55 protein-coding genes and 1 tRNA gene (1 of these 56 cut by a window edge) are annotated in these 54,868 nt (G+C 66.4%); 29 read left to right on the top strand and 27 right to left on the bottom strand.

The window, feature by feature from the left end; genetic code table 11:
* From PIJ50_RS05630 to yajC, 7 genes are all read right to left on the bottom strand, one after another.
* A protein-coding gene (locus PIJ50_RS05630) for a DUF4167 domain-containing protein (protein WP_271973480.1) crosses the window boundary here: on the bottom strand, positions 1-319 show its 5' end (the start). Its footprint begins 401 nt before the window's first position; only the first 319 of its 720 coding nucleotides appear in the window; the start codon lies at positions 317-319; its stop codon lies off the left edge, out of view.
* A gap of 195 nt (positions 320-514) precedes the next feature.
* A complete protein-coding gene (gene prmC / locus PIJ50_RS05625) occupies positions 515-1,345 on the bottom strand; it encodes a peptide chain release factor N(5)-glutamine methyltransferase (RefSeq protein WP_271973478.1) in 831 nt (276 codons plus the stop codon).
* A complete protein-coding gene (gene prfA, locus PIJ50_RS05620) occupies positions 1,342-2,397 on the bottom strand; it encodes a peptide chain release factor 1 (RefSeq protein ID WP_271973476.1) in 1,056 nt (351 codons plus the stop codon). Before prfA ends, prmC begins: the two co-directional genes overlap by 4 nt.
* A 39-nt stretch (positions 2,398-2,436) precedes the next feature.
* Entirely contained in the window at positions 2,437-2,793 is a 357-nt protein-coding gene (locus PIJ50_RS05615; protein WP_271973475.1) for an Mth938-like domain-containing protein, read from the bottom strand.
* Positions 2,793-3,764 (bottom strand): protein translocase subunit SecF, encoded by a 972-nt coding sequence (gene secF / locus PIJ50_RS05610; protein ID WP_271973473.1) that lies wholly within the window; start codon positions 3,762-3,764, stop codon positions 2,793-2,795. Before secF ends, PIJ50_RS05615 begins: the two co-directional genes overlap by 1 nt.
* Positions 3,765-3,776: 12 nt before the next feature.
* Entirely contained in the window at positions 3,777-5,444 is a 1,668-nt protein-coding gene (gene secD / locus PIJ50_RS05605) for a protein translocase subunit SecD (protein ID WP_271973471.1), read from the bottom strand.
* Between the two features lie 25 nt (positions 5,445-5,469).
* The gene (gene yajC / locus PIJ50_RS05600) at positions 5,470-5,796 is read right to left on the bottom strand and encodes a preprotein translocase subunit YajC (RefSeq protein ID WP_271973469.1); all 327 of its coding nucleotides are present in this window, start codon (positions 5,794-5,796) and stop codon (positions 5,470-5,472) included.
* A 209-nt stretch (positions 5,797-6,005) separates the two neighbouring features.
* On the opposite strand from yajC, the gene serS reads away from it, so the two are divergent.
* On the top strand, positions 6,006-7,295 hold the full coding sequence (gene serS, locus PIJ50_RS05595; RefSeq protein WP_271973468.1) for a serine--tRNA ligase: 1,290 nt from the start codon (positions 6,006-6,008) through the stop codon (positions 7,293-7,295).
* A gap of 16 nt (positions 7,296-7,311) precedes the next feature.
* On the opposite strand, the gene PIJ50_RS05590 is transcribed toward serS, so the two are convergent.
* Positions 7,312-7,902: a lytic transglycosylase domain-containing protein gene (locus PIJ50_RS05590; protein WP_271973466.1), complete on the bottom strand. Its 591-nt coding sequence runs from the start codon at positions 7,900-7,902 to the stop codon at positions 7,312-7,314.
* A 137-nt stretch (positions 7,903-8,039) separates the two neighbouring features.
* Between PIJ50_RS05590 and ssb the strand changes: the two genes are divergently transcribed.
* Complete coding sequence (ssb, locus tag PIJ50_RS05585; RefSeq protein ID WP_271973464.1) at positions 8,040-8,567, top strand: single-stranded DNA-binding protein; 528 nt, start codon at positions 8,040-8,042, stop codon at positions 8,565-8,567.
* Here ssb and PIJ50_RS05580 read toward each other — a convergent pair whose 3' ends face one another.
* Positions 8,568-10,004: an APC family permease gene (locus PIJ50_RS05580; RefSeq protein ID WP_271973462.1), complete on the bottom strand. Its 1,437-nt coding sequence runs from the start codon at positions 10,002-10,004 to the stop codon at positions 8,568-8,570.
* Between the two features lie 230 nt (positions 10,005-10,234).
* Here PIJ50_RS05580 and PIJ50_RS05575 point away from each other — a divergent pair, with 230 nt between their 5' ends.
* Positions 10,235-10,471 carry a FliM/FliN family flagellar motor switch protein gene (locus PIJ50_RS05575; protein WP_271973460.1) on the top strand — a complete coding sequence of 79 codons (237 nt, stop codon included), beginning with the start codon at positions 10,235-10,237 and terminating at the stop codon, positions 10,469-10,471.
* A 30-nt stretch (positions 10,472-10,501) separates the two neighbouring features.
* On the opposite strand, the gene guaB is transcribed toward PIJ50_RS05575, so the two are convergent.
* Positions 10,502-11,950 carry an IMP dehydrogenase gene (gene guaB, locus PIJ50_RS05570; RefSeq protein WP_271973459.1) on the bottom strand — a complete coding sequence of 483 codons (1,449 nt, stop codon included), beginning with the start codon at positions 11,948-11,950 and terminating at the stop codon, positions 10,502-10,504.
* Positions 11,951-12,010: 60 nt separating this feature from the next.
* A complete protein-coding gene (gene lipA / locus PIJ50_RS05565; RefSeq protein ID WP_271973458.1) occupies positions 12,011-12,958 on the bottom strand; it encodes a lipoyl synthase in 948 nt (315 codons plus the stop codon).
* A gap of 155 nt (positions 12,959-13,113) precedes the next feature.
* Here lipA and PIJ50_RS05560 point away from each other — a divergent pair, with 155 nt between their 5' ends.
* Complete coding sequence (locus PIJ50_RS05560) at positions 13,114-13,662, top strand: peroxiredoxin (protein WP_271973457.1); 549 nt, start codon at positions 13,114-13,116, stop codon at positions 13,660-13,662.
* Positions 13,663-13,669: 7 nt separating this feature from the next.
* Here PIJ50_RS05560 and PIJ50_RS05555 read toward each other — a convergent pair whose 3' ends face one another.
* A complete protein-coding gene (locus tag PIJ50_RS05555) occupies positions 13,670-14,569 on the bottom strand; it encodes a LysR substrate-binding domain-containing protein (RefSeq protein WP_271973455.1) in 900 nt (299 codons plus the stop codon).
* A 96-nt stretch (positions 14,570-14,665) separates the two neighbouring features.
* Here PIJ50_RS05555 and PIJ50_RS05550 point away from each other — a divergent pair, with 96 nt between their 5' ends.
* The gene (locus PIJ50_RS05550; protein WP_271973453.1) at positions 14,666-16,171 is read left to right on the top strand and encodes a catalase; all 1,506 of its coding nucleotides are present in this window, start codon (positions 14,666-14,668) and stop codon (positions 16,169-16,171) included.
* A 28-nt stretch (positions 16,172-16,199) separates the two neighbouring features.
* Here PIJ50_RS05550 and PIJ50_RS05545 read toward each other — a convergent pair whose 3' ends face one another.
* Positions 16,200-17,216, bottom strand: a complete 1,017-nt coding sequence (locus PIJ50_RS05545) for a DUF6456 domain-containing protein (protein WP_271973452.1) — start codon at positions 17,214-17,216, stop codon at positions 16,200-16,202.
* Positions 17,217-17,432: 216 nt separating this feature from the next.
* Between PIJ50_RS05545 and PIJ50_RS05540 the strand changes: the two genes are divergently transcribed.
* Together PIJ50_RS05540 and guaA are read left to right on the top strand one after the other, a co-directional pair.
* Positions 17,433-17,708 (top strand): DUF6477 family protein, encoded by a 276-nt coding sequence (locus PIJ50_RS05540; protein ID WP_271973450.1) that lies wholly within the window; start codon positions 17,433-17,435, stop codon positions 17,706-17,708.
* A gap of 40 nt (positions 17,709-17,748) precedes the next feature.
* Complete coding sequence (guaA, locus tag PIJ50_RS05535) at positions 17,749-19,311, top strand: glutamine-hydrolyzing GMP synthase (protein ID WP_271973448.1); 1,563 nt, start codon at positions 17,749-17,751, stop codon at positions 19,309-19,311.
* A gap of 37 nt (positions 19,312-19,348) precedes the next feature.
* Here the strand turns inward: guaA and PIJ50_RS05530 are convergent, their stop codons facing one another.
* A complete protein-coding gene (locus PIJ50_RS05530; protein ID WP_271973446.1) occupies positions 19,349-19,669 on the bottom strand; it encodes a YnfA family protein in 321 nt (106 codons plus the stop codon).
* 142 nt (positions 19,670-19,811) lie between these two features.
* Between PIJ50_RS05530 and PIJ50_RS05525 the strand changes: the two genes are divergently transcribed.
* Genes PIJ50_RS05525 through PIJ50_RS05495 form a run of 7 tightly spaced genes read left to right on the top strand, consistent with a single transcriptional unit; the run spans position 19,812 to position 25,258 of the window.
* Positions 19,812-20,057: a hypothetical protein gene (locus tag PIJ50_RS05525; protein WP_271973445.1), complete on the top strand. Its 246-nt coding sequence runs from the start codon at positions 19,812-19,814 to the stop codon at positions 20,055-20,057.
* 42 nt (positions 20,058-20,099) lie between these two features.
* Positions 20,100-21,011 carry a DMT family transporter gene (locus tag PIJ50_RS05520; protein WP_271973444.1) on the top strand — a complete coding sequence of 304 codons (912 nt, stop codon included), beginning with the start codon at positions 20,100-20,102 and terminating at the stop codon, positions 21,009-21,011.
* A complete protein-coding gene (locus PIJ50_RS05515) occupies positions 21,008-21,874 on the top strand; it encodes an ATPase (RefSeq protein WP_271973442.1) in 867 nt (288 codons plus the stop codon). The genes PIJ50_RS05520 and PIJ50_RS05515 overlap by 4 nt, the downstream gene beginning before the upstream one ends.
* 28 nt (positions 21,875-21,902) lie before the next feature.
* Positions 21,903-22,820: a homoserine O-acetyltransferase MetA gene (gene metA / locus PIJ50_RS05510; RefSeq protein WP_271973441.1), complete on the top strand. Its 918-nt coding sequence runs from the start codon at positions 21,903-21,905 to the stop codon at positions 22,818-22,820.
* Positions 22,795-23,727 (top strand): alpha/beta fold hydrolase, encoded by a 933-nt coding sequence (locus tag PIJ50_RS05505; protein WP_271973439.1) that lies wholly within the window; start codon positions 22,795-22,797, stop codon positions 23,725-23,727. Before metA ends, PIJ50_RS05505 begins: the two co-directional genes overlap by 26 nt.
* Before the next feature lie 60 nt (positions 23,728-23,787).
* Positions 23,788-24,654 carry a polyphosphate kinase 2 gene (ppk2, locus tag PIJ50_RS05500; protein ID WP_271973437.1) on the top strand — a complete coding sequence of 289 codons (867 nt, stop codon included), beginning with the start codon at positions 23,788-23,790 and terminating at the stop codon, positions 24,652-24,654.
* Positions 24,647-25,258 carry a TetR/AcrR family transcriptional regulator gene (locus tag PIJ50_RS05495; RefSeq protein ID WP_271973436.1) on the top strand — a complete coding sequence of 204 codons (612 nt, stop codon included), beginning with the start codon at positions 24,647-24,649 and terminating at the stop codon, positions 25,256-25,258. Before ppk2 ends, PIJ50_RS05495 begins: the two co-directional genes overlap by 8 nt.
* Here PIJ50_RS05495 and PIJ50_RS05490 read toward each other — a convergent pair.
* From PIJ50_RS05490 to PIJ50_RS05475, 4 genes are all read right to left on the bottom strand, one after another.
* Complete coding sequence (locus PIJ50_RS05490; RefSeq protein ID WP_271973801.1) at positions 25,255-26,328, bottom strand: ABC transporter ATP-binding protein; 1,074 nt, start codon at positions 26,326-26,328, stop codon at positions 25,255-25,257. The two genes, PIJ50_RS05495 and PIJ50_RS05490, sit on opposite strands and share 4 nt — an antisense overlap.
* A 29-nt stretch (positions 26,329-26,357) precedes the next feature.
* The gene (locus PIJ50_RS05485) at positions 26,358-27,164 is read right to left on the bottom strand and encodes an ABC transporter permease (protein ID WP_271973435.1); all 807 of its coding nucleotides are present in this window, start codon (positions 27,162-27,164) and stop codon (positions 26,358-26,360) included.
* On the bottom strand, positions 27,161-28,039 hold the full coding sequence (locus PIJ50_RS05480; RefSeq protein WP_271973433.1) for an ABC transporter permease: 879 nt from the start codon (positions 28,037-28,039) through the stop codon (positions 27,161-27,163). Before PIJ50_RS05480 ends, PIJ50_RS05485 begins: the two co-directional genes overlap by 4 nt.
* Positions 28,040-28,195: 156 nt before the next feature.
* Positions 28,196-29,596, bottom strand: a complete 1,401-nt coding sequence (locus tag PIJ50_RS05475) for an aminotransferase-like domain-containing protein (RefSeq protein ID WP_271973432.1) — start codon at positions 29,594-29,596, stop codon at positions 28,196-28,198.
* Between the two features lie 84 nt (positions 29,597-29,680).
* Here PIJ50_RS05475 and PIJ50_RS05470 point away from each other — a divergent pair, with 84 nt between their 5' ends.
* The 4 genes from PIJ50_RS05470 (at position 29,681) to opgC (ending at position 32,255) form a co-directional block, all read left to right on the top strand.
* A complete protein-coding gene (locus tag PIJ50_RS05470; protein WP_271973431.1) occupies positions 29,681-29,887 on the top strand; it encodes a DUF1127 domain-containing protein in 207 nt (68 codons plus the stop codon).
* Between the two features lie 103 nt (positions 29,888-29,990).
* Positions 29,991-30,635 carry a TerC family protein gene (locus tag PIJ50_RS05465; RefSeq protein WP_271973429.1) on the top strand — a complete coding sequence of 215 codons (645 nt, stop codon included), beginning with the start codon at positions 29,991-29,993 and terminating at the stop codon, positions 30,633-30,635.
* Between the two features lie 107 nt (positions 30,636-30,742).
* Complete coding sequence (locus PIJ50_RS05460; RefSeq protein ID WP_271973427.1) at positions 30,743-31,024, top strand: hypothetical protein; 282 nt, start codon at positions 30,743-30,745, stop codon at positions 31,022-31,024.
* Positions 31,025-31,076: 52 nt separating this feature from the next.
* The gene (gene opgC, locus PIJ50_RS05455; RefSeq protein WP_271973416.1) at positions 31,077-32,255 is read left to right on the top strand and encodes an OpgC domain-containing protein; all 1,179 of its coding nucleotides are present in this window, start codon (positions 31,077-31,079) and stop codon (positions 32,253-32,255) included.
* On the opposite strand, the gene PIJ50_RS05450 is transcribed toward opgC, so the two are convergent.
* Positions 32,252-32,830, bottom strand: a complete 579-nt coding sequence (locus PIJ50_RS05450) for a thermonuclease family protein (protein WP_271973414.1) — start codon at positions 32,828-32,830, stop codon at positions 32,252-32,254. The genes opgC and PIJ50_RS05450 overlap by 4 nt on opposite strands.
* Positions 32,831-32,872: 42 nt before the next feature.
* On the bottom strand, positions 32,873-33,739 hold the full coding sequence (locus PIJ50_RS05445; protein WP_271973412.1) for a DMT family transporter: 867 nt from the start codon (positions 33,737-33,739) through the stop codon (positions 32,873-32,875).
* A gap of 85 nt (positions 33,740-33,824) precedes the next feature.
* Between PIJ50_RS05445 and PIJ50_RS05440 the strand changes: the two genes are divergently transcribed.
* Complete coding sequence (locus PIJ50_RS05440; RefSeq protein WP_271973411.1) at positions 33,825-34,571, top strand: Crp/Fnr family transcriptional regulator; 747 nt, start codon at positions 33,825-33,827, stop codon at positions 34,569-34,571.
* A 10-nt stretch (positions 34,572-34,581) separates the two neighbouring features.
* Here PIJ50_RS05440 and PIJ50_RS05435 read toward each other — a convergent pair whose 3' ends face one another.
* Complete coding sequence (locus tag PIJ50_RS05435; RefSeq protein WP_271973409.1) at positions 34,582-35,427, bottom strand: formate/nitrite transporter family protein; 846 nt, start codon at positions 35,425-35,427, stop codon at positions 34,582-34,584.
* 50 nt (positions 35,428-35,477) lie between these two features.
* Positions 35,478-37,757, bottom strand: coding sequence for a Tex family protein (locus PIJ50_RS05430; protein WP_271973407.1), 2,280 nt, complete (start codon positions 37,755-37,757; stop codon positions 35,478-35,480).
* 165 nt (positions 37,758-37,922) lie between these two features.
* On the opposite strand from PIJ50_RS05430, the gene PIJ50_RS05425 reads away from it, so the two are divergent.
* The 6 genes from PIJ50_RS05425 (at position 37,923) to PIJ50_RS05400 (ending at position 47,594) form a co-directional block, all read left to right on the top strand.
* Positions 37,923-39,500 (top strand): peptide ABC transporter substrate-binding protein, encoded by a 1,578-nt coding sequence (locus PIJ50_RS05425; protein ID WP_271973405.1) that lies wholly within the window; start codon positions 37,923-37,925, stop codon positions 39,498-39,500.
* Between the two features lie 52 nt (positions 39,501-39,552).
* Complete coding sequence (locus PIJ50_RS05420; protein ID WP_271973403.1) at positions 39,553-40,476, top strand: ABC transporter permease subunit; 924 nt, start codon at positions 39,553-39,555, stop codon at positions 40,474-40,476.
* Positions 40,469-41,581 (top strand): ABC transporter permease, encoded by a 1,113-nt coding sequence (locus PIJ50_RS05415; protein WP_271973401.1) that lies wholly within the window; start codon positions 40,469-40,471, stop codon positions 41,579-41,581. The genes PIJ50_RS05420 and PIJ50_RS05415 overlap by 8 nt, the downstream gene beginning before the upstream one ends.
* Before the next feature lies 1 nt (position 41,582).
* Positions 41,583-43,193, top strand: coding sequence for an ABC transporter ATP-binding protein (locus PIJ50_RS05410; RefSeq protein WP_271973398.1), 1,611 nt, complete (start codon positions 41,583-41,585; stop codon positions 43,191-43,193).
* Positions 43,194-43,293: 100 nt separating this feature from the next.
* Positions 43,294-44,409: an efflux RND transporter periplasmic adaptor subunit gene (locus PIJ50_RS05405; RefSeq protein ID WP_271973396.1), complete on the top strand. Its 1,116-nt coding sequence runs from the start codon at positions 43,294-43,296 to the stop codon at positions 44,407-44,409.
* Positions 44,409-47,594, top strand: a complete 3,186-nt coding sequence (locus PIJ50_RS05400) for an efflux RND transporter permease subunit (protein ID WP_271973394.1) — start codon at positions 44,409-44,411, stop codon at positions 47,592-47,594. The genes PIJ50_RS05405 and PIJ50_RS05400 overlap by 1 nt, the downstream gene beginning before the upstream one ends.
* On the opposite strand, the gene PIJ50_RS05395 is transcribed toward PIJ50_RS05400, so the two are convergent.
* On the bottom strand, positions 47,551-48,033 hold the full coding sequence (locus tag PIJ50_RS05395) for a DUF1499 domain-containing protein (RefSeq protein ID WP_271973392.1): 483 nt from the start codon (positions 48,031-48,033) through the stop codon (positions 47,551-47,553). The genes PIJ50_RS05400 and PIJ50_RS05395 overlap by 44 nt on opposite strands.
* A 68-nt stretch (positions 48,034-48,101) precedes the next feature.
* A complete protein-coding gene (locus PIJ50_RS05390) occupies positions 48,102-50,813 on the bottom strand; it encodes a sensor domain-containing protein (RefSeq protein WP_271973389.1) in 2,712 nt (903 codons plus the stop codon).
* Positions 50,814-50,922: 109 nt separating this feature from the next.
* On the opposite strand from PIJ50_RS05390, the gene PIJ50_RS05385 reads away from it, so the two are divergent.
* From PIJ50_RS05385 to PIJ50_RS05375, 3 genes are all read left to right on the top strand, one after another.
* Positions 50,923-51,252 carry an arsenate reductase family protein gene (locus PIJ50_RS05385; protein WP_271973388.1) on the top strand — a complete coding sequence of 110 codons (330 nt, stop codon included), beginning with the start codon at positions 50,923-50,925 and terminating at the stop codon, positions 51,250-51,252.
* Between the two features lie 65 nt (positions 51,253-51,317).
* A tRNA-Ser gene (locus tag PIJ50_RS05380) sits at positions 51,318-51,407 on the top strand.
* A gap of 176 nt (positions 51,408-51,583) precedes the next feature.
* Entirely contained in the window at positions 51,584-52,864 is a 1,281-nt protein-coding gene (locus tag PIJ50_RS05375) for a site-specific integrase (RefSeq protein WP_334212718.1), read from the top strand.
* Positions 52,865-52,882: 18 nt separating this feature from the next.
* On the opposite strand, the gene PIJ50_RS05370 is transcribed toward PIJ50_RS05375, so the two are convergent.
* A complete protein-coding gene (locus tag PIJ50_RS05370) occupies positions 52,883-53,521 on the bottom strand; it encodes a TetR/AcrR family transcriptional regulator (protein ID WP_271973387.1) in 639 nt (212 codons plus the stop codon).
* 98 nt (positions 53,522-53,619) lie between these two features.
* On the opposite strand from PIJ50_RS05370, the gene PIJ50_RS05365 reads away from it, so the two are divergent.
* Complete coding sequence (locus PIJ50_RS05365; RefSeq protein WP_271973385.1) at positions 53,620-53,997, top strand: YybH family protein; 378 nt, start codon at positions 53,620-53,622, stop codon at positions 53,995-53,997.
* A gap of 94 nt (positions 53,998-54,091) precedes the next feature.
* On the opposite strand, the gene PIJ50_RS05360 is transcribed toward PIJ50_RS05365, so the two are convergent.
* Both PIJ50_RS05360 and PIJ50_RS05355 read right to left on the bottom strand, forming a co-directional pair.
* Positions 54,092-54,295, bottom strand: a complete 204-nt coding sequence (locus tag PIJ50_RS05360) for a hypothetical protein (protein WP_271973383.1) — start codon at positions 54,293-54,295, stop codon at positions 54,092-54,094.
* Between the two features lie 281 nt (positions 54,296-54,576).
* Positions 54,577-54,744, bottom strand: coding sequence for a hypothetical protein (locus PIJ50_RS05355; RefSeq protein ID WP_271973380.1), 168 nt, complete (start codon positions 54,742-54,744; stop codon positions 54,577-54,579).
* Positions 54,745-54,868: the final 124 nt, after the last annotated feature.

Raw genomic sequence — 54,868 nt, 5'->3', positions numbered from 1 at the left:
CGTCGCGGCGCTGGTTGTGGTGCTGCTGGTTCTGGTTGTGGTGCTGCTGGCGGGCTTCCTGTTCGGCCGCCATCTCGCGCTGCGCCTCGCTCAACATGCGGGTGTAGTGCTCGGCGTGCTGAAGGAACGCTTCGGCCGCCACGCGGTCGTTCGACAGCTGGGCGTCGCGGGCCAGAACGAGGTATTTCTCGATGATCTGCTGCGGCGTGCCGCGCACCTTGCCCTCGGGGCCGGAGCTGTCGAAGACGCGGTTGATGATGTTGCCCAAGGGGCGCGGACGGTTCGATTTCGAACGCGAGCGAGATTTGGAGGAACGCATACTGTCCTTGTATCCGAATATCTGGCCTTGCGTATGCGGCACGCTCTGCCCGACCCGGGCGAGTTGTTCGGCGCTGCATCGGCGTGACCGCGCGGGCGCTGTTGACCAGTCCACCCTCCGCGTGTGTCCAATAAGCACCCCGCACGCGAACTGACAAGACCCTGATTGCGCTTTCCCCCGTGTTTTCGGTGTTTTTCAACCGATCCGGGGGGTGCGACCGGCAACAACCCGGTCCCTGCCATCCATATCTGGATGGATCCGCACATCGTCAAGACCCGTCGCGCGGAACAGGGCCGCCACGGGCGCCCCCTGCTCGGCCCCGATCTCCACCAGCAGGCGGCCGCCGGGGGCAAGGTGCGCGCCCGCCCCCGCCGCGATGGCGCGGTAGGCGTCCAGCCCGTCGCCGCCGGGCGTCAGGGCCATGCGCGGCTCCCAGTCCCGCACCTCGGGGGCCAGGGCGGTCATCTCGGCCTCGGCGATGTAGGGAGGGTTCGACACGATCAGGTCGAACCGCCCCTCCACCCGCTGAAACCAGTCGGACAGCAGGAAGGTGGGATGAAGACCCAGCCGCGCCGCATTTTCCCCCGCCACGGCCAGCGCGCCGGGCGACAGGTCCGTGGCCGTGGTGGCCGCACCCGTTTCGGCCATCAGCGTCAGGGCGATGGCCCCCGACCCCGTCCCCATGTCCAGCACCGAGCCGAAGCGTTCGGTCAAGGCCAGTGCGATCAGGCTTTCCGTTTCGGGCCGCGGGTCCAGAACCTCGCGCGTGACGCGGAACCGGCGGCCCCAGAACAGCCGTTCCCCCACGATCTGGGCGACGGGCTGGCGGGCCTCGCGGGCGGTCAGCGCCGTCTCAAACCGTGCGGCGGCGCGGGCGCCCACCTCGTCCTGCAGGTGCAGCACCAGACGGTCGGGGGCAAAGCCCATCATGTGCGCCAGAAGCCAGCGGGCGTCCCGCGCCGCGTCGGGCACCCCGGCCGCAGTCAGGCGGGCCGTGCCGGCGCGCAGGGCATCGGCGACGATCATGCCTCCATCTCGGCCAGCTTCGCGGCCTGGTCGTGCGAGATCAGGGCGTCGATGATGCCCGTCAGGTCGCCCGCCATGATCTGCGTCAGGGAATACAGGGTCAGGTTGATCCGGTGATCCGTCATCCGCCCCTGCGGGAAGTTGTAGGTGCGGATGCGCTCGCTGCGGTCGCCCGATCCCACCTGCGCCTTGCGGTCGGCGGCGCGGGCGGCGTCGGTGCGCTCCCGCTCCGCCTCATAGAGGCGGGCGCGCAGGACCTGCATGGCGATGGCGCGGTTCTGGTGCTGGGACTTTTCGGAACTGGTGACCACGATGCCCGTGGGCAGGTGGGTGATGCGCACGGCGGAGTCGGTCGTGTTCACGTGCTGCCCGCCCGCCCCGCTGGCGCGCATGGTGTCGATGCGGATGTCGGTGGCGGGGATATCGATCTCCACCTCCTCCGCCTCGGGCAGGACCGCCACCGTCGCGGCCGAGGTGTGGATGCGGCCGCCGGCTTCCGTCTCCGGCACCCGCTGCACGCGGTGGACGCCGGATTCGTATTTCAGCCGGGCGAAGACGCCTTCGCCCTGCACCAGCGCCGTCAACTCGCGGATGCCGCCCAGATCGCTTTCCACAAGGTCGATGATCTGGAACGTCCAGCCCTGCGATTCCGCATAGCGCTGATACATCCGCAGAAGGTCGGCGGCGAACAGCGCGGCCTCGTCCCCGCCGGTGCCGGGACGAATCTCGAGAATGGCGGGGCGGGCGTCGGCGGCGTCCTTGGGCAGCAGCGCGATGCGCAGGGCCTGCTCCATTTCCGGAATGCGGGCCTTCAGGGCGGGGATCTCGTCCTCGGCCAGCGCGCGCATCTCGGGGTCGGACAGCATCGCCTCCGCCTCGGCCAGATCGTCCAGCGCCCGGGTGTAGGCGGCGATCTCGGTCACGACGGGCTTCAGGTCGCCGTATTCGCGGCTAAGGGCGGCGATCTCGGCCGGCGGGGCGCCCGCGGACAGCTTCGCCTCGAGAAACTCGAAGCGGCGCGTGATCTGGGCGAGTTTGTCCATTGGAACCATGGGCGTCGGAATGGCGCAGGACGCCCGCCCGGTCAAGGGCTAGACGGGGATCAGTGCCACCGCGATCAGGCGGCCTTCGGCCAGCAGCAGATTGTAGGTCCGGCACGCGGCGGGCGAGGACATGACCTCCACCCCCACGCCGGCCTGTTCCAGCGCGTGGCGCAGCGCGCGGGGGGCATGGGCGATGTCGCCCCCCGTGCCTAGGAACAGCACGTCGATCCGGTCCGCCAGCGCCAGCAGGGGCGCCGTGTCGTCATACCCGCCCCAGGCGATCGTGCTCCACGGCGACACCAGCAGCGGGCCCTGAAGGGCCTGCCCCGCGATGCGGAAGAAGCCCGGGCCATATCCCTCGATCGGCTGCGCCTCGGGGTAGGAGATTTCCTCCATCATCGGCATCAGGCGTCGATGTCCGCGAACTTGGTGCCGGCCTTGGATTTCGGCTTCGGCTCCCGGTTCACCCCGATCCAGAGGACGAGGTTCTTGGCCATGTAGATCGACGAGTATGTGCCCAGCAGCACGCCGAAGATGATGGCCGACACGAAGCCGCGCAGCACGTCGCCGCCGAAGATCAGCAGCGCGAACAGGGCGATCAGCGTGGTGGCCACGGTCATCACGGTTCGGCTCAGCGTTTCGTTCACCGACAGGTTCATCACGTCGCGCAGGGGCATAGTCTTGTACTTCTGCAGGTTTTCCCGCAGCCGGTCGAACACCACCACCGTGTCGTTGACCGAAAACCCGAGGATGGTCAGAAGCGCCGCCACCGTAGTCAGGTCGAACCGCATCTGGAACAGCGACAGGATGCCCACGGTCACCAGCACGTCGTGGACAGAGGCGAGGATCGTGCCCACCGCGAACTGCCATTCGAAGCGGAACCAGATGTAGATCCCGATCCCCAACGCCGCGAGGCCCAAAGCCAGCACCGCCGACTGCACCAGTTCGCCCGACACCTTGGGCCCCACCGATTCGACGGACGGGAAGGTGATGGACGGGTCGATCGCGCGCAGGGCATTGCTGACCTTTTCCACCGACTCCGTGCTGGCGGCGGCGCTGCCCTCCTGCGCCTCGATCCGGATGGAGGCGACGTGCTGGTCCGCGCGGAAGGTCGGATCGAACACTTCGGTGATGATGACGTCGCCGATGCCCAAGGGCTGCAACGCCTCGCGATAGGCGCCGACATCGACGGGCTGCGACGATTCCGTCCGGATGGTCGTGCCGCCGCGGAAGTCGATGCCGAAGTTCAGCCCCATCACCGCCACGATGATCAGCGAGGCGATCATGACGGCGATGGAGGACCCGAAGGTCAGCCATTGCCAGCGGAAGAAGTCGATCTTCGTGTTGTCGGGAACAAGCTTCAGACGAAGGGCCATGTCCGCTTCTCCTTACACGGTGATGGTCTTGGGCCGGCGCCACGCGTACCAGGTGGCGATCAGCGAACGGGCGACGAAGACGGATGTGAACATCGAGGTGATGATCCCGATCCCCAGCGTCACGGCAAAGCCGCGCACGGGGCCGGAGCCGACGGCGAACATGATGATGGCGGTCAGCAGCGTCGTGATGTTGGCGTCGATGATCGCCGACAGCGCCTTTTGGAAGCCTTCGTCCAGCGCGCGGACCGGGTTGCGGCCGGCGCGCAGCTCCTCGCGCACACGCTCGAAGATCAGGACGTTGGCGTCCACCGCGGTGCCCATGGTCAGCACGATGCCCGCGATGCCCGGAAGCGTCAGCGTGGCGCCCAGCAGCGACAGGACGGCGAAGATGGCGATCACGTTGATGGTCAGGGCGATGTTGGCGATCATGCCGAACCAGCCGTAGCAGGCGACCATGAACACGACGACCGCGACCATCCCGATGATGGAGGCCATGCGCCCCGCGTCGATGCTGTCCTGCCCCAGTTCCGGCCCGATGGTCCGTTCCTCGAGGAAGTCCATCCCGGCGGGCAGCGCCCCGGCGCGCAGAAGAACGGCGAGTTCCGTGGAATCCTCCACCGTGAAGTTGCCGGTGATGATCCCCGACCCGCCCGGAATGGCGGAGTTGATGACGGGGGCCGAAATCACCTGATCGTCCAGCACAATGGCAAAGGGACGGCCGATGTTCTGCGCCGTGTAGTCGCCGAAGATGCGGCCACCGGCGCCGTTGAAGCGGAAGTTCACGGCCGGGGCGTTGTTCTGGTCGAACGCGGGCTGCGCGTCCACCAGCTGTTCGCCCGACACCACGGGCGTGGCCTGCACGATGTAGAAGACGCCGGGTTCGTTTTCCGAGGGCAGCAGCTCCTGCCCGGCTTCGACCGGCGCGTTGGCGTCCGCGGTGCGGCTGACGACCGAGTTGAAGGTCAGCTGCGCGGTGGTTCCGATCAGGGCCTTCAGCTCGTCCGCCGATCCGATGCCCGGCACCTCGATCAGGATGCGGTCGTCGCCCTGGCGCTGGATCGTGGGTTCGCGGGTGCCCACCTCGTCCACGCGGCGGCGGATGATCTCCAGGCTCTGCTGCATGGTGCGCTGGTCGGTGGCGGTGCGTTCAGCCTCCGACAGCTGGATGGTCAGGGTGTCGCCCTGCCCCTGCACGTCCAGATCGCTTTGCCCGGTGCCGGTCAGCGTCTGGATCGGCTGTGCCAGCCCCTGAGCGATCTGCACCGCGCGGGCCATGCCTTCGGGGTTGGAGATCTGGATGCGCAGCGTGCCGGGGTCGGACGCCACGCGGCGCACGCCCCCCACCTCGGCCCGCGCGTCGCGCAGGGCGTCGCGCATTTCGGGCCAAAGGGCGTCCACGCGGTCGGCATAAACCTCGGCCAGCCGCACCTCGGCCAGAAGATGCGCCCCGCCCCGCAGGTCAAGCCCGAGGTTCATGAGCGAGGACGGCATCCAGTTCGGCCAGCCGTCGATGGCGGCCTGCTGTTCGGGCGTGGGGGCGGTGCCCTGTTCGGCCACCGCCGCCCGCGCGTCATTGTGGTTCTCGACCCGGCCATAGAAGGCGTTGGGAATGGCGAACAGGATCGCAAGGGCGCAGAGCGACCAGATCACGATCCGTTTCCATGTGGGTATCTGCAGCATTCTTCAGGTCCGGGTCAGGAATGGGTCAGGCGACGGGTTCGGTCTTGGAGATGACCTGCGCGATGGTGTGGCGCAGGACCTTCACCTTCACGCCCTCGGCGATCTCCACCTGAACCTCGTTGCCTTCGGCGACGTGAACGACCTTGCCGATGATGCCGCCTTGCGTGACCACTTGGTCGCCGCGGCGCAGCTGGTCTACCATGGCGCGGTGTTCCTTGACCTTCTTCTGCTGCGGACGGATCAGAAGGAAGTACATGATCACGAAGATCAGGATCAGCGGGACGAAGCTGGTCAGGGCGCCGGCGGCGCCGCCCGAAGCGGCCGTCTGGGCAAAGGCGGGGGTTGCGAACATGCGTTATCCTCGTCTGGCGCGGGGCGCGGCCCCGGGATTGTCGGTGGCGCACCCTAATGGCCCCCCCCTGCGATGGCAAGCGCGCGCCCTTGGGGCAAATGGGCGCAAGGCCCCCGGGCTAACGCGATTGTCATGCGATTTTTCCGGTTCCCCCGTTGGGCGCGATGGGGCATAGGAAACCCGGACCCCATGATGCAGGAGCCTTCGACATGCACGACATCCGCGCCATCCGCGAAAACCCCGCCGCCTTCGATGCGGCGTTGTCGCGTCGCGGGGCCGAGCCGATGTCGTCGCGCATCCTGGCGCTTGACGAGGCGCGCCGCAGCCGGATCCTTGCGGCGGAAACCGCGCAGGCCGAACAGAACCGCGCCAGCAAGGACGTGGGCGCCGCCAAGGCCGCCGGCAACGACGCCGAATTCGAGCGTCTACGCGGCCTTGTCGCCCAGAAGAAGGCCGACATCGCCCGCCTGAACGAGGAAGCCGCCGCCGAGGATGCGCGCCTGCGCGACCTGCTGCTGACCATCCCCAACCTGCCCCGTGCCGACGTGCCCGACGGCGCGGACGAGGACGGGAACGTGGAGCTGCGCCGCTGGGGCAGCCCCCGCAATTTCGCCTTCCCCCCGAAGGAGCATTACGAGATCGCGGGTGCGAAGCCCGGCCTCGATTTCCAGACGGCGGCAAAGCTGTCGGGCAGCCGCTTCGTGGTGCTGAAGGGCGCGATGGTGCGCCTGCACCGCGCGCTGGCCCAGTTCATGCTGGACACGCATGTGGACGATCACGGCCTCTCCGAAACCTGGACCCCGGTTCTGGTGCGGGACGAGGCGATGCTGGGCACTGGCCAGCTGCCCAAGTTTACCGAGGACAGCTATCAGACCACCAACGGCTGGTGGCTGATCCCCACCTCCGAAGTGACGCTGACCAACACCGTGGCGGGCGAAATTCTGGATTGGGAAACCCTGCCCATCCGCATGACGGCCCATTCCCAGTGCTTCCGGTCCGAGGCCGGCAGCGCGGGCAAGGACACGGCAGGCATGCTGCGCCAGCACCAGTTCGAGAAGGTGGAGATGGTGTCCATCACCACCCCCGACCAGTCCGCGGCCGAGCATGAGCGCATGACCGAGTGCGCCGAGGCGATCCTGCAGAAGCTGAACCTGCCCTACCGCGTCGTCGTGCTGTGCACCGGCGACATGGGCTTCGGCGCGACCAAGACCCACGATCTGGAAGTGTGGCTGCCCGGTCAGGACACCTACCGCGAGGTGTCGTCCGTGTCCGTCTGCGGGGATTTCCAGGCGCGCCGGATGAACGCGCGCTTCCGCCCCGAAGGCGGCAAGCCGGAATTCGTCCACACGCTGAACGGCTCCGGCCTGGCCGTCGGGCGCTGCATGATCGCGGTGCTGGAGAACGGGCAGCAGGAGGACGGCTCCGTCGACCTGCCGCAGGCGCTGTGGCCCTATCTGGGCGGCAAAACCCGCATCTTGGCCGACGGGGCCTTGGCCTGAAAACGCGGGGCGGCGGTCAGCCGCCCGCGATGATCCGCACGTAGTTCTGGGTTTCCGCGTAAGGCGGGATCCCGCGATACTGCTCCACCGCGCCGGGGCCGGCGTTGTAGGCGGCCAGCGCGTGGCGCCAGTTGCCGAACCGGTCGTACATCATCCGCAGATAGCGCGCGCCGCCGTCCAGGTTCGATTCCGGATTGTCGATCGACGCGCCGATCAGCTGCGCCGTGCCGGGCATCAGCTGCGCCAGCCCCCGCGCCCCCTTGGGCGACACCGCGGCGGGGTTCCAGCCGGATTCCTGCTGCACCAGACGCAGGAATAACTCCTCCGGAACGCCATGCTTCTTGGCCGAAGCGCGGGCGGCCGCCAGATACTGCCCCCGGTAGCTGCCGCGATAGGTTCCGCTGAAGCTGGTAACCGCGGCGTCCCGCGCCCGCTCAGACGGCGGTTGCAGGCGGGTGGAGCCGGAATATTGCCGTGCGGCCCGTGTATCCAACACGCTGAACCTGGAAAGAGGGGCCGATACGGGGTGTTTCGCGAATATCCCTTCGGCCAAGATCGGCCCCGAGGTGATGACCACCATCGCGGCCGCAAGCGTCATGATGCGCATGCATTCGTCCTTCACTGTCCCGCCCGGCACTTTACACGAACCGGTGGCTGAGGCCAGCGGCACGTGCGCCATCGGCGGATTGCGTCACAACGGGGGGCGGTGTAAGCCTTTCCGAACCAAAAATGGAGTAAACGCGCATGGCGGGTTCGGTCAACAAGGTCATCATCGTCGGCAATCTGGGCCGCGATCCGGAAGTGCGCAGCTTCCAGAACGGCGGCAAGGTCTGCAACCTGCGGATCGCCACCACCGAGACGTGGCGCGACAAGGCCAGCGGAGAGCGCAAGGAGCGCACAGAATGGCATTCCGTCGCGATCATGGATGAAAACCTGGTGCGCGTGGCCGAACAATACCTGCGCAAGGGATCGAGCGTATATCTGGAAGGCCAGCTGGAAACCCGCAAATGGCAGGACCAGAGCGGGCAGGACAAGTACACGACCGAGGTGGTGCTGCGCCCCTTCCGTTCGACCATGACGATGCTGGGCGGGCGCGGCGACGGCGGCGGACCCTCCGGCGGCGGGTATGAGGATCGCGGCGGCTCGCAGGGCGGCGGCTACGACTACGAGGGCGGCTCGCAGGGCGGGTCCTCGTCGCGCGGCGGGGCGTCGCGTCCGCAGCAGGGTGGCGGCGGACGCTCCAACGACTTCGACGACGAGATCCCGTTCTGATCAGCCCTTGCGGACCTTGGACGGATCCTCGTCCAGATGGCCCGCATCCTTCATGGTTCCGGCGGACACGCCCGTCTGCCGGTTCCACATCCAGGTCAGCGCCCAGAGCACGACGCCCAGACCCAGAAGCCAGGCCGCGATCCGGTATTGCCCCATCTGGCTGGCGCTGCGCGCCCAGGGGCCGACCAGGAAGGCGCAGGTCACGGCCCCCACCCACGGCCCCCAGACGGGCGCGCGGAAGTGGCGTTCGGTCGCCGGCGTCCGGCGGATCACCAGAAGCGACACGTTCAGGATCGTGAACACCCCCAGCAGCAGCAGCGACGTTGTGCCGCCCAGAAGGCTGATCGCCCCCGTGTCCGACCACAGCACCACCGCGCAGATCAGGGCGAAGGCCAGCACCGTGGTGAACAGCACCGCCACCCAAGGCGTGCGGCGCACCGGATGCACGCGGCCCAGCACCGGCGGCAGGACCCGCTGCCGCGCCAGGCCGTAGATCAGCCGGCTGGCCATCAGCATGTTGATGAGGGCGGAGTTCGCGACCGCGAACATCCCGATGAACGGGAAGATCGTGTCAAAGGGCAACCCCGGCGCCCCGGCCCGCACCACCTGCGTCAGGGCCGAGCCTTTTTCGGGGTCCGACAGATCGCCCACCGGAACCAGCGCCACCGCACAGATCGACACGAGGACGTAGATCACCCCGGTGATCGCCAGCCCCGACAGCATGATCTTGGGGAAGGTGCGGACGGGATCGTGCACCTCCTCGGCCATGTTGACGGAATCCTCGAACCCCACCATGGCGAAGAAGGCCATGGCCGTGGCGGCGGTGAGTGCGAGGAACGCGCCCTTTTCATCGGCGGACTGGAAGACCATCACCTCGGAAAAGTCGGCCCGGCCCTGCGCCATCGCGAAGAGGCCGATGAAGATGATCAGCAGCAGGCCCGACAGTTCCACGCAGGTCAGCACCACGTTGGCCTTCACGCTTTCCCCCGCACCGCGGAAGTTGACGGCGGCGACCAGCGCCATGAAGCCCAGCGCTACCGCCAGAAGCCCGCCCTTACCCAGGCCCAGCCCCAGCCCGTCGTTCAGGAACCCCGCAAAAGCGTTCGACGCAGTAGAGGCCGAGGTGATGCCCGAGCACATGACCGTGAAGGCCACGATGAAGGTCAGGAAGTGGATGCCGAACGCCTTGTGCGCATAAAGCGCCGCGCCCGCCGCCTGCGGGTACCGCGTCACCAGTTCCAGATAGGACAGGGCCGTGATGGTGGCGACGGCGAAGGCCAGAAGGAACGGCGCCCAGGCAGCGCCCCCCACCTCCCCCGCCACGGTTCCGGTCAGGGCGTAGACCCCGGTTCCCAGGATGTCGCCCACGATGAACAGAAGCAGCAGCTTCGGCCCCATGACACGTTTCAGTTCCGGCTGGTCGGCTCCAGTGCTCATTGCCACGTCCCCCCTCTTTTTCATTCATCTGCTCCGTGAATGGCGCAGAACAGGCACCCGTGCAAGGAGAGGCTTCGCCCCCCGGATTGTCACGAAACCTTTTCATCCCTGTGGGTATGATGACCGTCATTCTTCCCGGTGCCGCAGGTTGCGCGGATCTGCGTATCAAGACGCGTGCTTCCCACGCTGCCACCCAAAACGGACCCTGCTTCTGACGGAAAGCCAATGACATGGATGACGCCCATTTCGACGCCCTGAACATTCGCCTGACGTTTCACGTCGGCGACGCGATGGTGACCCTGGCCGATCTGCGCAAGATGGGCCCAGGCACGCTGGTGACCCTGGACCGTCCCAAGGCCACCACGGTGGACATCCTGGTGAACGACCGTCGCATCGGCACCGGAGAAGTCGTGACCGTGGACGGCAAGACCGGGATCGAGATCCGGACCCTGTTCCAGAACGGATAAGGCCACGCCCGAAGGCGTGGCCCCCTTCCTTCAGCCGATGCGGTAGTTCGGCGATTCCCGCGTGATCTGCACGTCGTGGACGTGGCTCTCGCTCAGCCCCGCATTGGTGATGCGGACGAACTGGCAACCGGTCCGCATCTCAGCCACGGTAGCGCTGCCGGTATAGCCCATGGAGGCGCGAAGCCCGCCGACCAGCTGGTGGATCACCGCCGCCGCCGTGCCCTTGTAGGGAACCTGCCCCTCGATCCCTTCCGGCACCAGCTTGTCGGACGCCGCGTCCTTCTGGAAATACCGGTCGGCCGAGCCGCGCGCCATGGCACCAAGGCTGCCCATCCCGCGATAGGACTTGAAGCTGCGGCCTTGGTACAGGATCACCTCCCCGGGGGATTCGTCGGTGCCCGCGATGGCCGATCCGACCATGGCGCAGGACGCGCCGGCCGCGATGGCCTTGGCGAAATCGCCCGAGAACTTGATGCCGCCATCCGCGATGATCGGGATGTCCCCCGCACCGCGGGCCGAATCCATGATCGCGGTCAGCTGCGGCACGCCCACGCCCGCCACGATGCGGGTGGTGCAGATGGAACCGGGGCCGATTCCCACCTTCACCGCGTCCGCGCCCGCGCCGATCAGCGCGCGCGTGGCTTCGGCCGTGGCGACGTTGCCGGCCACGACCTGTATGTCGCCGGACAGGGCCTTGATCCGCTCCACCGCCTTGGCCACGCCGGCGGAATGGCCATGCGCGGTGTCGATCACCACCATGTCCACGCCCGCGTCGATCAGCGCCATCGACCGTTCGAACCCGGCATCCCCGGTGGTGGAGGCTGCGGCCACGCGCAGCCGGCCCAGACCGTCCTTGCAGGCGTTGGGGTTCAGGACCGACTTTTCCGTGTCCTTCAGCGTCAGAAGGCCGGTCAGCTTGCCCTGCCCGTCCGTGACCAGCAGCTTTTCGATCCGGCGCGCCTTCATCAGGCTGATCGCGGTTTCCCGGTCGGCCGGTTCCTGAAGGATCGCGAGGTTTTCCGACGACATCATCACCGACACCGGCGTCCGGTCGTCCGAGGCGAAGCGCATGTCGCGGTTCGTGACGATGCCGACCACGCGGCCGCCTTCGTCCACCACCGGGAAACCGGTCACGTTGTAGCGGGCCTGAAGGGCCTTCGCGTCGGCCAGCGTCTGGTCGGCGCGCAGGGTGATCGGCTTGTAGACGATGCCGCTTTCGAACCGCTTCACGCGGCGGACCTCATCGGCCTGCTGTTCGATGTTGAGGTTGCGGTGGATCACGCCCATCCCGCCGGCCTGCGCCATGGCGATGGCCATCCGCGCCTCGGTCACCGTGTCCATCGCGGACGACAGAAGCGGTATGTTCAGGCGGATCGATTTCGTGACGTAGGTGGACACGTCGGCGTCGGACGGCAGGACCGAACTGGCCCCCGGCACAAGCAGGACATCGTCGAAGGTAAGCGCCTCGCGAATCTCCATGGGGCATCTCCTTGGAAGGGTTCGTTTGACGGTTCCCTGTTTCACGCCCCCGGCGGTTCGTCAAGCACCCAGCTTGGCCAGACGCGCCGCTCGCAGACGCTGGAAGTCGTCGCCCGCGTGATAGGAGGACCGCGTGAGCGGCGTGGCCGACACCATCAGAAAACCCTTGTTGTAGGCCGCCTTTTCATAGGTCGCGAATTCCTCCGGCGTGACGAAGCGGTCCACGCGGTGGTGCTTCGGCGTCGGCTGCAGGTATTGCCCGATCGTCAGGAAGTCCACGTCGGCGGCGCGCATGTCGTCCATGACCTGCCGCACCTGCGCGCTGTTTTCCCCAAGGCCCACCATGATGCCCGACTTCGTGAAGATGGTCGGGTCCAGTTCCTTCACGCGCTGCAGCAGGCGCAGCGAATGGAAGTAGCGGGCGCCGGGGCGCACCTCCAGATACAGGCCCGGAACGGTTTCCAGGTTGTGGTTGAACACGTCGGGCTTGGCCGCCACCACGGTTTCCAGCACCGAATCCGCGCATTTCAGGAAGTCGGGGGTCAGGATCTCGATCGTCGTGCCGGGGGAACGGTGGCGGATCGCGCGGATCGTCTGGGCGAAATGGTCCGCCCCGCCATCCGTCAGGTCGTCGCGGTCGACCGAGGTGACGACCACGTGGTTCAGCCCCAGCTTCGACACGGCATGCGCCACGCGGCCCGGTTCGAACGCGTCCAGGTTCTGCGGCTTGCCCGTCGCCACGTTGCAGAAGGTGCAGCCGCGGGTGCAGATCTCGCCCATGATCATCATGGTGGCGTGGCCCTGGCTCCAGCACTCGCCCACGTTGGGGCAGCCGGCCTCCTCGCACACGGTTACGAGGCGGTTTTCCTTGATGATGTCGCGCGTTTCCTTGTAGCCCGCCGAGGTGGGGGCCTTCACACGGATCCATGCCGGCTTCTTCGGCTGCGCGTTGTCGGCGCGGTGCGCCTTTTCGGGGTGACGCTGGTCGGGAATCTTCAGATCGCGCATGGCAAACCTCCCTCGCGCTGGCTTGGGGCAAGACATAAGGCCAAACGCCCGCCCGCGCAACCGGAGCCGCTTGATGCCGCCTGCCCGTCCCATTAAAGTCGCGGCCGGGGAGGAGCAGGCGATCCGTCAGGATCATTGTTCCAGAGGACGACAATATGCAGACGGGTGTGAAACTCCCTCAGGTGAATTTCCAGACGCGCGTGCGGGATGAAAGCATCGGCGGGCCGAACCCGTTCCGGTGGGAGATGAAGACGACGTCGGATTACTTCGCCGGCAAGCGCGTCGTGCTGTTCGCCCTGCCCGGCGCGTTCACGCCCACCTGCTCCACCTTCCAGCTGCCGGGCTTCGAACAAGGCTTCGCCGACTTCCAGGCGCTGGGCATCGACGAGATCTATTGCCTGTCGGTCAACGACGCCTTCGTGATGAACCAGTGGGCCAAGTCGCAGAATCTGCAAAACGTGAAGGTCATCCCCGACGGATCGGGCGAATTCACCCGCCGCGTGGGCATGCTGGTGCGCAAGGACAACCTCGGCTTCGGTCTGCGGTCGTGGCGCTATGCCGCCATCATCAACAACGGCGTGGTGGAGGCGTGGTTCGAGGAACCGGGCCTGTGCGACAACTTCACCGACGATCCTTATGGCGAATCCTCGCCCGAAACGCTGCTGAACTGGCTGCGCGAGGATGCCAAGGCCAAGGCGGCCTGAGAAGGCCCTAGCGGACCTGCGCCAGCCGCTGGTCCGCCGCCTGTGTCAGCGCCCCTGCCAGGGTGGTGAACCAAGGCTCGGCCGCCGTGCCGGCCCGCCCGATCAGCGCCACGTCGCGCGACGGTTGCGGGTCGGCGAAGCGGGCCACCCGCATCAGGGGATGCGCCGCCCGTTCGGTGGGCACGGCGATTTCTGGAAGGAACGTGAAGCCCACGCCCTGCCCCACAAGCCCCGCCAGCGTGGAGAGGGACGACGCGCCCAGATCCAGCCGCGTGCCGCGCCGTTCCAACCCGCACACGTCCAGCGCCTGGTCGGCCAGACAGTGCCCTTCGTCCAGCAGCAGCAGTTCCTCGGGGTCCAGCGCCACGGGCCGCAGCGCCTCGACCGACCCCAGCGCCTCCAGCCGAGCATCGCTGCCCGCCAGCAGGAAGCGGTCGCGGAACAAGGGCACCGTCACCAGATCGGGCGCGCCCACGGCCGTCGCCACCACGATCGCGTCCAGCGTCCCGTCCTCCAGCCCCGCCAGAAGACGGTCGGTCTGCGCCTCCCTCAGCCGCAGTTGCAAAGGCAGGCGCGGCAGCAGGTCGGGCAGAAGATAGGGCGCGACCGTGGGAATGATGCCGATGTTCAGCCGCCCACCCAGCGCGTGCCGCCGGGCCATGGCCTCGATCTCCCGCACATCGGTCAGAACGCGGGCAGCGCGGCGGGCCACCTCGCGCCCCGCGGGGGTCAGCCGGATCGTGCGGCCCCGTTCGATCAGGGCCACGCCCAAGCCCGCCTCCATCTCGCGGATCTGCATCGAAAGCGCGGGCTGCGTGACGTGAACGCGCGCGGCGGCCTGGCCGAAATGGCGCGTTTCGGCCAAAGCAAGGAAATAGGAGAGTTGGCGCAGGGTCAGCATCATCATCAGCTAATCTGATCGTGATCCCAAGTAAATCCGATTTTCCTTTATTCCACGGATGCGGCATCCAGCGAGGGACTGCCACTCGTGAAAGACGCAAAAATGAGAGATGAATCCAAACCCCGCCTCACCACGACGGCAGGCGCCCCTGTCGCCTCCAACAGCACCAGCCAGACGGCCGGCGCCCGCGGCCCCGTGCTGCTGCAGGACTATCAGCTGATCGAAAAGCTGGCCCACCAGAACCGCGAACGCATTCCGGAGCGGGTGGTGCACGCCAAGGGTTGGGGCGCCTTGGGGACCTTCACCGTGACGAAGGACATTACCCACCTGTCGGCCGCCAAGGTCTTCGACACCGTCGGCAAGAAAACCGAGGTCCTGACCCGCTTTTCCACCGTGGCCGGTGAACTGGGCGCGGCGGACGCCGAACGCGACGTGCGCGGCTTTTCGGTGAAGTTCTACACCGAGGAAGGCAACTGGGACATCGTGGGCAACAACACGCCCATCTTCTTCATCCGCGACGGCATCAAGTTCCCGGACTTCATCCGCACGCAGAAGCGCCACCCTAAGACGAACCTGCGGTCGCCCGAGGCGATGTTCGACTTCTGGTCGGCCCATCCCGAATCGGTGCACCAGGTAACGATCCTGATGTCGGACCGCGGCATTCCGGTGAACCCGATGCACATGCACGGCTACGGCTCCCACACGTTCAGCGTCTGGAACAAGGATGGCGTCCGGCACTGGGTGAAGTTCCACTGGCGCTGCGAACAGCCGATCCGCAACTACACCAACGCCGAGGCCGAGGTGCTGATCGGCAAGACGCGCGAAAGCTATCAGGAGGACCTTTTCAACGCGATCGAGGACGGCCGTTTCCCGAAATGGAAGCTGCACATCCAGGCGATGCCGGAAGAGGACGCGCTGCGCACCCCCTACAACCCGTTCGACCTGACCAAGGTCTGGCCCCATGCCGACTATCCGCTGATCGAGGTCGGCGAGATGGAGCTGAACCGCAACCCCGAGAACTACTTCGTCTTCATCGAGAACGCGGCCTTCAGCCCGTCCAACGTGGTGCCGGGGATCGGCTTCTCGCCCGACAAGATGCTGCAGGCGCGCATCTTCTCCTATGCCGACGCGCACCGCTATCGCCTGGGCACGCATTACGAGGCGCTGCCCGCCAACGCGCCGAAATGCCCGGTGCACCATTACCACAAAGACGGCGCGATGCGCTTCTTCACGAACGACTTCGGCAATCCCGACGCCTATTACGAGCCGAACCAGCATGGCGGCCCGGTGGCGGATACGTCGGTACAGGAACCGCCCCTGAAGATCTCGGGCGATGCCGACCGTTACGTGCAGGAGGATACGGACGCCGATTACGTGCAGCCGCGCGCGTTGTTCAACCTGCTGCCCGCGGAGGAAAAGCAGCGCCTGTTCGACAACATGGGCGCGGCCATGGGCCCGTGTTCCGCCGCGGTGAAGGAACGCTGGCTGGCCGTGCTGTGCCGTGTGCATTGCGATTACGAGGCCGGGGTCCGGGCCGCGTTGCAGAAGAACAGCGACGTGAACGCCATTCCGGTGACGCACCACACCCCGGTCGAAGCGGCCGAATAAACGAAAGGGGGCCGACCGGCCCCCTTTTTCATCCCACCATCGGCCCGCGGCCATGATGTTCGGCGTAATGGCGGCGCAACCGTTCCAGCCCGATGCGCAGCACCACCTTGCCCGAACGGGCGGCCCAGCCCATGCGCTTTTCGCAGGCCTCCAGCCCTTCCAGATAGCAGCAGACCCGCAGGACCACGTCGCCAAGGCCCGGCCCCAGATCGCGCAGCGCCACCGCCACGCGTTCGCGCGCCGCCGCGGGGCCGAAACCGCCCGCCGACCCGCCCGTGCCCCGCGCCCCACCATCCAGGAACCGCTCCCAGTTCTGGGTGGTGTTCGGCATCATCTGCGCCAGCTCGAAATCCTCGCGCAGCCGTTCGGCGGCGGAAACGAGTTCGGGGGACAGGAAGGGCTGGCCATCCTTGTCGCGGCGGCGGCCCATCTGGGCCACGGGCGTTTCCACCTGGCCATAACGGGGGAAGCGCTCCTCCACCTCGGCGCCGTTCCAGTCGAACCCGGCCGGCGCCTCGGCCATGCCCTGCCCCTGACGCAGATGCGCGCGCCCTTCGGCCGACAGCGCGTAGGTGCTGATCCGGCCGGCCTTGCGGCAGGTGATCCAGTCGCGCAGCACGAAGGCCTCCGCCACCTCGCGCGCGACGACGGCGATGCGGGCCGTCTCGCCATTGGGCAGTTCGCGCAGGACGATGGCCTTCTCCATCTCGGGGGCGAAGGCCAGAAGCGCGCCGGGTTCGGCCAGGCGGCGCAGGATGCGGTGGGCCTCGGCCTCGATGGTGGCGGGGGTTGCGGGCAGGCGGGCGGGCATCGTCATGGGGGCATCCTTGGCGCCGGAGTAAAGGGTGAGAGCCGAATCCATCAGCGGATCGTCGCGGCGGTTTTCATAGCGGCGGACCTGCCGCAGCACGGTGGAGGCGTGAACCCCCTCGCGGCGCGCGATGGACCGCAACGACAGCCCCCCCGCCACATGATCCAGATAAAGGCGTGCCGCAGGCGGCAACCAGTCAGGGTGATCGGGGAGGATCGGTCCAGAAAGACCCATCGAAACTTTTCCTTGCCTGAGCCCAGTGGGGCCTTAGTTATGACACAATGTGACCATGAGGCGGGTTGGTTAGCAAAGGGTTAACCCCGAAGCCTGTCTGCAAAATTTATCTAAAAGTTGTTAACGGGGCTGTCGAATGGCGCGCGGAGGGGCGCCGCATTTCGCAACGCCCCCGAAACCCGTTGCATAAGGTGTCTGCCACATTGGAGACACATTATGACCGACTTCCGCACCCTTCTGGCCACCCTGTCCCGTCCCCGCCTTCTGGTGCGCGCCGCCCGTCTGGGGATCGAGGATTACCGCCGCGACCGCGACCTGCGCCGCCTGACCGACCACGCCCGCCCCGAATCGGCGCTGCCCCAGCTGCTGGAAAAGGAAGCCGTGATGGAGGCCACGCGCATGGCCGGCGACGCCTCCTATTCCGTGGCGCGGCATGTGGAGCTGCTGATCGCCCTGATGGCCGAGGCGCGCCTGCAACCGAGGCTCGTCTGACCCCTTGCCAATAAGGGGTTTTGTGCCTAATGCCGGGATCATGACCCAGCATGACCGCCTTCTCATCATCGACTTCGGTTCCCAGGTGACGCAGCTGATCGCGCGCCGCCTGCGAGAGTTGAACGTTTATTGCGAAATCCACCCGTTCAACAAGGTCGACGACGCCTTTCTGGCCGCGTTCGCGCCCAAGGCGGTGATCCTGTCGGGCGGGCCCTCCTCGGTCTTTGCCGAAGGGGCGCCGATGCCGCCCAAGGGCGTGTTCGACCTTGGCGTGCCGATGCTGGGCATCTGCTATGGCCAGCAGGTGATGATGCACTGCCTGGGTGGCCGCGTGGAACGCGGCCACGGCACCGCCGAATTCGGCCGCGCCTTCGTCACCCCGTCCGAGGAGCGGATCCCCCTGCTGGACGGCTGGTTCGGCGCCGCTGACGGGCGCGAACAGGTGTGGATGAGCCATGGGGACCACGTCTCGGCCATCGCGCCGGGCTTCAAGGTTCACGGCACCTCGCCCAACGCGCCCTTCGCCATCACGGCGGATGTGTCGCGCCACTTCTATGCCGTGCAGTTCCACCCCGAGGTGCACCACACCCCGCGCGGCGCCAAGCTGTACGAGAACTTCATCAAGCTCGCGGGCTTCACCGGCGACTGGACCATGGGCGCCTATCGCGAAGAGGCGATCCGCAAGATCCGCGAACAGGTGGGCGACCAGAAGGTCATCTGCGGCCTGTCCGGCGGCGTCGATTCATCCGTCGCGGCCGTCCTGATTCACGAGGCGATCGGCGATCAGCTGACCTGCGTCTTCGTCGATCACGGCCTTCTGCGTCAAGGTGAGGCCGAGCAGGTCGTCACCATGTTCCGCGACCATTACCACATGCCGCTGATCCACGCCGACGAATCCGAGCTGTTCCTCGGTCAGCTGGAAGGCCAGTCGGACCCGGAAACCAAGCGCAAGATCATCGGCAAGCTGTTCATCGACGTGTTCCAGAAGCACGCGGCCGATGTCGGGGGTGCCACCTTCCTTGCGCAGGGCACGCTGTACCCTGACGTCATCGAATCGGTCTCCTTCTCGGGCGGGCCTTCGGTCACCATCAAGTCGCACCACAACGTGGGCGGCCTGCCGGAAAAGATGGGCCTGAAGCTGGTCGAACCGCTGCGTGAGCTGTTCAAGGACGAGGTTCGCGCCCTTGGCCGCGAGTTGGGCCTGCCCGACAGCTTCATCGGCCGCCACCCCTTCCCCGGCCCCGGTCTGGCCATCCGCTGCCCCGGAGAGATCACCCGCGAAAAGCTGGAGATCCTGCGCAAGGCGGACGCCGTCTATATCGACCAGATCCGCAAGCACGGTCTTTATGACGAGATCTGGCAGGCCTTCGTCGCCATCCTTCCCGTCCGCACCGTGGGCGTGATGGGCGACGGGCGCACCTACGATTTCGCCTGCGCCCTGCGCGCGGTCACCTCGGTCGACGGGATGACGGCGGACTACTACCCGTTCACGCACGACTTCCTTGGCGAAACCGCGACCCGCATCATCAACGAGGTGCAGGGCATCAACCGCGTGACCTACGATATCACCTCGAAGCCGCCGGGCACGATCGAGTGGGAATGACCCCGCGTCCGGCCCAGGCCGGCGCGGGACCGCGACATCAGCCGCGGGGCGCGAACAGAATGATCGCCGCCCCGCACAGGCACACCGCCGCCCCGATCAGGTCCCACCGGTCCGGGCGCGCCCCCTCGGCCAGCCACAGCCACAGGACCGAGGCGGCGATATAGACGCCCCCGTAGGCGGCATAGGCCCGCCCTGCGGCGTCCGCCTCCACCCGCGTCAGAAGCAGCGCGAACAGGATCAGCGACAGCGTTCCCGGCAGGGTCCACAGCGGCGACCGGTCCAGACGCAGCCAAGCCCAGAAGGCGAAGCATCCGGCGATTTCGGCAAGGGCGGCGGCGGCATAGATCAATCCGGTCATGCCCGCATTCTGCACAGCAAGCTACGCAACGCGATCAATAAGCCACCGGTTCCCAAAATTTTCGTGAGGTTTCGCCCCCGACCCTTCGCGGATGTGCCGTCCCGTGGTAGGCCTTGGACAAATCAGGACAATCGGGCAGAACATGATCGACTTCGTGCGACGCAGCGCCAAATGGCTTGGAACAGCCGAATACACGGTGATGATGGGGGCGGTGTGGCTGGGCCCGATGCCCGTCCCGGTGTTCCGCGTGTCCGGGAACGAAGCGTGCCGCGTGGCCGTCCTGCTGACCCTGTGGGCCGCCACGGCGGGGCTGACGCTGGCAGACCTCGCCTTCGGCTCCCTCCCCAGCCCGTACGGCGTGGCGCACTGGGTTCAGGCGCGCATCTGATTCCATCTCGCCCAGCGGAAACGGGGCTGCTAGGACTGCGGCATGGAACAACGCAGCCTTTCCCCCCGCAACTGGGCCGACCTTGCTATCGTGGCCCTGTTCTGGGGCGGGTCCTTTTTGGCGATCCGGCTGGCGCTGGACAGCATGGGCCCGCACTGGGTCGTGGCGCTACGCTGTCTTGGGGCGTTCGTTCTTCTTCTGGCCGTCATCCGCTGGCGTGGGTTGCGCCTGCCGACGGACGGGCGATCCTGGGCGGGGTTCATGGCGCTGGGGCTGTTCAACAACGCCATCCCCTTCACGCTGATCACCTGGGCGGAACTGACGGTGCCCTCGGGCCTCGCCTCCATCATCAACGCCTCCACCGCGATCTTCGGGGTGGTGATCGCGGCGATGGTGCTGGCGGATGAACGGCTGACGCCGCGGCGGCTGGTGGGCGTGCTCGTGGGGTTTGCCGGCGTCGTCATCGTCATCGGGCCCAGTCTGCTGGGGCAGATCGACCTGACGTCCCTTGCGCAACTGGCGCTGGTGGGTGCGGCGATCAGCTACGCCGTGTCGGGGCCGATCGGGCGTCGCGTGGGGCGCGGCATGGCCCCCGTGGTCGTGGCGACCGGAATGCTCGGCTGCTCGGCCCTGATCGGCACGGTGGTGGCGGCCGCGACGGAAGGCGTTCCGACGATGCCGACGATGACCGGCGCGCTGGCGATCCTGTATCTGGCCGCCCCATCCACGGCGCTGGCCTACCTCATCTACTACCGCCTTCTGGCCACCGCGGGCGCCGGGAACACCAGCCTCGTGACGCTGCTGGTGGCCCCCATCGCCGTAACGCTCGGCGCCCTCGTGCTGGACGAGGTTCTGCCCCTGCGCGCCTTTGCGGGCTTCGCGGCCATCGGCCTTGGCCTTCTGATCCTGGACGGCCGCGTTCTTTCCCATTTCCGACCACGGAGCCTGCCATGACCCTGCCCACCCCCGGCGCCTGGCGCGCCGATCCCAAGCGCGTCCTGCTGTTCGGCATGTCCGGCCTGGGCAAGACCCACATCGCGAGCCTGCTGCGCGGCAGCGGCGACTGGTTCCACTATTCCGTCGATTACCGCATCGGCACCCGCTACATGGGCGAACACATCGCCGACAACTTCAAGCGCGAGGCGATGAAGGTCCCCTTCCTGCGCGAACTGCTGATGACGGATTCGGTCCATATCGGATCCAACATCGCGTTCGAGAATTTGGCCCCCCTGTCCACCTATCTGGGCAAGCCCGGCGATCCGGCAAAGGGCGGCCTGCCCCTTGACGAATACCGCCACCGGCAGGACCAGCACCGTCAGGCCGAGATCGCGTCCCTTCTGGACACGACCCACTTCATCCGCCGCGCGGGCGAACTCTACGGCTATGCCAACTTCGTCTGCGATTCGGGCGGGTCGATCTGCGAGGTGGTGGATCCGGACAACCCCGACGATCCGGTGATGCGCGAGCTGTCGTCGAACCTGCTGATGGTCTGGATCAAGGGCTCCGAGGCGCACACTGCCGAACTGGTCCGCCGCTTCGACCGCGCGCCGAAGCCGATGTATTACCAGCCCGCCTTCCTGACCGCCTGCTGGACCGCCTATCTGGCGGAGAAGAACGTGGAGGAGGCTCAGGTCGATCCCGACGACTTCATCCGCTGGACCTATGCCCGCGCGCTGGCGCACCGCCAGCCACGCTATGCCGCGATGGCCCGCTGGGGCGTGACGGTGACGGCCGAACAAGTGGCCGGACTGCGCGATGCCGAAGGGTTCGACGCCCTGATCGCGCAGGCGCTGGAAAACCGCGCGGCCAGCGCGTAAATAGGGGCCTCTGCAACGAGGTCCCATCATGCCCATCACCCTGCCCGAAAACCTTCCCGCCTTTGACATCCTGTCGAACGAAGGCGTGATGGTCATGTCGCCGGGCCGGGCGGCCATGCAGGACATCCGTCCGTTGCGGATCGGCCTTCTGAACCTCATGCCCAAGAAGATCCAGACCGAGAACCAGTTCGCCCGTCTGATCGGATCGACCCCGCTGCAGATCGACCTGCACCTGATCCGCATGACCGAACACCAGACAAAGAACACCGCGGCCGAGCACATGGCTGAGTTCTACCGGTCGTTCGACGAGGTGCGGCACGAGAAGTTCGACGGCCTGATCATCACCGGCGCCCCGATCGAGCATCTGCCCTTCGAGCAGGTCACCTACTGGGACGAACTGCGCGAGGTCTTCGCCTGGACGCAGACCAACGTCCATTCCACCTTCGGCGTCTGCTGGGGCGGGATGGCGATGATCCACCATTTCCACGGCGTGCAGAAGCACATGCTGGACGCCAAGGCCTTCGGCTGCTTCCGCCACGACAACCTCGCCCCCACTTCACCCTTCCTGCGCGGCTTTTCGGACGAGTTCGTGATCCCCGTCAGCCGCTGGACCGAGATGGACCAGCGCGAGATCGACGCGAAGCCGGGGCTGGTGACGCTGCTGGGATCGGACCGCGTCGGCCCCTGCCTGGTGGCCGATGCGGCGCATCGCGCGCTCTACATCTTCAACCATTTCGAATATGACAGCGACACGCTGAAGCAGGAATACGACCGGGACGTGGCCTCCGGCACGCCCGTATCGGTGCCCGAGGATTACTATCCCGACAACGATCCCGCCAAGCGCCCGCGCAACCGCTGGAGAAGCCACGCCCATCTTCTATATGGCAACTGGATCAACGAGATATACCAGACCACGCCCTATGACATTCAAGCGATCGGCACTTAGCCTCTGCCTGCTGCTGACGGCCTGCGGGCCCTTGGCCAACGCCCGCGCCGAGCGGATCGAGGCGCGTAACCCCCCGCAGGGGCAGATGGTGCAGGTGGGGCGCGCGACGGTGCACGCCGAAATCTCGGGCCGGGGGCCGGACGTGGTGCTGATCCACGGCGCCAGCGGATCGACCCGCGACATGGAGGATCTGGCCCGCCGCCTGTCCCCCCGCTACCGCGTCATCCGCTTCGACCGGCCGGGCCTCGGCTACTCCTCCGATCTGGGCAAGGACGGCAACAGCCCGCTGGTGCAGGCCGATTACCTGCGCGCGGCGGCCACGCAGCTGAGGGTCAAGGATCCCATCGTTCTGGGCCACAGCTATGGCGGCGCCGTCGCCATGGCTTGGGCGCTGGAGGATCCGGGCCACACGCGGGCCGTGGTCCTGCTGGCGGGCGCGGTGCTGCCCTGGGACGGCGGGCTGGACTGGCTGTCGCGCTTCGCATCCACCCCCGTGGGGGAGGCGACGGCGGAGCCTTTCGTCGCGGCCTTCATGCCCGACTGGGCGCTGAACCGCGTGGTGAAGAACCTGTTCCAGCCGAACGATCCGCCCCCGGATTACGTCGAAAGCACGGATGCGGAACTGGCGCTGCGGGTGGACACGATCCGCGCGAATCTGCGGCAGCTGAACGCGCTGAAGGCGCATCTGTGGCTGATGGCGCCGCATTACCGCGACCTGCACATGCCGATCGAGATCGTGCACGGGCTGGCCGACGGCGTGGTCGACTACAAGATCGAATCGCTGCAGATGACCGCGCTGCCCAATGTCCGCGTGACGGCGGCGCCGGGCGTGGGCCACATGCTGCACCATGTCATTCCCGAAGAAGCCGTCGCCGCAGTGGACCGCGCCGCCGCGCGCGCCAAGTGATGGAGGACGCCCCGCGATCCTGCGACCCACGAGCCCGCGATCCACGAGAAGGAGCCTGCCATGACCCTGCCCTTTGACGGCGCCATCACCCGTTATCTGGAAGACGGCGCCCCCGCCGACATCCGCAAGGTCCTCCGCAAGGCGGACAAGGACGACATCCTTGCCCCCGACTGGCCGTGGGAGGAGGAGATGCGCCGCAAGGACTACGAGGCGCAGATGGACGGGCTTCAGCGCCAGCTGGTCCGTATGGCCGCCGACGTGAAGGCGACGGGCAAGCGCGTTCTGGTGGTGTTCGAGGGGCGTGACGCGGCCGGCAAGGGCGGCACGATCAACGCGATCCGCGAGAACCTGAACCCGCGCGTGGCGAACGTCGTGGCCCTCGCCTCCCCGACCGACCGGGAAAAGGGGGAATGGTATTTCCAGCGCTATGCCCAACGCCTGCCGGCGGAGGGCGAGATCGCGCTGTTCGACCGCAGCTGGTACAATCGCGGCGTGGTGGAAAAGGTCTTCGACTTCTGCACGGATGCCGAGCGCGAACGCTTCTTCCGTCAGGCCCCGGATTTCGAGAAGATGCTGGTGGAGGACGGGATCGTGCTGGTGAAGCTGTGGCTGAACGTCAGCCGTGCCGAACAGCTGCGCCGCTTCCTTGCGCGCGAGGCGGACCCCCTGAAGCAGTGGAAGCTGAGCCGGGTGGACGTGGAAGGTCTGGCCCGCTGGGACGACTACACCCAGGCGATCGACGAAACGCTGGACCGCACCCACACCGCCGTGGCCCCGTGGACCGTGATCCGCTCCGACGACAAGAAGCGGGCGCGGATCGCGGCGATCCAGACCGTGCTGCGCGCCGTGGCCTATGAAGACCGCGACGACGCCCTGATCGGCACCCCCGATCCCCGCATCGCCGGAGGGCCGGAGATCCGTGGCTAGGCGCGGCTATCACCACGGCAACCTGCGTCAGGCGCTGGTGGAGGCCGCGCTGACCCTGATCGCCGAAAAGGGTCCGCAGGGCTTCACCCTGTCCGAGGCGGCGAAGCTGGCCGACGTGACGCCGGCCGCCGTCTACCGCCACTTCACCGGCCGGGACGAGCTGATCGTGGAGGTGGCGCGTCAGGGCTATGACATCTTCGGCGCGCTGATGACCTACGCCTTTGACGACGGCCGCCCCACGGCGCTGGCGGCCTTCGAATCCGTCGGGCGCGCTTATCTGGCCTTTGCCCGGAAATACCCCGGCCACTACAAGGCAATGTTCGAAAGCGGGCTGTCGATCCAGAAGCATCCCGATCTGGCCAAATCTGCGCAGACCTGCACGGCGGTGCTGGAACAGGCCGCGGCCCGCCTGTCCGTGCACATCCCGCCCGCAAAGCGCCCGCCGCCGGCCATGTTCTCGGCCCATGTCTGGGCGATGAGCCATGGGGTGGTGGAGCTGTTCACCCGCGGCGACGCCCGATCCCCCTTCCCGGCCGAGGATCTGCTGGAGGCCGGGATCGGGATCTACCTGCGCGGCCTGGGCCTTCTGCCGCAGGACGCCTAGCGGAACAGGATCAGGGCCCCCGGGCTCCACCCCACGCGGACGCGCATGCCCAGATCGAAGACCGGACGGCCGAAGACGTTGCGCGCGGACAGGCGAATGGGCTTTTCGGTGCCGTCGATGCGCACGTCGTAATAGGTCATGTCGCCGTAATAGACGACCTCCTCCACCGTGGCCGACACCTCGCGGTCCGCCGCGGTCTGACCTTCATACAGCAGGGTCAGGATTTCGGGGCGGAAGCCCACGGCGGTGCCGGTGTCGGCATCATCGGCCACCTGATCCGGGGTCACGGTCAGGCGGCCGAAGCCCTGGGCCTCCACCTCCACCGCGTGCTCGGTTTCGGACACCACCTCGGCCGGAAGGAAGTTCATCGTGCCGATGAACTCCGCCACGCGGCGCGAGTTGGGGCGACGATACAGGGTTTCCGCGTCGGACAGCTGGGCGATCTCGCCCTCGAACATGACGGCGATGCGGTCGGACATGACCAGCGCCTCTTCCTGATCATGGGTGACGAGGACGAAGGTGATGCCCACCTGACGCTGCAGGCGGATCAGTTCGACCTGCATCTGTTCACGCATCTTCTTGTCCAGCGCGGACAGGGGTTCGTCCAGCAGCAGCACCTTCGGCTTCAGGATCAACGCCCGCGCCAAGGCCACGCGCTGCCGTTGCCCGCCCGACAGCGCATGGGCGGCCCGCGCGCCGTATCCCTTCAGGCCGACCATGGTCAGCGCCTCTTCCACCCGCTGCGCAAGGTCCGCCTTGGGCAGGCGCTGGCGGCGCAGGCCGAAGGCCACGTTCTCGGCCACGGTCAGGTGAGGGAAGATGGCGTAGCTTTGGAACACCATGTTGGTCGGGCGCTTATTCGCCGGCACGTCTGCCATGTCGCGCCCGTCCACCAGCACGACGCCTTCCGAGATGCCCTCAAACCCCGCGATGGTGCGCAGCAGCGTGGTCTTGCCGCAGCCCGACGGGCCCAGAAGCGAAAAAAACTCCCCCTCCCGGATGGTGGCGCTGATGCCGCGCAGGGCGTGGTAGTCGCCATACCACTTGTGAACATCCCGAAACTCGATCATCGGCTTGTCGGAGATGGGGGATTTCGGGATCACAGGAAGCCTCCGGTATCCTTGCCGCCGGATTTCGCGATGCCGCGACGGCGGTAATATTCAGCAACGGTCAGAAGCAGCACCGAAAGGGCGACAAGGATCGTGCCCAGGGCCATGATCACGGGGACCGAGGCCGGGAAGCGGAACTGCGAGAAGATGTAGACGGGCAGCGTCACCTGCGTGCCGCCAAGGAAGAAGGCGATGATGAATTCGTCCAATGACAGCGTGAACGAGATCAGCATGGATGAGATGATCCCCGGCATCACCAAAGGCAGGATCACCAGCCGGAAGGCGCTGACCGGCGTTTCGCCAAGGTCGTAGGCGGCTTCTTCCAGCGACCGGTCAAGGCCCTGGAACGCCGAGGTCAGGATCGCGATAGCAAAGGGCGTCGTCATCAGCACATGGCCCAGAATGACGGTGAAGATCGACAGCGGGATCCCGATGCCGAGAAGCACCACCAGAAGCGACACGGCCACGATGATCTCGGGCAGGACCAGCGGCAGCATGATCAGCCCCATCACCGGCGCCTTGCCCGGGAAGCGGTAGCGGGTGGACGCGCGGGCCGCCAGCACGCCCAGCACGGTGGACAAAATGGCCGTGGACACCGCGATGATCAGCGAGTTTTTCAGGGCCGGCCACAGGCCCGGCTCGCTCCACATCTGGGTGAACCAGCGGGTGGTGAAGCCCTGCAGGGGGAAGGCGATGACCGTGCCGTCGTTGAAGGCGAAGATCGGCAGCAGCACCACCGGCGCGTACAGGAACAGCAGATAGCCGATCGTGTAGATGCGGAAGACGCCCCCCTTCATTTCGTCCCTTTCAGATAGCGGCGCGTGAACAGCAGGAAGATGGCGCTGATCACCGCCACGATGCCCATGGCGGAAATGGCCAGCGCCGAGCCCAGCGGATAGTTGTCGAGCCGCAGGTATTGCAGCTGGATCAGGTTCGCAACCATCCGCCCCTCGGGCCCGCCGACCAGTTGCGGGGTGACGTAGTCGCCGATGGTCGGGATGAACACGATCAGCACCGCCGCCACCACACCCGGCATTGCCAAAGGCAGCGTCACGCGCCCGAAGGTCACGATCCGGGATTCACCCAGATCCTGCGACGCTTCCAGAAGCGAGCGGTCGATCTTTTCCAGCGCCACGAAGATCGGCAGGATCGCGAAGGGCGCATAGGCGTGCGCCAGCGTGATCACGACCGAGTTCGTGTTGTAGAGAAGGAAGGTCAGCGGTTCCGAGATGAGGCCGAACTTCATCAGACCCGCGTTCAGCACCCCGTTGTAGCCGAGGATCACCTTCCACAGGAACACCCGGATCAGGTAGCTGGTCCAGAACGGGATGGTGATCAGGAACAGCCAGGTGGACTTGCGGCTGGGTTCCACGTGGAAGCTGACGAAATAAGCCACGGGAAAGGCCAGCAGCACCGTGGCCACCGTGACCAGAAGCGACACGATCAGCGACCGCAGCATCACCCCACGATAAAGCGGATTGGTCCACGCCTCGTGATAGTTGGCGAAGGTGAAGTCGCGCACGATCTCCAGATAGCCGTCGGTCAGGAAGCTGTAGACGACCAGAAGCAGCAGCGGCGCCAGCAGCAGCAAAAGCGCATAGATCGCAGGCGGTGCGATGAGGAGGAGGCCGCCTTTCGCCTCCGCCTCGGCGCCTTGGGCGCGTCGTGCCATGGATTCCCCTGTCCGTTCGTCTGTCCGCCCGACTCTGCACAGCGGGCGCGGCGGCGACAAGCGCATTTTCGGCCGGACGTGATATTTTCACATCAGGGTCACAGTGGGAAATTCCATGCGCTTTCCGTCGCTTAACGGGTCAGGTTCACGCAGAGGTCAAACGATAAGCTCCGCCGGCGGGCTCAGCAGAAGGTCGCGGATCTGGTGCATCGCCTGCTCGAACCGCTCGCGCGGGACGGCTCCGGCCACGGCAAGCCGCACGGCGTTCGGGGCGTGGCCGTGCACCAGCGCGTATTCGTCGGCCGAACGGACGAGGATGCCCGCCGCCTGCGCCATGCGTGCGAAGGTGGAGGCGCGCCATCCGGCGGGCAGCCGCAGCCAGACAAAGGGAAGGCCCGGCTGCCACGCGATGTCCTGCCCGTCCAGTGCGCGCACCATCAGGTCCAGACGCTCGGCGAATTCGGCCTGGCTGCGCTGGCGCAGGGTGTGGGCGGTGCCGTTCTGCAACAGCTCCAGCGCCAGTTCGCTGATGGGGCGCGGCATGGCGAAGCTGACATGCTGCGCCGTCATCCGTCCCGCCGTGCCCATGCCGCGCGGGCAGATCACGTAGCCGAACCGCAGCGCGGCCGACACAGATTTCGACCAGCTTCCGACATACCACGTCCGTTCGGGCACATGCGCCCGGATCATCGGATAGGCGCTTTCCGACACCGAGTAGCAATCGTCCTCGATCACCTGAAGATCGTAGGCGCGGGCGATCAGCGCGATTTCCGACCGGCGGTGTTCGGGCATCCGGGCGGCAGTGGGGTTCTGCGCCTCGGTCGTGACGCAGAGGATCTGCGCCTTGTGGCGGCGGCAGGCGGCCTCCAGCGCGTCAGGGCGCAAGCCGTGCTGGTCCAGTTCCACCCCCACGGTTTCGGCGCGCGACAGGCGGGCGGCGTGGCGGAAGCCGGGATAGGCCAGATCCTCGGCCAGAACCACCGGACGGTCGCCGCGCAGGCAGCAGTTCATGATCAGGTTGATGGCCGCCTGCCCGCCATGGGTCAGGGCGACGTCCTCCTCCTCCACCGGACCCATGCGGCGGTCGGCCACCCACTGGACGACGGCCTGCCGTAGATCGGTTTCGGCCACCTGCGTGGGATAGTCGACATAGTCATCCTCGATCCGGTCGGCGAGGGCGTGGAACGCCGCGCGGATCGCCCCCGCCTGCCCCAGATGCGGCAGAGAGGGCGACCGCAGGTCGACGACGCCCTGCGCGATCAGGGCGCTTTCCACGAACAAGGGTTGCGTCGGGCCCAGCTGCGGCGTCGTCGCGGCCACGAAGGTGCCCCGGCCCACGGTGGCGGCCAGCAGGCCTTCCTGCGTCGCCAGTTGATAGGCGCGCGAGACGGTGCCGGGCGTGATCTCCAGCTTCCACGCCAGATCGCGCACCGTGGGAAGCTGCGCGCCCGCCGTCAGCACCCCGTCCCGCACCGCGTCCCGCAGCGCCCGTGACAAGGCAAGATATTTCGGGCCCGGGTATTGTGTCAGGTCCGGACGCCAGTTTGTATCAGTCACAATAAACTTCTCGCCGCCGATAATTAGACAATCTATATCTTGAGGAGCTTTAACCCCTATATTGTATCAACACAAGGTGTGATCATGACGGCGACCTCCCTGCTCTCCCCCGCGACGCCTTTGCCGCCGCTGGCACGGGTTGCTTTCCGTCTGGCCCACGCCGTTCTGGGCTGGGAACTGCGCCGCACCACGCGCCGCCATCTGGCCCGTCTGGACCCGCATTTGCTGGACGATGTGGGCCTTGACGCGCACACGGCGCAGGAGGAAACCGCCCGTCCCTTCTGGCGCTGACCGCCAAAGGTGCGACGATCGGTCACTTCTTTGTCGACACTTCGTGAGAATCGCGAGATGAGTGGGGAAATTTCTCACCGTCCTGATCCCATGGGTGCTGGCATTGACTGAATCCTTCCTGACCACCGAATTCTACGCGTTGATGCAGGTGCTTTTCATCGACGTGGTTCTGGCGGGCGACAACGCCGTCGTCGTCGGCATGGCGGCCGCAGGCGTCGACCCCGAAATCCGCAAGCGCGTCATCTTCTGGGGCATCGCGGGTGCCGTCGTTCTGCGCATCCTATTCGCGCTGGTCGCGGTCCAGCTTCTGGCCATCGTCGGCCTGACCCTGGCCGGCGGCCTGCTGCTGCTGTGGGTCTGCTGGAAGATGTACCGCGAGATCCGCGAGAGCGGCTCTGAATCGGAGGCCGAGGCCATCGAGAAGGCAGCCCGCGGCCCGAAGAAGACCTTCTGGCAGGCGATGGTCCAGATCATCATCGCCGACGTGTCGATGTCGCTGGACAACGTGCTGGCCGTGGCCGGTGCCGCGCGCGACCATGTGGAAGTGCTGGTCATCGGCCTCCTCATCTCGGTCGTGCTGATGGGGGCCGCGGCCACGCTGGTCGCCCGCCTGCTGCACAAGTACCGCTTCATCGCCTGGATCGGCCTTGTGGTGATCCTGTTCGTGGCCCTGCGCATGATCTACGAGGGCGGCGAACAGGTGGCCTGCGCGGGTTACCTTCCCGCCGCGCTCTGCTTCGGCCACTGATCCCTTGGGCGGCGCCGGCCTTCGGCGCCGCCCCACCCTTTCGCCGGAACTGGAACACGCGCCGGGCGGTTAACGCCCCACAGTGCCAGCCGGAAAGGACCCGCCCCGTGGCGATTGAAACTCACGACAGCAGTTCGGAAGACCGCGTGGATCGGCTGGAAGGCATGATCATCGCGCACCGGAAGATCCTCGCCCAGCTTGTGGCCGCGGCGCTGACGGACCACCCCGAACTGGCCGAACGTCTAGACGACCGGTCGGTCCTGCGCGACGGGCAGGAGGATCCGGGCGCGGTTCCGACCGACGGCGTGGCCACCGGCCTTGCCATTGCCGAGGAAACCTCCCGCGTCATGAGCCTTGCGCGCGCCGAAAGCACGCAAGAGCCGGAATAAAACTGTTACATTCCCCCTCGACGGTCGCGGTTCCGCGCCGTAGGAAGCGGGCATGTCGCGGATATCCTCTCTCGACGGCCTGCGCGGCTGGTTCCTGATCACGATGACCCTTAGCCATCTGGTGCTTCGTCAGGAGCATTGGGTGTCGAAGATCCACTTCCGTCACGTGATGTTCGTGGAAAGCGCGCAGGGCTTCATCTTCATCTCGGGCCTGCTGTTCGGGATGGTGCAGTTCCGGCGGCTAGAGACGCGGGGCCTGCCCTTCGTGTGGCGGTCCTCGGCCCGCCGGGCGATGATCCTGTGGGTCACCACCGTGTCCCTGACCCTTGCGCTGATGATCTGCCGCGACGTCCTGCCCTTCGGGCTGGAGGCGTTCCGCAACTGGCTGGGCACCACGGGCCTGCACGATCCGACGCGGGTGGCGGCCATCCTGACGCTGGCCTTCCAGCCGACCTTCCTGGACATCCTGCCGCAATACATCCTGTACCTGCTGGCCGCGCCCGCCCTTCTGGTCCTGATCCGCAAGGGGTGGTGGCCGGTCGCTGCGGCCATCACGGCGATCTGGTGGATGGTGTCGCAGCTGGGCCTGATGCTGCCGGTGTCGCGCGCGGTCAACCGCGTCTTTGCCACCAGCGACGGTCAGGGCCTGCGCATGGCCTTCGACCCGATGGGCTGGCAGCTTCTGTTCATGTCGGGCGTGATCTTGGGCGCGTTGTGGGTGCGCGGCGACATCACCACCGACCGGATCTTTCCGAAGGACCGGGCTTGGGCCGTGGCGGCGGTGGCGGTTCTTCTGTTCTTCGCCCCCCTGCGCATCGCCACGGCCAATGGCTGGCTGGACGGCGACACCATCAGTTCCTTCGTGATGATGGAAAAGCGGGCCGATTTCGGGCCCGTCTACCTTCTGAACTTCATCGCCGCCGCGTGGCTGATCGGCTGGCTGCTGGCCCGCGGGGGCGAGATGCGGTCCCCCGCCCTGAACATCGCCGCCGGCCTCTTGCAGAAGCTGGTGGCGCTGCGGCCCATCGTCTGCCTGGGGCGGCATTCGCTGCTGACCTATGTCTGGCACGTGCTTCTGATCTACACGCTGCATTATCTGGACCGTGCGGTGGTGCCGCTGGAAGGCTCGCCCAGCAACTACGCGATCGTGGTCCTGTTCGCGCTTCTGTTCGTGCCGGCGCTGATCGCCGAACAGAGGGCGCCGCGGCCGCTGGTGACCGCCCGCCCCTAGTGCGACCGGCGCCAGTCCCACGGATTTTCGAACTGTCCTGACCAAACGCCGGCGCGATCGCGCTTGGCCGCCGCCTCGTTCGCGCCGTAGATCTCGCCCCCATACTGGCGGTAGGCCAGCGCCCAGCCGTTGCGCACCATCCAAGTGTTCAGGTTGACCTGCCCTGCATGGCAGACGGCGACGATCCGGTCGTAGCGATCGATGTCGCGCTTTTCGCAGGTCAGGCGCTGGTCGCCTATGGCCTGCACCAGCGCGGCCGTCGCCTCGGTCCCGCAGTTCCAGTTCCGCCCGCCGCGCGTGCAGGTCTGCGCCCGTTCCGGCGCGTCGATGCCGTAAAGGCGGATACGCTTGCCGTCCAGATCCAGGGTGTCGCCGTCGATGATGCGCGCGCCGCCGGCCACCGTTTCACAGGGTGTTGCCGGTTCGTCCTTCAGAAGCCGTCCCGCCATGTCGAAGAAGGTGTCGCGCATCTGCGGATCGTCCCGCCCGAAGATGAAGCCCGCCAGCACAAGGGCGGCGGCCATCAGCCAGACTTGCAGACCGGGAATGCGGGAGGGTTTCTTGCGGCGTGCCATGGGCCGGGTCTGCCCCAGATGAACGGGCGCGGCAAGCGGGTTTCAGGCCCCCCGGCGGCGGACCGCCCCCGTGGCCAGGATCACGCTGAGGCAGATCAGCCCCGCCCCGATCCACGTGGCGGCGCCCGCGACCTCTCCGAACAGCGCCCAAGCCAAAAGGGCCACGGCGGGCAGGCGCAGGAAGTCCAGCGGGCCCACGAAGCTGGCATCCGACAGTTTCAGCGCCCTTGTCACCAGCGTCTGGTTCAGGGCGCCCAGCGCGCCCTGCGCGCACAAAAGCACCAGTTGCCAGGGCGTCGGCGTCGTCCAGACAGTCAGGGCCAGCACCAGTCCCAGCCCCGTCATCGCCAGCAGGTTCCACGCGACCAGCCGGTCCGACGTGTCCCGCGTCGCCATCCGCTTCAGCATCAGCTGGATCGAAGCGGTCAGCGCCGCCGCCGCCAGCGCGAACAGCAGCGCCGGATCAAACCCCGCGCCCCCCGGCCGCACGACGATGACCATTCCCGCCAGCGCGAGGATCAGCGCCACGATCTGCGGGCCGCCGATGCGTTCGTCCAGAAACAGCCAGGCCCCCAGCATCACGAACAAGGGCAGCATGAAGAAGATGGCCGTCGCGTCCGGCAAGGACGCGCGCTGATAGGCCACGAACAGTGCGATCAGCGAGGCGAGCTTCAGCGCCGCCCGCACCCCGTGCAGCCAGCGATAGGGGGAGGCGCGCAGATCCACCCGCCCCCAGATCCAGGGCAGCAGGACCAGCAGCCCGAACAGCGCGCGGAAGAAACCGATGACAAAGGCATGCACTTCGCCCGCCAGAAGGCGCACAATCACGGCGTCCAGCGCGTTCAGAAAGGCCACGCCGATCATCATCACAACCGTAAGCGTTGTGGCCTGCTGCGCCGGCATCCGCATGATTGTCCCCTTTTCGCCAACTAACGCTGTCATACGACGCGGAACAACCCATATTACAGGACAAGTGATCACAGGGAGGCGGACCATGCGCGCGGACATCGTGACGGAAAGCGCCGCCAGCCGGTGGCTGCCAGGCCCTTCGGGCCAGAACAACCTGCTTCGCACCCTTCCCGACCGGCTGCAGGGCGTGATCGAACCCCATCTGGAACTTGGGCGCCTGGACCTGCGGACGGTGCTGGAGGTGCCGAACGAACGGCCCCGCCACGTCTTCTTCCCGCTGGACGGCGTCGGGTCCATGCTGGCGGTGGATAAGGGCGACCTTCGGCTGGAATCGGGCCTTTTCGGACGGGAGGGGATGACCGGCCTGTCCATCGTGACCGGCGGCGACCGCGCCGTGGCCGAAGCCAGCGTGCAGGTCCCGGGCCGCGCCCTGCGGATGGAGGCGGACCAATTGGCGGACCTTCTGCTGCGCCACCCCGGATTGCGCCAGCACTTCCTGCTGTTCGTCCATGCGATGCTGATGCAGATCACCCAAACCGCCCTGTCGAACGGCCAGTCCACCATCGAACGGCGGCTGTCCCGCTGGCTTTTGATGTGCCACGACCGGACGGCTGAGGACCGGCTGGCCCTGACGCATGAATTCCTGTCGATCATGCTGGGCGTCCGGCGCGCGGGGGTGACCGTGGCCACCCACCTGCTGGAAGGCAAGGGCCTGATCCGGGCCGAGCGGGGGGAGATCACCATTCTGGACCGTGCCGGGCTGGAGGCGGAGGCCGGAGCCTCTTACGGTCTGCCCGAAGCGGAATACGCCCGCCTGTTCGGCGGGCGCTGAAGCGTCTGGGTCAGGTCTTCACCTCGGACCGCACCTGCGCGTGGCTGATCAGCGCGAAGATGAACGTGCCGCCCACGATGTTGCCCAGCAGCGTCGGGATGCCGAACTGGAAGATCGCCGGAACCACGCCCAGCTGGCCAAGGAAGACCAGATAGGCCACCTCGATCGCGCCCACGATGATGTGGGGGAAGTCGCCGATGCCGATCAGGTAGGTGACAAGGAAGATCATCGGCAGGGTCCACTTCTCGAAGCTGTAAAGCGTCCAGACCAGCGTCGCGATCAGCCAGCCCGACATGATCCCCTTCGAGAACATCTCCCATGCCGAGTTTTCCATCAGGTGGTGGCCGATCTTCGCCAGGGACGTGTCCACCTCCGGGCTGAACAGCGGAAGAAAGGCGAAGACCGCCGCCGACAGCAGCCCGCCCAGGATGTTGCCGAACAGCACGACCGTCCAAAGCCGTGACACCTTGAACAGGTTGCGCCGCGTGGGCGAGGTCATCAGCGGCAGCATCGGTGTTACCGTGTTTTCGGTGAAGAGCTGCTGGCCCGCCGCGATGACAAGGATGAAGCCGATCGTGTAGCCCGCCGCCTCCAGCAGGAAGGCGGCGCCCGTGTCGGGAAGATGCGCCTCCAGCACGGCGCGGGCCAGCATCGAGGTGCTGAGCGTGATGCCCCCCGCGATGGCCGACCAGAGGAGCGCGCGGATGTCGCGCTCCATCTCCTTTTCGCCATCCTCCCGGATCAGCTGGTGTACGGCCGCGGCCGCCGAGGGCAGATCTTCCTCCAGCTCCTCCACTTCGGTGCGGGACACGTCATGAACGACCTCTTTTTCAGAGGTGTCGCTGGATTGGCTCACAGGATGCTCCTTGCTCGGATCAGGGAAACGTCCAGGCCGTGAAGCGGTTCCTAGCGGCGCAATCCCTTCAGCGCGTCGGCAAAGGCATTGCCGCCGGATTGGGGTCCGGACTGCATGGGGCCGCGCACCTTCGGTTTCTCCTCGCGCTTCGGTGCGGTGGCGGCGCCGTCCTTGCGCATGGTCAGGCCGATGCGCTTGCGGGGAACGTCCACCTCAGTCACGCGGACCTTCACGATGTCACCAGCCTTCACCACCTCGTGCGCGTCCTTGATGAAGCGGTCGGCCAGCTGGCTGACATGGACAAGGCCGTCCTGATGCACGCCGATGTCCACAAAGGCGCCGAACGCCGCGACGTTGGTGACGGTGCCTTCCAGCAGCATGCCGGGCTTCAGGTCGGTGATCTGTTCGACGCCTTCGGTGAAGGTGGCCGTCTTGAACTCGGGGCGCGGGTCGCGGCCGGGCTTTTCCAGTTCCGACAGGATGTCCTTCACGGTGGGCAGGCCGAAACGCTCGTCGATGAAGTCGCGCGGGTTCACGTTCTTCAGCGCCACCGCATCGCCCATCAACCCGCGCAGGTCGCGCCCGCAGGACGCCACGATCCGGCGCGCCACGTCATACGCCTCGGGGTGGACCGAAGAGGCGTCCAGAGGCTCCTTCCCGTCGGGGATGCGCAGGAAGCCCGCCGCCTGCTCGAACGCCTTGGGGCCAAGGCGGGCGACCTTCAGAAGTTCGCGGCGCGTGTTGAAGCGGCCCGCCGCGTCGCGATGCGCCACGATCGCCTCGGCCAAGGACGCGCCCAAGCCCGACACCCGCGCCAGCAGCGGGGCGGAGGCGGTGTTCAGGTCCACGCCCACCGCGTTCACCGCATCCTCCACCACCGCGTCCAGCTGCTTCGCCAGACGGGACTGGTCCACGTCGTGCTGGTACTGGCCGACGCCGATGCTTTTGGGTTCGATCTTCACCAGTTCCGCCAGCGGGTCCTGCAGGCGGCGGGCGATGGACACCGCGCCACGGAGGGATACATCCAGCCCCGGAAACTCCTTCGAGGCCAGTTCGGACGCGGAATAGACCGAGGCCCCCGCTTCGGACACGATCACCTTTACAGGCTTTTCGGGCAGGGCCGAGATGACGTCTGCCACCAGCTTCTCGCTTTCCCGGCTGGCGGTGCCGTTGCCTATGGCGACCAGCTTCACCCCGTGCGCACGGATCATGCGCGCGAGTTCGGCCGACGCGCCGCGCAGGTCGTTCTTCGGTTGGAACGGATAGATCGTCGCGGTGTCCAGAAGCTTGCCCGTGGCGTCCACCACGGCCAGCTTGCAGCCCGTCCGGATGCCCGGATCGACGCCCAGTGTGACCTTGCCGCCCGCCGGGGCCGCCAGCAGAAGATCCTTCAGGTTGCGGGCAAAGACGTGGATCGCTTCCGCCTCGGCCCGGTCGCGCAGTTCAGCCATCAGGTCCAGCGTGAGGGAGGTCTTCAGCTTCACCCGCCACGTCCACGCCGCGGCCTCGCGCAGCCAGGCGTCGCCCGGTCCCGGACCCGCGGCGTTCAGCGCGGCGCCCGTCATGCGCTCGGCCGGGCTTTGGCCGCGCGGCGCGTCGGCGTCCACGGCCAGATCCAGGTTCAGGACGCCTTCGTTCCGGCCGCGCAGCATGGCCAGCACGCGGTGCCCTGCGGCTTTCGACCAATCCTCGTCATGCGCGAAATAGTCCGAGAACTTGGCGCCTTCGGTCTCCTTCCCCTCCACCGCGCGGGCGCTGAGGCGGCCCGCCTGCTTCATGTGGCCGCGCAGGCGGCCCAGAAGGTCCGCGTTCTCGGCCAGCCCCTCGGCCACGATGTCGCGCGCGCCTTCCAGCGCCGCCTTGGTGTCGGCCACGGTGGCGTTCACGAAACCGGCGGCCAACGCAGCGGGATCAGCGTTGCGGTTGGCCAGGATCGCCTCGGCCAGCGGCTGAAGGCCGTTTTCCCGCGCGATCATCGCCTTGGTGCGGCGCTTGGGCTTGAAGGGCAGGTAGATGTCCTCCAGCTCCGCCTTCGTGGTCACGCCGGCGATGCGCTGTTCCAGATCGCCCGTCAGCTTGCCCTGATCGCGGATGGACCCCAGGATGGCGGTCCGCCGGGCCTCCAGTTCCCGCAGATAGGACAGGCGTTCGGCCAGCGTGCGCAGCTGGCTGTCGTCCAGCCCCCCCGTCGCCTCCTTGCGGTAGCGGGCCACGAAGGGCACGGTCGCACCGCCGTCCAGAAGCTCCACCGCGGCGGCCACCTGCCGGGGTTCGGCAGCGATGTCCGTGGCGATCAGTTGAAGGATGCGGCGGCTGGGATCGGGGGTCATGAAGGCTCCGTTGGTCGGGACGATCAGCATAACGGCCCGTGCCGGCCAGGGAAAGCGTCCCCGTGAAACGCCTCTGGAAAGAACAGTCGGGCTGTGAAAAGGTTGACTCGCTGCCCAAAAACAAAGAAGGGGCAGGTTCCAACAAGACCTCAGGGAGACGAACAGATGACAATGCGTGATCTGCTGGCCGCATCGGCGCTTTCGCTGGTGCTGGGTGCGGGCGCCGTGTCGGCCGAAGTGGTGATGAACCGCGGCAACGACACCGACCCCGCGACGCTTGATCCTCATCACACACAGACGGTGTCCGAAAGCCGCGTGCTGAAGGACCTGTTCGACGGCCTCGTGATCCAGAGCGCGAAGGGCGAGGCCATTCCCGGCATCGCCGAGTCCTGGGACCTGTCCGAGGACGGGACCGTCTACACCTTCCACCTGCGCGACGCCAAATGGTCCAACGGCGATCCGGTGACGGCGGGCGACTTCTCGTTCGCGTATCACCGCATCGTGGACCCGATGACGGCGGCGGGCTACGCCTCCAACCTGTTCGCGATCAAGAACGCCGAAGCGATCGCCAGCGGTAAGATGCCGGTGGACCAGCTGGGCGTGCGCGTGATCGACGACAAGACGCTGGAGATCACGCTGAATTCGCCCACCCCTTATTTCATCGAGCTTCTGACCCACCAGGCGGCCCTGCCCCTGCACCAGAAATCGGTGGAGGAGTTCGGCGACCAGTTCACCCGTCCCGAGAACTTCGTGACCAACGGCGCCTACAAGCTGGAATCCTTCACGCCGAACTCGCAGCTCGTGATGGTGAAGAACCCCGAATACTACAATGCCGACCAGGTGACGATCGACCGCGTGAACTGGATCCCGTTCGAGGACCGTTCCGCCTGCATGCGCCGCTTTGAGGCGGGCGAGGTTCAGACCTGCACCGACGTTCCGGCCGAGCAGATGGACTACGTGAAGGCCAACCTCGCGGATTCGCTGCGCATCGCCCCCTATCTTGGCACCTACTACCTGCCCGTGAAGGGCGCCGAGGGCAGCCCGCTGAAGGACGCGCGCGTGCGCAAGGCCATCTCCATGGCCATCGACCGCGACTTCATCGCCGAAGAGGTGTGGGCCGGCACGATGCTGCCCTCCTACAAGCTGGTCCCTCCGGGCATCGCCAACTATGACGGCGACGCGGTGACGGTGGATTACGCCGACGAGGATCTGTTCGACCGCGAGGACGACGCCAAGGCCCTTCTGGAAGAAGCGGGCGTGGCCCCCGGCAGCCTGACCGTGGAACTGCGCTACAACACCGGCGAGAACCACAAGAACACCATGGCCGCCATCGCCGACATGCTGACCAACATCGGCATCAACGCGCGCCTGAACGAGGTCGAGGGCACGACCTACTTCAACTACCTGCGCGAGGACGGCCCCTTCGACATGGCCCGCGCGGGATGGGTCGGCGACTACAACGATCCGCAGAACTTCCTGATGCTGTATGAATCGGGCGTGGCCTTCAACTATTCGCGCTGGAGCAATGCCGACTACGACGCGGCGCTGGACAAGGCGGCGACGACCATGGATCTGGGCGAGCGTGCGGAGATCCTGGCCGGGGCCGAACAGACCCTGCTGGACGACCAGGCGATCATCCCGATCCTGGCCTATTCGTCGCGCGCGCTGGTGGCCGCGAACGTGGAAGGCTACGAGGACAACCTCATGGACGCCCACGCCACACGCTGGCTGTCGCTGAACTGATCCCCTCACGGGCGGGTCGAAAGACCCGCCCTTCAACTTCATAGGTTTACCGATGCTTGGATACACCTTGCGACGGATGGCCAGCGCGGTGCCGACGATCTTCATCATCGTCACGCTGACCTTCTTCGCGATCCGTATCGCGCCCGGTGGCCCGTTCGATCTGGAACGGCCGCTGGATCCCCTCATTCTCGCCAACCTGCAGCGCGCCTACAACCTGGATGCGCCGCTGTGGCAGCAATACCTGATGTATCTGGGCAACCTGATCCAGGGCGACCTTGGCCCCAGCTTCACCCGCCGCGACTTTTCCGTGAACGAGCTGTTCGCCCAAGGGTTGCCGGTGTCGATCCTGCTGGGCGGGCTGGCGCTGCTGGCCGCCACGATCTTCGGGATCATCCTGGGCGCGATCGCCGCGCTGAAGCAGAATTCCTGGCTGGACAACCTGATCGTGGCGATCGCCACCCTGGGCATCACCACGCCGAACTTCGTCATCGCCCCGCTGCTGAGCCTGTTCTTCGGCGTCATCCTGGGCGTCCTGCCGGCCGGCGGGTGGAGCAATGCGAACCCCGCCTACTGGATCCTGCCCGTGATCACGCTGGCCCTGCCGCAGGTGGCCGTGATCGCGCGCCTTGTCCGCGGCGCCACGGTGGAGGCGCTGCGCGCCAACCACGTCCGCACCGCCCGCGCCTATGGCCTGCCGGCCCGCGTCGTGGTGGGCGTGCACGCGTTGCGCGCGGCCATGCTGCCGACCGTGTCCTATCTGGGGCCGACCGCCGCCGCCCTCCTGACCGGATCGGTCGTGGTGGAAACCGTGTTCGGCCTTCCGGGCGTCGGACGTTACTTCGTGCAGGGCGCGCTGGGGCGCGACTACACGCTGGTGATGGGCACCGTGGTGGTGATCGCCGTCTTCGTGGTGATCTTCAACCTGCTGGTGGACCTCGCCTATGCTTGGCTTGATCCGAGGGTACGCTATGACTGATGCAACGATGACCGCGGCGCCCAGCCGCTCCTTGTGGCAGGACGCGTGGATCCGGCTGAAGAAGAACCGTGCCGCGCTGGCCAGCCTTGTGGTGCTGGTGGTGCTGGGGCTTGCGGGGGCCATCGGTCCCATGATCTCCCCCCACCCCTACGGCGCGATCTACCAGCAATACGTCCGCGTGCCGCCGAGCCTGGAAGCCTATCCCCGCGCGGACGAGATCGAGCCCGCGGTGACCGACCTGATCCGTCGCGCCCGCGTGGACGCCACGGAGACGGAGGTGTCGGGCGACACGGTGACCGTGCAGATCGCCTCGGACCAGCCGATCGACGAACGCGTGGTCCGCTACTTCCAGCGGTCCGACCAGTTCTTCAACCCCGAGCTGGAACTGGCCGGGGACGGCCTGTCCGGCACCCTGACCATGGGGGTGGAACGCAACTACTTCTTCCTTGGCACGGACAACCTTGGTCGTGACATGCTGTCCCGCATCCTGATCGGGGTGCGCATCTCGCTTGCCATCGGGCTTCTGGCCTCCGCCATGGCGCTGGTGCTGGGCGTGACCTATGGCGCGATCTCGGGCTATCTGGGCGGGCGCGTCGACAACGTGATGATGCGGATCGTGGACATCCTGTATTCGCTGCCGTTCATCTTCTTCGTGATCCTGCTTCTGGTGTTCTTCGGGCGATCCCTGCTGATCATCTTCATCGCCATCGGTGCCACGGAATGGCTGGACATGGCGCGCATCGTGCGCGGCCAGACCCTGTCGCTGAAGCGCCGCGAATTCGTCCAGGCGGCGGAAGCCTTGGGCGCCACCCGCGCGGGCATCCTGAAACGCCACATCATCCCCAACGCGCTGGGACCGGTGATCGTGTTCGTCACGCTGCTGGTGCCGAAGGCGATCCTGGCCGAAAGCCTGCTGTCCTTCCTCGGCCTTGGCGTGCAGGACCCGATGACGTCGCTGGGCCTCCTGATCTCGGAAGGGGCGCAGAACATGCGCGGCGCGTCGTGGCAGCTGATCGGACCGGCCGCCGTGCTGACCGTGATCCTGTTCGCGCTGAACTTCCTGGGCGACGGCCTGCGCGACAGCCTTGACCCGAAGGAGCGGTGAGATGAGCGACAACACCATCCTGTCCGTCCGCGACCTGCGCGTGACGTTCCAGACGAACGACGGCCCGGTGGAAGCGGTGAAGGGCGTCAACCTCGACCTCAAGTCGGGGGAGACGCTGGCCATCGTGGGCGAATCCGGGTCCGGCAAAAGCCAGACGACCATGGCGCTGATGGGCCTTCTGGCGGCCAACGGCAAAGCCACCGGCAGCGTGAAATACCGCGACCGCGAGGTTCTGAACCTGTCGGAGCGGGAGCTGAACAAGATCCGCGGCAAGAAGATCACCATGATCTTCCAGGAGCCGATGACCTCGCTCGATCCCCTTTACCGCATCGGCGACCAACTGGCCGAGCCGCTGCGGTATCACGCGGGGATGTCGCGCCGTCAGGCCCGTCCGCGCATTCTGGAGCTGCTGCGTCTGGTCGGCATCCCCGATCCCGAGCGCCGCATCGACAGCTACCCGCACGAGATGTCGGGCGGGCAACGCCAGCGCGTGATGATCGCGATGGCGCTGGCCAACGACCCGGACATCCTGATCGCGGACGAACCGACCACCGCGCTGGACGTCACGATCCAGGCGCAGATCCTGGAACTGCTGGCGGATCTGCAGAAACGTCTGGGCATGGCCATCGTGTTCATCACGCATGATCTGGGCATCGTGCGCCGCTTCGCCGACCACGTGGCCGTCATGCGCCGAGGAGAGGTCGTGGAGGATGGTACCGCGGAAGCGGTGTTCACCGCGCCGAAGCACCCCTACACCCGCATGCTTCTGGATGCGGAGCCGGAGGGCCAGAAGCTGCCCCCCGCCCCCGACGCGCCCGAACTGCTGCGCGGCGACAAGGTGCACGTGACCTTCCCGCTGGGCGGCGGGTTCCTGAAGAAGCCGACCTATCTTCAGGCGGTGAAGGGCATCTCGGTCAACCTGCGCGAAGGGCAGACGATCGGTGTGGTGGGGGAGTCCGGCTCGGGCAAGTCCACACTGGGCCGTGCCCTGCTGCGGCTGACCGAATCCGAAGGGCGGGTCGCGTGGCTGGGCACGGAACTGCCGCACGGCATTGATGAGATGCGCCCCTTCCGGCACCAGTTGCAGCTGGTGTTCCAGGACCCCTTCGGGTCGCTGTCCCCGCGCATGACGGTGGGGCAGATCATCACCGAGGGGCTGCTGATCCACGAACCGTCGATGAGCCGGGCCGAGCGCAACACGCGCGCCGGCGAGGCGCTGGAGGAGGTCGGTCTGGATGCCTCCATGCGCAACCGCTATCCGCACGAATTCTCGGGCGGGCAACGCCAGCGCATCGCCATCGCGCGCACGATGATCCTGCGCCCGCGGGTGATCGTGCTGGACGAACCGACCAGCGCGCTGGACCGATCGGTGCAAAAGCAGATCGTGACGCTGCTGCGGGACCTGCAGTTGAAATACAAGCTGTCGTATTTCTTCATCAGCCACGACCTGTCCGTCGTGCGCGCGCTGGCCGACCACATCATCGTCATGAAATCGGGCGAGATCGTGGAGGAAGGCCCCACGGAGCAGGTCTTCGACGCCCCGCGCGAAGACTACACCCGCCGCCTGATGGAAGCGGCCCTGTCCACGGAACGCTTCCGCCCCGCCTCCTGACACGTGCAGCCCCCGCAAGGGGGCTGTTTCACCGTAGGCGGTGCCTTGAAGCGGCGGCCGGTTCGCGCACATAGTGGCGCACCGAACGAAAGGCCGCGCCATGCTTCGTGTTCTTGCCCTGCTTCTTTTGCCCATGGGGGCGATGGCGCAGGACATCGCCCTCCCTTCCCTGACCGTGACGCCCGTGCGGCGCGAACAGCTGGCCGACCGCATCGTCGCGACCGGGCTGGTGGAGCCTGTGGAGCGGGTGGAGGTGCAGCCCCTGATCGACGGCCAGCCGGTGGAAGCGCTTCTGGCCGACGTGGGCGACCGGGTGGAGGCGGGGGCCGTGCTGGCGCGCCTGTCCCAAGCGTCGCTGGAACTGGGGCGCGCGCGGCTGGAAGCGCAGCGCGCGCAGTCGCAGGCCGCCGCCGCGCAGGCCGAGGCGGGCCGGGTGGAGGCCGAGGCCAGCGCCACCGAGGCCCGCGCCACAGCCGCGCGCACGGCCCAGCTTCAGGCGCAGTCCGCCACGTCGCAGGCGGCCGTCGATCAGGCGCAGGCGGGCCTTGCCACGGCCGAGGCGCGGGTGCAGGCCGCCCGCCAACAGGGCGAGGCCGCCCGGGCCGAGGTGCGCGTGACCGAAGCCCAGATCGCCGATCTTGACCTGCAACTGGCCCGGACCGAGGTGAAGACACCGGTGGCGGGCCAAATCGTGGCGCGCAACGCAGCCCTTGGCGCCATTGCCAGCGGCAGCGGCGATCCGATGTTCGTGCTGATCCGCGACGGGGCGCTGGAACTGCGCGCCGACGTGACGGAGGCCGACCTTCTGCGCCTTGCCCCCGGCCAGCCCGCGACCCTGCGCCTGATCGACGGCTCCACCCTGCCCGGCACCGTGCGCCTTGTCGAACCGCAGGTGAACGAGACGACGCGGCTGGGCCGGGTGCGGATCGCGGTCGACGATTCCTCTCACCTGCGTCCCGGCCTGTTCGCCGAGGCCACGATCACCACGGCGGTGCGCGACACCCTGTCTTTGCCCGCGCTGGCCGTAGGACGCGACGCCGCCGGCCCCTTTGCCATGCGCGTGACGGACGGCGTGGCCCACCGCGTGCCCGTTTCCCTTGGCATCCGCGACGGCGGGCGGGTCGAGGTGGAGGGTCTGACTGAAGGCGACCGTATCGTGTCGAAGGCCGGCGCCTTTGTGCGCGAAGGCGACCGCATCAACGCCGTGGAGGAGTGATGAACGTCTCCGCCTGGTCGATCCGGAACCCGGTCGCGCCGATCCTCGCCTTTGTGATGCTGGTGGTGCTGGGGGTCCAAAGCTTCCTGTCGCTGCCCGTCACGCGCTTTCCCAACATCGACGTGCCGCTGGTCGCCGTCACCGTGATCCAGGAAGGCGCGGCCCCGGCCGAACTGGAAAGCCAGGTCACGAAAGAGGTGGAGGACGCGGTCGCGGGCATTCCGGGGGTGAAGCACGTCACCTCCACCATCGGGGACAACCAGTCCCGCACGATCGTGGAATTCGAGATGTCGGTCCCCACCGACCGCGCCGTCCAGGACGTGAAGGACGAGGTGGACCAGATCCAGGCCGATCTGCCCGCCGGCATCGATCCCCCCATCGTCACCCGGGTGGAGGTGGAGGGGCAGGCCATCCTGACCTATGCCGTCTCCGACCCCTCCATGACCGTGGAGGAACTGTCGTGGTTCGTGGACGACACCGTGATCCGCGCGCTTCAGGGCCGCCCCGGCGTCGGCCAGGTGGACCGCTTCGGCGGCGCCGACCGCGAGGTGCGGCTGACGCTGGACCCGGTGCGGCTGGCCGGTCAGGGCTTGACCGCCGACGAGGTGAGCCGGGCGCTGGGCACCCTTAACATCGACGTGGGCGGCGGCCGGGGCGAGGTGGGGGGCGCCGAGCAGGTGATCCGCACGCTGGGGGACGCGCCCTCGGTGGAGGCGCTGGCGGCCACCACCATCCCGACCCCCAACGGGCGCGTGCGCCTGTCCGATCTGGGCCGGGTGGAGGACACGTATGAGGAGCCCCGCTCCTTCTCGCGCGCCGGGGGGCAGGCGGTGGTGTCCATCGCCGTCTTCCGTGCGCAGGGCGCGTCCGAAGTGTCGGTGGCTGAGCAGGTGGAGGCGGGTCTGGCCACCGTGCGGCAGGCCCATCCCGACGCCCGGATCACCAAGGTGGACGACATGGTCGGCTACACCCTCGGCAACTATGAAACCGCTCTGCACACGCTGGTGGAAGGCGCCGTTCTGGCCGTGCTGGTGGTTCTGGCGTTCCTGAAGAACTGGCGCGCCACGGCCATCGCCGCCGTCGCCCTGCCCCTGTCCGCGATCCCGACCTTCTGGATCATGGACATCTTGGGCTTTTCGCTGAACCTTGTCAGCCTTCTGGCGATCACGCTGGCGACCGGCATCCTTGTGGACGACGCCATCGTGGAGGTGGAGAACATCGCCCGGCACATGCGCATGGGCAAGACCCCCTACCGCGCCGCGATCGAGGCCGCGGACGAGATCGGGCTGGCCGTCATCGCGACGACGCTGACCATCGTGGCCGTGTTCGCGCCCGTGTCCTTCATGGCCGGGATCCCGGGGCAGTATTTCCGGCAGTTCGGCTTGACGGTGGCCATCGCGGTCCTCTTCTCGCTTCTGGTGGCGCGGCTGATCACGCCGATGATGGCCGCCTATCTGATGCGGGGCCGCGACGCCGCGCATGAGGAGACGGACGGCCCCTTCATGCGCGGTTATCTGCGGCTGGTCGCGCTGTCCCTGCGTTGGCGTTACGTCACGCTTCTGGCGGCGATCGGGGTGCTGGCGGTGTCGGTGTTCTTTCTTCTGAAGATCCCCGGCAGCTTCATCCCGCCCGAGGATGTGAGCCGCATCCCCATCAGCGTGGAACTGCCCCCCGGCACCCGGCTGGAGGACACGGACGCCGTGACCCTGCGGATGGAGAACGCGATCCGCGAGGTGGAGGGGGTGCGCGACGTCTTCGTTCTGGGCGGATCCTCCCCCATCGGGGATCTGGACGTGCGGCGGGCGTCGGTCACCGTGCTGCTGGACGCGCCGGCGGATCATCTGGGCGGACGGCTGTACCAGATCCTGCCCTTTGCCCAGGGGATCCTGCCCACGCCCGAAGGCCGCCTGCGCCCGCAATGGGACATCGAGGCCGAGGTGTTCGAGCGTCTGGCCACGATCCCCGACCTGCGCGCCTACAAGCTGAACGACCGGGGGCAGCGGGACATCCAGTTCTCGGTCCTGTCCTCGGATCAGGCGGCGCTGACCGAGGCGACGGCGCGGCTGGAGGCGGCGCTGCGGGGCGATCCGCGGCTGGCCAACGTGGCGGCCGAAGGCGCCCTGCCCCGGCCCGAGGTGCATGTCGTGCCCCGGCTGGACGACGCCGCCCGTCTGGGCATCGACACCGACACCATCGCCCGGACGGTGCGCGTGGCCACTCTTGGAGACGTGGACGCGGCGCTGGCCGAGATCGCGCTGGACGACCGCCAGATCCCCATCCGGGTTCAACTGGAGGAGGATGTGCGCGACGATCTCGCCCGGCTGGCCGCGGTGAAGATCAAGAGCGGGTCCGGCGCGCTGGTGCCGCTGGCCGCCGTGGCGGACGTGACGTTGGCCGAAGGGCCCAGCCAGATCAACCGCTATGACCGCGAACGCCGTGCCACCATCGGCGCGAACCTGCCCCCAGGGGTGGCCCTTGGGACCGCGACCGAGGCGTTCCGCACCATCGCCATGGGGGTGGAGTTGCCGCCGTCCGTCCGCATCGCCGAGGTGGGCGACGCCGAGGTGCAGGCCGAACTGGTCGTCAGCTTCCAGCAGGCGATGATGATGGGCCTGATCCTTGTGCTATCGGTGCTGATCCTGTTGTTCAAGTCCGTCGTGCAGCCCTTCACGATCCTGTTGTCGCTGCCGCTGGCCATCGGCGGCGTGGCGGCGGCCCTGATCCTGGCGCGGGAGCCGTTGTCGATGCCGGTGCTGATCGGCATCCTGATGCTGATGGGCATCGTCACCAAGAACGCCATCCTGCTGATTGACTTCGCGATCGAGATGCGCGCTCGGGGGATGGAACGCATCACCGCCGTGATGGAGGCGGGCCACAAGCGCGCGCGGCCCATCGTCATGACCTCCATCGCGATGTCGGCGGGGATGCTGCCCTCGGCCCTGGGCATCGGCGCGGGCGGGACGTTCCGCGCGCCCATGGCCGTTGCGGTGATCGGCGGGATCATCGCGTCCACCATCCTCAGCCTTGTGGTGGTGCCGTCCTTCTTCCTGATCATGGACGACCTGAACCGGCTTCTGGCGCGGCTGTTTTCCCGCTTCATCGGCCCGAAGGAGGAGGAGCCGCCGGCCGATCTGGAGGTTCTCAGAGAGCGTGTGGAGGCGTTGGAGGAACGCCGGGTTCCGTGAGGATGGAGGACTTCAGCGTGGCGAGCCACCCCTCGACCCGCGCGCGTTCCGACGCGGGCAGATAGGACAGATACCGGCTGCGGGCATAGACGGCGACCCGCGTCCCCGACCCTTCGGGGATCAGCCGGAACGAGGTGAAGGTGGGCAGGCCCAGCACCGCCGAACGGGTGATCCACGTCCGCTGAAACCCTTCGCCGGCAAAGGCCGAGGTGCGGGGCGTGTGCAGGGCCACCGCCTCCAGCCGCGCGGCGACCTGATGCGGCGGCAGGGGAAGATAGGGCCCATCCTCGCGCAGCAGCAGGTGGTTCGGACGGCGGGACTTGCGCACCGACAGCGGATCCACGTGCCAGTCCTGCGAGTCCGACGGGGTGTAGCGCAGGAACGCCCAGACCACACCCAGCGCCACCAGAACGAGTATCAGAAGATCGGCCAGGCTCATCGAAGTTCTCCAGAAGACATGCCGCCTATGTTTGGCAGAACGGCGGCAACTTCAATGGCCGATCCCCCTCAGGCCACCAGCGAGGGGGTCTCGGGCAGCGAAAGGACGCCGGGGCGGCCAAGGAAGTAGCCCTGCGCCTCGTCGCAGCCCTCGGATTGCAGAAGCGACAACTGCGCCGGGGTTTCCACCCCTTCGGCCAGCACCGGAACCTCCAGGCTGCGGCCCAGCGCCAGGATGGCGCGGATGATCGCTTTCGACTGCGGGCTTGTTTCCACCTCGCGGATGAAGCTGCGGTCCAGCTTGATCTTGTCGAAGGGGAAGGACCGCAGGGTGTCGAGCGAGGAGTAGCCCGTTCCGAAATCGTCGATGGCCACCGTCACGCCCAGCGCCTTCACCTGGTTCAGCATGTGCAGCGCCCGCGCCTTGTCCGGGATGATGGCGCTTTCGGTTACTTCCAGTTCCAGCCGGTCGGGCTCGATCCCCGTCTCGTGCAAGATCTCCTCCAGCTGGGCGACGAAGCGGGGGTTGTTCAGCTGCACCGGCGACAGATTGACCGCGATGCGGATCTTGTCGCGCCAGGCGGCCGCCTGCTGGCAGGCGGTCCGCAGCACCCAGTCGCCGATGGACATGATCGCGCCGCATTCCTCGGCCAGCGGGATGAAATCGGCGGGGGAGACGAGGCCCCGTTCGGGATGCATCCAGCGCAGAAGCACCTCGTAGCCCGTCGTCTCGCCCGTGCTGACGGATTTCTGGATCTGGTGGTGCAGGTAGAGCTCCCCCCGCTCCACCGCGCGCCAAAGGTCACGTGCCATCGCCTGGCGGTCGCGCGAGGCTTCGTCCATGCGCGATTCGTAGCGGCATACCTTTTCATCCAGGCTGGATTTGGCGCGGTACATCGCCAGATCCGCATTCGCCATCAGCTTCTCGAACGTGTTCGCATCCTCGGGGAACAGGGCGATCCCGACGCTGGCGCCGACCGACACCTCGTTGCCATTGATCGACATTTCGGCACCGATGGCCTGCAGCAGGCGCGTCTGGAAGTCCGTCAGCTCCTCCTCCGAAGCGATGGTCTTGAAGGCAGCAAACTCGTCCCCGCCAAAGCGCGCCACAAACTCGTTGCCGCGCAGCGTCGCTTCCAACCGGCGGGCAAGCCCGGCCAGAACCTGGTCGCCCACCGCATGGCCCATGTGGTCGTTGATCTCCTTGAAGCGATCCAGATCGATCGCCATCACAGCCAGACGGTGACCGGGGCGGTCCCGCACATCGTCCAGCGCCCATTCGATGGTTTCCTTGAAGCTGGTGCGGTTGGGCAGGCCGGTCAGCGCGTCGTGCCGCGCCATATGCGTGATCTGCCGTTCCGAGCGGGTGCGGGCGGACACATCCTCCACCGTGGTGACCCAGCCGCCTTCGCGCACCGGCCGGTGAATGACCATGATCGTGCGGCCATCGGTCAGGTCCAGCAGAAGCTCCGTCCCCGTGGTGCCGTGCCACAGCCCGCGGTGGCGCTTGTGCAGTCCTTCGAGGCTTCCCGACGACAAATCGACCTTTTCGGCGATGCTGGCGGTGAAGTCGTCCAGGGACAGGCCGTCGGGCTCGGGGATGTTCAGGATCTCCGACAGGCGGGCGTTGCCGAGGACGAGGCGCTCCTTCTCGTCGAACAGGGCGATCCCCTGGCTCAGGTTCTCCAGCGCGAGGGCGAGCTTGTGGCGGATCAGGCGCAGCGCCTCGGCGTCCTCCAGCTGGCGGGTGTTGTCATGGGTGACCTTGGCAAAGCCGATGTGCTGGCCCGCATCGTCGAAGATCGGCTCCAGCAGGACCGAGGCCCAGAAGCGCGATCCGTCCTTGCGATACCGCCAACCCGAGGTTTCGACCTTTCCCGTGCGCAGCGCCCGGTCCAGCATCCGCGCCGGCAGCCCTTCGGCCCGGTCATCGCGCGAGAAGAAGACGGAGAAGTGCCGTCCCACGATCTCCTCGGCGGTGTAGCCCTTGTTGCGTTCGGCCCCCGCGTTCCAGTTCGCGACGCGGCCGTCGGGATTCAGCATGTAGATGGCGTAGTCCGTCACGCTCTGGATCAGGAAGCGGAAACGCTGTTCGCTTTCCAGCCGCGCCTGGATCGACCGTTCCCGATCCGCCTGTTGCTGCCGCTGGGCGCGCAGGTCGCGAAGGGCGATGACCTCGTCCGTCGTGCCCGCGTCCACCAAGAGGCGCAGGGTCGCTTCCACGGGGATGACCTCGCCCCCCGGGCTCAGGATACCGATCTGCTGGAATGTGTCGGGGGCGGCGCGCAGCTGGGCCAGCGCCTCGGCAGTGAAGACGCTGTGCAGGTCGTCGCCCTCCTGCAAGCCCGTCAGGATCCGGAACCGGTCGTTGCACGTAATGATCCGGTCGTCGCGGCAGGTTAGAAGCCCCTCGATCGCCAGATCGGTCAAAGCTTTCAGGCGAACCGAATCGTCTGCCACGTCCCGCGGGGAACGTGCAGGAAGCAGGAGCCCGCACGCCATCAAGCCCAGCACGGTCGCCAGACCGAGCATTCCGTTCCCCGCCAGGCCGGGAAAGGGGGGCATCGCCCCCTCCGGCCACATCGCGACGGCCCCGGCCAGCAGTCCCGACGCACAGGCCAGCCCGCCCAGGACGCGGATCGGAACAGCCCTTCCGCCCTGCCCCCCGGCGTTTCGAACCGCCCGCCGGCCGAAAAGGGTGACCAGCAGGCAAAGGATCACGACCGCCCCCAGAATGCGGACAGTGCTGGCGTTCGCCGGAAGCGCGAAGACATCGAACATGGAACCCTCGTTTACTTTCGGGCACAGCATCCGCAGGATGGATGAAAGGTTCCTTTACCGAGATAGGGGTGGTGCCCCTGTTTTGTTCGCATTTGAAGGATGCATCCGCATGATGATCTACGGGCTGTCCACCTGTGACACCTGCCGCAAGGCCCGCGCCGCCCTGCCCGACGCCACGTTTCGCGACATCCGCGCCCAGCCGCTGGATGCAACCGAACTTCAGAAGGTTCTGGACACCTTCGGCGCGGCCGCAGTGAATCGCGCCTCCACCACCTGGCGCAACTTGGACGAGGCCGAGCGTGCCCGCCCCCTGCCCACGCTTCTGGCCGATCATCCGACCCTGCTGAAGCGCCCCCTGATCCGGGTGGGCGACCGGCTGTTCCAAGGCTGGACCGCGCCCGTGCAGGCGGCCGTGCGGCAGGCCATGGCCGACGGATGATGTCTGCAAAGCGCGTGCTTTTCGGTCTTGAACAGTCTTCCTGCAGCCGCTAATGAGCACAGCACGGAGAGGTGGCCGAGTGGTCGAAGGCGCACGCCTGGAAAGTGTGTAGGCGGGGAACCGTCTCGAGGGTTCGAATCCCTCTCTCTCCGCCAGATATTCAACTACCAGTGACCGCTAAAACCCTGCAATCGCAGGGTTTTTTTGATTTCTGCAGGTCGGAATGATCGTCTTTCTTGCCGCTGGGACGCTTTTTGGGTTACATTTTGGGTCACATTATGGCCGATTGGCTAACGAGCGGCTTAAGGGCAGGTACTGCATGAGAATGTCCATGAAGGGCATCGTTTTCCGAGGCAATTGCTACTACCTGCGGCGGCGCCTGCCGACGCGGTATGAGGCCGTGGATGAACGACGGATCATCAAGGTGTCCCTGCACACCGACAGCGAGCCAATGGCTATCAGCAAAGCGGCGCAGGTTTGGTCCGAAATGGTCGAGGCGTGGGAAGCACGATTGGCCGGGGACACCGAAGATGCGGAGAAGCGCATCGAGGCCGCAAAGAACCTCGCTGCCACGCGTGGATACCGTTTCCTTCAGGTCCGCGACGTGGTGACGAAGCTGCCCGAGGCACAGGTCATCGAGCGTATGCGATCGGTCATGGAAACCAGCACGCCCGAAAAACCGGACATGATGGCCGCCGCGGCGCTTCTTGGCGCCGTCCCGAAACCTTCGGTCCGCATGTCGAAGGTGGCGGAAAGCTTCTTTGCCCTGGCGGAAGATCGCACCCTTGGCAAGAGCAAGGACCAGATCAGGCGATGGGAGAACCCGAGGAAGAAGGCAGTGGCTACCTTCATCGAGACGGTGGGCGATAAGGCGATCGAGGACATCACCACCGATGATCTATTCGAGATGCGGACTGCCTTGATGAGGAAGGTGCGCGAAGGCGGGCTGGCACCCGGTAGCGCCAACAAGGACTTTACCTATCTGACGAACATGCTGGCGACGGTGGCCGCGTCCAAAGGTATCGACCTCACCTATAAAACCAAGGGGCTGAAGCTGGCCGAAGGGAAGAAGCGGACGCGATCGGCTTTCTCGGTATCATGGCTGAAGGATACGCTCCTCGCCCCCGGTGCCCTAGATGGGCTGAACCTCGAAGCGCGCTGCATCCTTTTGGGCATGGTGAACACAGGCTATCGGCCGAGTGAGGCGCAGGGGCTTCTGGCAAAGCACATCAGGCTTGATGCCGCCGTGCCACACATAGAAATTTCCCCGGAGGGCCGAACTCTCAAGAACCACCACTCCGAGCGGGTCATCCCCCTGCTGGGAGTGAGCCTTGAAGCGTTCAAAGCATGCCCAAGCGGCTTCCCCCGCTATCGCGACAACCCGGGCCTGTCGGACACGGTGAACAAGTATCTGCGCGAGAACAAGCTTCTGGAGACGGCGGATCACACCCTCTACGGCCTACGGCATTCGTTCGAGGATCGGATGCTGGAGGCCGGGATCGATGAGCGGATCAGGCGAGACTTGTTCGGCCACGCGCTTAACCGGGAGCGATATGGCAAGGGGGCGTCACTGGCTCACATCGCAGGGCTGTTGGCACCTATAGCCCTTTGAACCTGTCTGCTTCTGGGACTAAGCGGACGTTTCTTGATCGCCAGGTTTAGCTCGTAGGCTATGCAGCATAGGTTCGAATGATGCTACGATACGCAGAAGCTCGCTAGAGCTAGCACCATCCTTTGCCTGCGCCGACATGCCTTGCCGCACGCTCATCACGAGACGTGCGATACCATCCGTGTCGATAGTCGGATCAATTTTGCCAGCCTTCACTCCTCGCGCCAAATGCACTTCCAACTCAACGATCCGGTCCTGCCGCATCTTGCTGCTGTAAATGGCGATGTTGCTGTGCTCCTGGGCCACGGCAAGAGCCGAATTGCAGATGAGACAGCCTTGCGGCCTATGCCCATCTGCGAACAGGACCGCTGACTCTCTCAGCACCCGGACAATCCCGTCTATTGGATCGACCTCTTCAGCCAAAGCGCGGGGCCCGAATGCTCCGGTGTGTGCCAGATACCATTCCAAAGCTTCCTCGAAAAGCTGCGCCTTGGTGCCGAACGCAGAGTAAAGACTTTGCGCGCTGATACCCATTGTAGCAGTCAGATCGACGATCGAAGCCCCTTCATAACCTAAACGACCAAAGCATTCTGCCGCCGCTTGTAGCACAGCAGGACGTTCGAACTTGCGAGGGCGACCACGACGTTGACGCTCTTCCATTATCACACCGATCACTGTTGTAATGTCTTGCTTGCCAATATAACCATGACCAGTGTGATTAACATGCCCTCTTACGAGGCGCCATCTGGAGAACGACAATGGATATGCTGCGACCCGAAGACTGCGACCGTGGGATGGAGAAAGCAATCAATGCCGCCGATCTCGACGCGGCAGTTATGCTCTACACATCGAACGCTGTGTTTGTTGCTGAGGGAAATAAGTTGGTGTCTGGGCTCGATGCCATCCGGGACACAATCCGTCCATCTATGGATTTAAGGGATTTCCGTTTCATCAAACTGGAGAGCTTTACTAACGAAGATGCAGGCATTTCGCTGCTCATCGGGGAGTGGTGTGGGATTTCTTTGGATGCAGATGGCGAGCAGACCGAAGTCACCGGCCGTAACGTAGAAGTCGTGCAGCGCCAAGCGGATGGCACTTGGCGCTTCATTATCGATCATCCGGTAGGCGCGAACTGAACTATCCGGGGACGGCGTCGCATGGCGTCCAAAGCCGTCCCCCTCGCGCTTCTTACAAGGCTATAGGCTACGAATGACGGTTCGGGCTCTTGCGTCACGCAGCGCTAGCGTCCATCGCCCTCTGCGCCGCGCGGCGGGCGCGCATGCGCTCCACTGGGCTTTGCGCGGCCTCGGCCTTTGCTTTCTCGACCAGCGCATCAAAGTAGTCGAACAGGGGGCCAGCTTCCGGCTCCCTGTCACAGATCGCTGCGGCCACTTCCAGCATGGCCTCCAGTTCCGCGATCGTAGGCGTGATCACTTCCCGATCTCCTGCGCCTCGGCCTTGCGCTGGTAGACACGGCCGATCATGCGCAGATCCTGCGCGGTGCTGGTCCCGAACATCGCCATGACCTCCCGATCGTCGGTCAGAAGCTTGAAAGCTGCTGCAATTTGAGCTTCGCGGGTAAGTGGGGAAGGATCAGCCATAGAACGCACGCACCAACAAGTAGAGGCCGAGTGCGACGTAAACGACGCAGCAAAGGGCTATGCCCGCCGGGAGCACCAGATCGTTGGGGACTTTGGGGAGTTTGTCAGCGAGGTTCACGAGCGTTCTTTCGGATAGAGGGAGTTCCAGAGGATCAGGTCATCGGGGCCGCAGCCGTGGCGTGCGCTGATCCGTTGGGCGATCTGATGGGCTTCGGCGGGCATCAGGCCCCCGGGCGTGTGGAGGTGGGCCGCTGCATAAGCGGCGCGGTAGTCGGCCAGCATAGGCTCGATGAAGACGCGTGTGCTTCGGCATGCAATCTTGACCCCTTAGACGGGGGTATCGGCGCCCAATTTTGACCCCCCTGATGTTTTGTCGGACCGTTCGCTGGAGGGTCAGCGAGCGGAG

This window comes from Falsirhodobacter sp. 20TX0035, from assembly GCF_028307215.1.
Lineage (GTDB): Bacteria > Pseudomonadota > Alphaproteobacteria > Rhodobacterales > Rhodobacteraceae > Falsirhodobacter.
The sequence above is the reverse complement of the archived record's forward strand: the minus strand, read 5'-3'. Positions and strand labels throughout refer to the sequence as shown.

What these genes read in the sequence shown, in the direction of transcription:
- PIJ50_RS05450 (WP_271973414.1), bottom strand. Translation starts at nt 32,830, where the DNA reads ATGGCACGCCGCAAGAAACCCTCCCGCATTCCCGGTCTGCAAGTCTGG.
- guaA (WP_271973448.1), top strand. Translation starts at nt 17,749, where the DNA reads ATGACCCAGCATGACCGCCTTCTCATCATCGACTTCGGTTCCCAGGTG.
- secF (WP_271973473.1), bottom strand. Translation starts at nt 3,764, where the DNA reads ATGGCCCTTCGTCTGAAGCTTGTTCCCGACAACACGAAGATCGACTTC.
- PIJ50_RS05540 (WP_271973450.1), top strand. Translation starts at nt 17,433, where the DNA reads ATGACCGACTTCCGCACCCTTCTGGCCACCCTGTCCCGTCCCCGCCTT.
- ssb (WP_271973464.1), top strand. Translation starts at nt 8,040, where the DNA reads ATGGCGGGTTCGGTCAACAAGGTCATCATCGTCGGCAATCTGGGCCGC.
- PIJ50_RS05425 (WP_271973405.1), top strand. Translation starts at nt 37,923, where the DNA reads ATGACAATGCGTGATCTGCTGGCCGCATCGGCGCTTTCGCTGGTGCTG.
- ppk2 (WP_271973437.1), top strand. Translation starts at nt 23,788, where the DNA reads ATGACCCTGCCCTTTGACGGCGCCATCACCCGTTATCTGGAAGACGGC.
- PIJ50_RS05395 (WP_271973392.1), bottom strand. Translation starts at nt 48,033, where the DNA reads ATGAGCCTGGCCGATCTTCTGATACTCGTTCTGGTGGCGCTGGGTGTG.
- PIJ50_RS05590 (WP_271973466.1), bottom strand. Translation starts at nt 7,902, where the DNA reads ATGCGCATCATGACGCTTGCGGCCGCGATGGTGGTCATCACCTCGGGG.
- PIJ50_RS05520 (WP_271973444.1), top strand. Translation starts at nt 20,100, where the DNA reads ATGGAACAACGCAGCCTTTCCCCCCGCAACTGGGCCGACCTTGCTATC.
- PIJ50_RS05385 (WP_271973388.1), top strand. Translation starts at nt 50,923, where the DNA reads ATGATGATCTACGGGCTGTCCACCTGTGACACCTGCCGCAAGGCCCGC.
- PIJ50_RS05390 (WP_271973389.1), bottom strand. Translation starts at nt 50,813, where the DNA reads ATGTTCGATGTCTTCGCGCTTCCGGCGAACGCCAGCACTGTCCGCATT.
- PIJ50_RS05515 (WP_271973442.1), top strand. Translation starts at nt 21,008, where the DNA reads ATGACCCTGCCCACCCCCGGCGCCTGGCGCGCCGATCCCAAGCGCGTC.
- opgC (WP_271973416.1), top strand. Translation starts at nt 31,077, where the DNA reads ATGTCGCGGATATCCTCTCTCGACGGCCTGCGCGGCTGGTTCCTGATC.
- serS (WP_271973468.1), top strand. Translation starts at nt 6,006, where the DNA reads ATGCACGACATCCGCGCCATCCGCGAAAACCCCGCCGCCTTCGATGCG.
- PIJ50_RS05615 (WP_271973475.1), bottom strand. Translation starts at nt 2,793, where the DNA reads ATGCCGATGATGGAGGAAATCTCCTACCCCGAGGCGCAGCCGATCGAG.
- PIJ50_RS05430 (WP_271973407.1), bottom strand. Translation starts at nt 37,757, where the DNA reads ATGACCCCCGATCCCAGCCGCCGCATCCTTCAACTGATCGCCACGGAC.
- PIJ50_RS05355 (WP_271973380.1), bottom strand. Translation starts at nt 54,744, where the DNA reads ATGCTGGCCGACTACCGCGCCGCTTATGCAGCGGCCCACCTCCACACG.
- PIJ50_RS05365 (WP_271973385.1), top strand. Translation starts at nt 53,620, where the DNA reads ATGGATATGCTGCGACCCGAAGACTGCGACCGTGGGATGGAGAAAGCA.
- PIJ50_RS05480 (WP_271973433.1), bottom strand. Translation starts at nt 28,039, where the DNA reads ATGGCACGACGCGCCCAAGGCGCCGAGGCGGAGGCGAAAGGCGGCCTC.
- PIJ50_RS05550 (WP_271973453.1), top strand. Translation starts at nt 14,666, where the DNA reads ATGAGAGATGAATCCAAACCCCGCCTCACCACGACGGCAGGCGCCCCT.
- PIJ50_RS05410 (WP_271973398.1), top strand. Translation starts at nt 41,583, where the DNA reads ATGAGCGACAACACCATCCTGTCCGTCCGCGACCTGCGCGTGACGTTC.
- yajC (WP_271973469.1), bottom strand. Translation starts at nt 5,796, where the DNA reads ATGTTCGCAACCCCCGCCTTTGCCCAGACGGCCGCTTCGGGCGGCGCC.
- PIJ50_RS05525 (WP_271973445.1), top strand. Translation starts at nt 19,812, where the DNA reads ATGATCGACTTCGTGCGACGCAGCGCCAAATGGCTTGGAACAGCCGAA.
- PIJ50_RS05375 (WP_334212718.1), top strand. Translation starts at nt 51,584, where the DNA reads ATGAAGGGCATCGTTTTCCGAGGCAATTGCTACTACCTGCGGCGGCGC.
- PIJ50_RS05470 (WP_271973431.1), top strand. Translation starts at nt 29,681, where the DNA reads ATGACGGCGACCTCCCTGCTCTCCCCCGCGACGCCTTTGCCGCCGCTG.
- PIJ50_RS05420 (WP_271973403.1), top strand. Translation starts at nt 39,553, where the DNA reads ATGCTTGGATACACCTTGCGACGGATGGCCAGCGCGGTGCCGACGATC.
- PIJ50_RS05490 (WP_271973801.1), bottom strand. Translation starts at nt 26,328, where the DNA reads ATGATCGAGTTTCGGGATGTTCACAAGTGGTATGGCGACTACCACGCC.
- PIJ50_RS05560 (WP_271973457.1), top strand. Translation starts at nt 13,114, where the DNA reads ATGCAGACGGGTGTGAAACTCCCTCAGGTGAATTTCCAGACGCGCGTG.
- PIJ50_RS05485 (WP_271973435.1), bottom strand. Translation starts at nt 27,164, where the DNA reads ATGAAGGGGGGCGTCTTCCGCATCTACACGATCGGCTATCTGCTGTTC.
- PIJ50_RS05575 (WP_271973460.1), top strand. Translation starts at nt 10,235, where the DNA reads ATGGATGACGCCCATTTCGACGCCCTGAACATTCGCCTGACGTTTCAC.
- PIJ50_RS05445 (WP_271973412.1), bottom strand. Translation starts at nt 33,739, where the DNA reads ATGCGGATGCCGGCGCAGCAGGCCACAACGCTTACGGTTGTGATGATG.
- lipA (WP_271973458.1), bottom strand. Translation starts at nt 12,958, where the DNA reads ATGCGCGATCTGAAGATTCCCGACCAGCGTCACCCCGAAAAGGCGCAC.
- PIJ50_RS05545 (WP_271973452.1), bottom strand. Translation starts at nt 17,216, where the DNA reads ATGGGTCTTTCTGGACCGATCCTCCCCGATCACCCTGACTGGTTGCCG.
- PIJ50_RS05415 (WP_271973401.1), top strand. Translation starts at nt 40,469, where the DNA reads ATGACTGATGCAACGATGACCGCGGCGCCCAGCCGCTCCTTGTGGCAG.
- PIJ50_RS05405 (WP_271973396.1), top strand. Translation starts at nt 43,294, where the DNA reads ATGCTTCGTGTTCTTGCCCTGCTTCTTTTGCCCATGGGGGCGATGGCG.
- secD (WP_271973471.1), bottom strand. Translation starts at nt 5,444, where the DNA reads ATGCTGCAGATACCCACATGGAAACGGATCGTGATCTGGTCGCTCTGC.
- PIJ50_RS05440 (WP_271973411.1), top strand. Translation starts at nt 33,825, where the DNA reads ATGCGCGCGGACATCGTGACGGAAAGCGCCGCCAGCCGGTGGCTGCCA.
- PIJ50_RS05530 (WP_271973446.1), bottom strand. Translation starts at nt 19,669, where the DNA reads ATGACCGGATTGATCTATGCCGCCGCCGCCCTTGCCGAAATCGCCGGA.
- prmC (WP_271973478.1), bottom strand. Translation starts at nt 1,345, where the DNA reads ATGATCGTCGCCGATGCCCTGCGCGCCGGCACGGCCCGCCTGACTGCG.
- guaB (WP_271973459.1), bottom strand. Translation starts at nt 11,950, where the DNA reads ATGGAGATTCGCGAGGCGCTTACCTTCGACGATGTCCTGCTTGTGCCG.
- PIJ50_RS05555 (WP_271973455.1), bottom strand. Translation starts at nt 14,569, where the DNA reads ATGATGATGCTGACCCTGCGCCAACTCTCCTATTTCCTTGCTTTGGCC.
- metA (WP_271973441.1), top strand. Translation starts at nt 21,903, where the DNA reads ATGCCCATCACCCTGCCCGAAAACCTTCCCGCCTTTGACATCCTGTCG.
- PIJ50_RS05580 (WP_271973462.1), bottom strand. Translation starts at nt 10,004, where the DNA reads ATGAGCACTGGAGCCGACCAGCCGGAACTGAAACGTGTCATGGGGCCG.
- PIJ50_RS05370 (WP_271973387.1), bottom strand. Translation starts at nt 53,521, where the DNA reads ATGGAAGAGCGTCAACGTCGTGGTCGCCCTCGCAAGTTCGAACGTCCT.
- PIJ50_RS05400 (WP_271973394.1), top strand. Translation starts at nt 44,409, where the DNA reads ATGAACGTCTCCGCCTGGTCGATCCGGAACCCGGTCGCGCCGATCCTC.
- PIJ50_RS05505 (WP_271973439.1), top strand. Translation starts at nt 22,795, where the DNA reads ATGACATTCAAGCGATCGGCACTTAGCCTCTGCCTGCTGCTGACGGCC.
- prfA (WP_271973476.1), bottom strand. Translation starts at nt 2,397, where the DNA reads ATGGTTCCAATGGACAAACTCGCCCAGATCACGCGCCGCTTCGAGTTT.